The organism is Bifidobacterium callimiconis (assembly GCF_003952005.1).
GTDB classification, from domain to species: Bacteria; Actinomycetota; Actinomycetes; order Actinomycetales; family Bifidobacteriaceae; genus Galliscardovia; species Galliscardovia callimiconis.
The window spans coordinates 115,343-173,013 of record NZ_QXGJ01000008.1; the positions used below are offsets into that span (position 1 = coordinate 115,343).

The 57,671-nt window shown below is 59.7% G+C and carries 33 protein-coding genes (2 of these 33 running past the window's edge); 6 read left to right on the plus strand and 27 right to left on the minus strand.

Annotated elements, in window-relative coordinates:
- The 15 genes from D2E23_RS08525 to D2E23_RS08590 form a co-directional block, all read right to left on the minus strand.
- On the minus strand, positions 1-2,607 hold the 5' portion of the coding sequence (locus tag D2E23_RS08525; protein WP_126030489.1) for a zinc-ribbon domain-containing protein. The gene continues 999 nt to the left of window position 1, outside the view; the window shows 2,607 of its 3,606 coding nt (coding positions 1-2,607); it begins with the start codon at positions 2,605-2,607; its stop codon lies off the left edge, out of view.
- 74 nt (positions 2,608-2,681) lie between these two features.
- On the minus strand, positions 2,682-5,087 hold the full coding sequence (locus D2E23_RS08530; protein ID WP_164520752.1) for a TRAFAC clade GTPase domain-containing protein: 2,406 nt from the start codon (positions 5,085-5,087) through the stop codon (positions 2,682-2,684).
- A gap of 47 nt (positions 5,088-5,134) precedes the next feature.
- Positions 5,135-5,929 (minus strand): hypothetical protein, encoded by a 795-nt coding sequence (locus D2E23_RS11625; protein WP_164520753.1) that lies wholly within the window; start codon positions 5,927-5,929, stop codon positions 5,135-5,137.
- 116 nt (positions 5,930-6,045) lie between these two features.
- Positions 6,046-8,139 carry a hypothetical protein gene (locus D2E23_RS08535; RefSeq protein WP_126030491.1) on the minus strand — a complete coding sequence of 698 codons (2,094 nt, stop codon included), beginning with the start codon at positions 8,137-8,139 and terminating at the stop codon, positions 6,046-6,048.
- A gap of 65 nt (positions 8,140-8,204) precedes the next feature.
- A complete protein-coding gene (locus tag D2E23_RS08540; RefSeq protein WP_126030492.1) occupies positions 8,205-9,158 on the minus strand; it encodes a hypothetical protein in 954 nt (317 codons plus the stop codon).
- An 82-nt stretch (positions 9,159-9,240) separates the two neighbouring features.
- Entirely contained in the window at positions 9,241-10,590 is a 1,350-nt protein-coding gene (locus D2E23_RS08545; RefSeq protein WP_126030493.1) for a hypothetical protein, read from the minus strand.
- A complete protein-coding gene (locus D2E23_RS08550) occupies positions 10,590-13,559 on the minus strand; it encodes a GAP1-M domain-containing protein (protein WP_126030494.1) in 2,970 nt (989 codons plus the stop codon). Before D2E23_RS08550 ends, D2E23_RS08545 begins: the two co-directional genes overlap by 1 nt.
- A 60-nt stretch (positions 13,560-13,619) precedes the next feature.
- Complete coding sequence (locus D2E23_RS08555) at positions 13,620-15,215, minus strand: TRAFAC clade GTPase domain-containing protein (RefSeq protein WP_126030495.1); 1,596 nt, start codon at positions 15,213-15,215, stop codon at positions 13,620-13,622.
- An 81-nt stretch (positions 15,216-15,296) separates the two neighbouring features.
- Positions 15,297-15,986, minus strand: coding sequence for a hypothetical protein (locus tag D2E23_RS08560; protein ID WP_126030496.1), 690 nt, complete (start codon positions 15,984-15,986; stop codon positions 15,297-15,299).
- A 55-nt stretch (positions 15,987-16,041) separates the two neighbouring features.
- Positions 16,042-18,027, minus strand: coding sequence for a hypothetical protein (locus tag D2E23_RS08565; RefSeq protein WP_126030497.1), 1,986 nt, complete (start codon positions 18,025-18,027; stop codon positions 16,042-16,044).
- 197 nt (positions 18,028-18,224) lie between these two features.
- Positions 18,225-21,638: a tubulin-like doman-containing protein gene (locus D2E23_RS08570; protein WP_126030498.1), complete on the minus strand. Its 3,414-nt coding sequence runs from the start codon at positions 21,636-21,638 to the stop codon at positions 18,225-18,227.
- A gap of 162 nt (positions 21,639-21,800) precedes the next feature.
- Complete coding sequence (locus tag D2E23_RS08575; RefSeq protein WP_241227265.1) at positions 21,801-23,819, minus strand: vWA domain-containing protein; 2,019 nt, start codon at positions 23,817-23,819, stop codon at positions 21,801-21,803.
- Positions 23,820-24,158: 339 nt separating this feature from the next.
- Positions 24,159-27,587: a tubulin-like doman-containing protein gene (locus D2E23_RS08580; RefSeq protein ID WP_126030500.1), complete on the minus strand. Its 3,429-nt coding sequence runs from the start codon at positions 27,585-27,587 to the stop codon at positions 24,159-24,161.
- A gap of 510 nt (positions 27,588-28,097) precedes the next feature.
- Positions 28,098-31,523: a tubulin-like doman-containing protein gene (locus D2E23_RS08585; protein ID WP_126030501.1), complete on the minus strand. Its 3,426-nt coding sequence runs from the start codon at positions 31,521-31,523 to the stop codon at positions 28,098-28,100.
- A gap of 583 nt (positions 31,524-32,106) precedes the next feature.
- On the minus strand, positions 32,107-32,952 hold the full coding sequence (locus D2E23_RS08590) for a LytR/AlgR family response regulator transcription factor (protein ID WP_126030502.1): 846 nt from the start codon (positions 32,950-32,952) through the stop codon (positions 32,107-32,109).
- A gap of 547 nt (positions 32,953-33,499) precedes the next feature.
- On the opposite strand from D2E23_RS08590, the gene D2E23_RS08595 reads away from it, so the two are divergent.
- A complete protein-coding gene (locus D2E23_RS08595) occupies positions 33,500-34,030 on the plus strand; it encodes a type III secretion system chaperone family protein (RefSeq protein ID WP_093960293.1) in 531 nt (176 codons plus the stop codon).
- Positions 34,031-34,669: 639 nt separating this feature from the next.
- Positions 34,670-36,079 (plus strand): MATE family efflux transporter, encoded by a 1,410-nt coding sequence (locus D2E23_RS08600; RefSeq protein ID WP_126030503.1) that lies wholly within the window; start codon positions 34,670-34,672, stop codon positions 36,077-36,079.
- A gap of 60 nt (positions 36,080-36,139) precedes the next feature.
- On the opposite strand, the gene D2E23_RS08605 is transcribed toward D2E23_RS08600, so the two are convergent.
- The 5 genes from D2E23_RS08605 to D2E23_RS08625 all read right to left on the minus strand — a co-directional run bounded on the left by D2E23_RS08605 (position 36,140) and on the right by D2E23_RS08625 (position 41,955).
- Positions 36,140-37,342: an ABC transporter permease gene (locus D2E23_RS08605; RefSeq protein ID WP_126030504.1), complete on the minus strand. Its 1,203-nt coding sequence runs from the start codon at positions 37,340-37,342 to the stop codon at positions 36,140-36,142.
- Positions 37,320-38,039 carry an ABC transporter ATP-binding protein gene (locus D2E23_RS08610; RefSeq protein WP_126030528.1) on the minus strand — a complete coding sequence of 240 codons (720 nt, stop codon included), beginning with the start codon at positions 38,037-38,039 and terminating at the stop codon, positions 37,320-37,322. Before D2E23_RS08610 ends, D2E23_RS08605 begins: the two co-directional genes overlap by 23 nt.
- Before the next feature lie 41 nt (positions 38,040-38,080).
- Complete coding sequence (locus D2E23_RS08615) at positions 38,081-39,235, minus strand: efflux RND transporter periplasmic adaptor subunit (RefSeq protein ID WP_126030505.1); 1,155 nt, start codon at positions 39,233-39,235, stop codon at positions 38,081-38,083.
- A gap of 809 nt (positions 39,236-40,044) precedes the next feature.
- Positions 40,045-40,941 carry a sensor histidine kinase gene (locus D2E23_RS08620; protein WP_126030506.1) on the minus strand — a complete coding sequence of 299 codons (897 nt, stop codon included), beginning with the start codon at positions 40,939-40,941 and terminating at the stop codon, positions 40,045-40,047.
- Between the two features lie 315 nt (positions 40,942-41,256).
- Positions 41,257-41,955: a response regulator transcription factor gene (locus D2E23_RS08625; protein WP_126030507.1), complete on the minus strand. Its 699-nt coding sequence runs from the start codon at positions 41,953-41,955 to the stop codon at positions 41,257-41,259.
- Positions 41,956-42,115: 160 nt separating this feature from the next.
- Here D2E23_RS08625 and D2E23_RS08630 point away from each other — a divergent pair, with 160 nt between their 5' ends.
- Both D2E23_RS08630 and D2E23_RS08635 read left to right on the plus strand, forming a co-directional pair.
- A complete protein-coding gene (locus D2E23_RS08630) occupies positions 42,116-42,493 on the plus strand; it encodes a hypothetical protein (protein WP_126030508.1) in 378 nt (125 codons plus the stop codon).
- Positions 42,494-42,554: 61 nt separating this feature from the next.
- On the plus strand, positions 42,555-43,151 hold the full coding sequence (locus D2E23_RS08635) for a hypothetical protein (RefSeq protein WP_241227263.1): 597 nt from the start codon (positions 42,555-42,557) through the stop codon (positions 43,149-43,151).
- A 353-nt stretch (positions 43,152-43,504) separates the two neighbouring features.
- On the opposite strand, the gene D2E23_RS08640 is transcribed toward D2E23_RS08635, so the two are convergent.
- From D2E23_RS08640 to D2E23_RS08660, 5 genes are all read right to left on the minus strand, one after another.
- Positions 43,505-45,349, minus strand: coding sequence for a [protein-PII] uridylyltransferase family protein (locus D2E23_RS08640; protein WP_126030509.1), 1,845 nt, complete (start codon positions 45,347-45,349; stop codon positions 43,505-43,507).
- 435 nt (positions 45,350-45,784) lie between these two features.
- The gene (locus tag D2E23_RS08645) at positions 45,785-46,123 is read right to left on the minus strand and encodes a P-II family nitrogen regulator (protein ID WP_126030510.1); all 339 of its coding nucleotides are present in this window, start codon (positions 46,121-46,123) and stop codon (positions 45,785-45,787) included.
- A 1-nt stretch (position 46,124) separates the two neighbouring features.
- The gene (locus D2E23_RS08650; RefSeq protein ID WP_126030511.1) at positions 46,125-47,417 is read right to left on the minus strand and encodes an ammonium transporter; all 1,293 of its coding nucleotides are present in this window, start codon (positions 47,415-47,417) and stop codon (positions 46,125-46,127) included.
- 452 nt (positions 47,418-47,869) lie between these two features.
- Complete coding sequence (gene ftsY / locus D2E23_RS08655) at positions 47,870-49,066, minus strand: signal recognition particle-docking protein FtsY (RefSeq protein ID WP_420897298.1); 1,197 nt, start codon at positions 49,064-49,066, stop codon at positions 47,870-47,872.
- Positions 49,067-50,090: 1,024 nt separating this feature from the next.
- Positions 50,091-50,411: a hypothetical protein gene (locus D2E23_RS08660; RefSeq protein ID WP_126030512.1), complete on the minus strand. Its 321-nt coding sequence runs from the start codon at positions 50,409-50,411 to the stop codon at positions 50,091-50,093.
- A gap of 307 nt (positions 50,412-50,718) precedes the next feature.
- Between D2E23_RS08660 and D2E23_RS08665 the strand changes: the two genes are divergently transcribed.
- Both D2E23_RS08665 and D2E23_RS08670 read left to right on the plus strand, forming a co-directional pair.
- Positions 50,719-51,465, plus strand: a complete 747-nt coding sequence (locus D2E23_RS08665; RefSeq protein ID WP_126030513.1) for a TetR/AcrR family transcriptional regulator — start codon at positions 50,719-50,721, stop codon at positions 51,463-51,465.
- Between the two features lie 704 nt (positions 51,466-52,169).
- Positions 52,170-53,222, plus strand: coding sequence for an alpha/beta fold hydrolase (locus D2E23_RS08670; RefSeq protein ID WP_093961137.1), 1,053 nt, complete (start codon positions 52,170-52,172; stop codon positions 53,220-53,222).
- 185 nt (positions 53,223-53,407) lie between these two features.
- Here the strand turns inward: D2E23_RS08670 and D2E23_RS08675 are convergent, their stop codons facing one another.
- Complete coding sequence (locus tag D2E23_RS08675) at positions 53,408-55,765, minus strand: YhgE/Pip domain-containing protein (RefSeq protein WP_126030514.1); 2,358 nt, start codon at positions 55,763-55,765, stop codon at positions 53,408-53,410.
- Positions 55,765-57,671: the 3' portion of a YhgE/Pip domain-containing protein gene (locus D2E23_RS08680; protein ID WP_126030515.1), read on the minus strand. 940 nt of this gene lie beyond the right edge of the window; 1,907 of the gene's 2,847 nt are visible here — the last part of the coding sequence; the start codon falls outside the window, past its right edge; its stop codon occupies positions 55,765-55,767. The genes D2E23_RS08675 and D2E23_RS08680 overlap by 1 nt, the downstream gene beginning before the upstream one ends.

Sequence of the window (57,671 nt, forward strand, 5' to 3'; positions counted from 1 at the left end):
GTTGTAAATGATGTCCGGATTTGCCACGGCCCTGTTGCACCAGAACAGCATCCGATCCCGGTCCTCGTTCTCCCCCGCTGTCAAAATCAGGTCGATCTGAGCGTCAAGATCGCCGGCAAGCGCCTTGCGTTCCGCTTCTTCCTGTTTGGCGGCTTCGGCACGTTTGGCTTCCTCGGCCTTCCTCGCGGCCTCAGCTTCCTTAGCACGTCGAGCAGCCTGAGCCTTCCTCGCTTCCTCGAAACGCTTGGCCTTCTCCGCCTGCCGCGCCTCCTCGGCGCGTCTGGCTTCCTCGGCCTTTCTTGCGGCTTCGGCCCGCCTAGCTTCTTCGGCACGCCGCGCGGCTTCGATGGCCGCCTGCTCGCGGGCGTGGATTCGTTGCAATTGATAGCGCAAACGGGCACGGGACTTGACGAGGACCGTCTGCCTGTCGGTGCCTTGGTAGAAGTCGACCAGCACGTCGAGCTCGCGGATTTCGGATTCCACCAAATCCTTCGACGGGGAGACCGCATTAGTGTATCGGTCGATGTCCCATTGCAGATGCATGTCGCTGAGTTGCGACTTGGACAGCATCATATCGCGGGCCAGAATCTGACAGTTGAGCCAAGCCCGCTCGAGCCAATACCGACCACGTTCCAGATTCTTCGGGACTCCGTCCTTGCCCTGCAGATACAGCTGTCCCAGCTGATACTGTGCGACTCCGGCGCTCCGGTCTCCGGACCGCGATGCGAGAACCGCCCACTGGAACCGTTCGACTCCGCTGCCGATGTTCCACAGCGCTTCGCAAACCCGGCACAGGTCAAGGGGACGGTCCTTGATGGCGGGATTCTTCAGAATCTGGTCACCCCAATATCGAATCCTGCCTCCCTCGTTGTCCTTCTGTGCATCATCGAATATGGCGAGCTGCGCCTCAAGATCACCCTTACGGGCCGCGGCCTCGCGCTCGTCATCATCGATCGCCCAGCGAATCAGCTCTATCTCGCCGGTGAAGTTCTCATTCGCCCCCGGTGTCTCGCGGAATTTGAAGGGGCACATACCATTGCAGCGCTTGCTCCGACCGAACAGTCCCTGCTCCACGTGACGGCATCGCTGGTCATCACCGGAATTCACCGTGCCGCACAGCAGACACTTCCAATCGCCGTCGCGCCCGATACCGCAGTTCGGGCAATACCCCACATCACCGGGCACCGAACGCTCGCACCCCGGGCATATCCATTCGTTCGGCATGGCCGCCAGACCTGCGGAGCCGACGAATCCCATCCGGTGCAGGATCCACAGCACCGGCTCGATCAGACGCTTCGGCGCGAGGGCGCCGGCCGGCACATTGCGCGTACCGCTTTGCGTGCCCACCGGCCTGGTTCCGGTGCCGAGCGCGGAGACGATGAACAGGTTGTAGTTGGGGTACTGCACGGACAGCGCGTTGTCCAGCGTGGGCGACTTGTCCTGCACGAACTTGACCAGCGCCCCGTGGATCCGGTTGTAGTCCTCCGCGTTGAACACGCGGGACTGTCCCGCTCCACCGGCCGGCACGGTCATCTCCCGCATCGGTCCGCCGAAGATCTGGTTCGCCACGGCATCACCCTTGGTGAGGCACACCGCCAACGGCATGCGCTCGAGCTGTTTCGCACGCCCGGCATACAGGTCGCGCAGCACGCTCAGTACGGACTGCGGTCCTTCCGACGTGTTCGCCGCACCCATCGCATCGAGCTGCGTGGGATCCACCATCAACATGAGCGCATCCGCATGCTCAAGGAACGGCGCGTATCGTGCGGCGTTGTCCGACAGGGAGGGACTGTCACGACTGACTTCGCAGTTCCTGCCGGAGACGTCGTGGAACACCAGTGTCAGGCCGTATTGCTTGCCGCTTTTGCCCGTATAGGTTAGCTCGAAGCACAGCGGCTGCTGCAGCGATTCGGGTTTGGTGGGCTCCGGCACGGGTGTGAGAGCGCTGATCATGGTATTCCTACGATATCCGGTGGCGCCGGGAGCCAATGGCACGGCGCGAATGCCGATCTTCTTGAACTCCGCTTCGACAAGACCACAAAACTGCGATAGGTATACGGTCTTGCCGGAACCGGGGAGACCAACAACGCCAATGTGTTTGACCGGATATCGACCGTACCCTTCCGGCAGAGGATTGTGGCAATGCGGGCAGACACGACGGGTGGTGTACTCGCCGTTGGCGTCCCTGATGCGATCCACCAGCCCGCTGTCGGCGGAGACTTCCGCCTCCTGCATAAAGAACTCCGGTTCGGTAATCAGATCATGCACGGGTCGTAGCCACGGGAACGGATGAAGATCATCGTGGTCAACGTATTCGGTGGTGGTGCCGCCGTACCGTTTCCAGAATTCCGCATACACCGGGTCCTCGCCCTGCACGAAGCCGGACAGTATGTGGAGTCGGTTGAGGAGTTTGTACCGCATGGTTTCCGACAGGCCCGGATCGTTGTCGACCTCGTCCGGCGAATGATAGGAGCGGGAGGTACCCTCGATGGTCACGTTGACGGCAACGTCCTTGGCGCTGTCCAGCACGGTTTCCATACGGAAATGGACCTGATCGTCCGTGAACTTCTCGAAGCAGTACGGGCAGGTGATCTGGTGACCGGGCATTGGGGTCCTCCTTTGGCTCCAGGCTTAAGTTATGTGCATCCCTCTAGGGTTCTCCCTCCCTCGGAGGGAGAACCCTAGGCAGGGGTGCCGCAGTTGGTGCAGAAGATCGAGCCGGGGACCAGCGGTGCTCCGCAATTCGAGCATCGCGGACCGGCGTCACCGGCATCTTCCGCACCGCTCGCAGTGCCCGCAGCGCTCGAAGCAGGCTGCAACGGCTGGGCAGGCATGGGTGGTACAGGAACAGAAGGAGGCGTCGGGACTGCCGACGGGGCCGAGTGGCCGGAATCGGGGGAAACCGAAGGCCGCATCGCCGCGAAGGGATTCGCGGACGAACCTTCGGAACCGTTTCCGTAGGAATCGCTAAACAACCCGCCAAAAAAGCTCTGGGAGCCTTGTCCCGGATTGGGGTTCGGACGTTCATTATAGGCCTTCTTCGCGGCTTCGGCGGCCCGCTTGGCATCGGCGGCGGTACGACGAGCCTCCTCGGCGGCAAGGTCATAGGCTTCCTTGGCCCGACGCTTGCCCTCCTCGAAGCGTGCGCTGAGACCGCTGATGGTCCGGTCACGCTGTGCGGCGAACTCCTCGCTCTGCACGTACTGCTGGGCCCTGTTCATCAGCTGACCCAAACTCCCCTGACCACCGAAGAAGGATGAAGAACCGGAGGAAGAGGGAGCAGCCGGGGCGAATTGCTGTGCCTGAGTCGGGGCAGAAGGCCGTGCGGGCGGGTATGCCACGGGCTCCGGTTGAGCCGACGCCGGCATCGGCTGCACCGACGGCGAATCCACCGGCGCCGAAGCACCTGCCGAATCGCCTGCCGCCGCGCTCCCCGAAGCACCTGCCGCAGTCGCCGAAGCTCCCGCGACAGTCCTCGGCGCCGGTACCATCTGCTGCAGTACCGCCGGCCGCATGCCCTTGCACTGCTTGGCGATGCCAAGGAATCCCTGCTCCGCGTGCGAGCACTGCGCGTTGCCGACCGGGTTCACGGTTCCGCACAGCGAACACGTCCAATCACCGTTCCGCCCGATTCGGCAGTCCGGACAGAACTCCTGATCGACTGCCAGGCTGGCGCCACATTGCGGGCACGTCCAGTCGCTCGGGTTGCTGATCGGCCCCGAGGCCCCGATGAATCCGAATCGATTGAGCATCCACAGCACCGGCTCGATCAGACGCTGCGGCACCGGCGGCACCGTCATCATCAGTTCCGTATGACCATCGTCGTCGGCCATTTCCTCGGGGGCCGCACCTAGCGCGGACACCATGAACAGATTGTGGTTCGGATACTGCATCGGCATGGTGACGCTCATCGCCAGCGACTGTCCCACGAAATCGCTCACCGGACCATACACGGCGTTGAAACCGTCCGCGTTGAACACCGGACGGTACTTGTCGCCGTCCATCAACGGCTCCAACTGCGACAAGGCATCGCTGCCGAACACCGACTGTGCCACAGTATCGCCCTTGGCGATGCACAACGCCAGCGGAATCTGTACGGGGCCGTCCCCGGAAATCAGATTCTGGATCACCGTCAGCGAAACCTGCGGTCCGTACACCGGGTCCGGCGTTTCAAGACGCTTTGGATCCGTGAGATACAGTATGCCGCTGGCATGCTGGATGAACGGCAGGAACGCCATGGACCGGGTAGCGAGATAGCTCTCGTCGTCGGAGAACTGCCGGAAGTGCTCGCCGGAAATATCGTAGAACACCATCGTCAGTGCATGCGGACGACCGACCTCGTCGGTATAGGTAAGATCAACGAACAAAGGCTGCTGCAGCGCCTGCGGCATGGTGGCATACGGCAACGGCACGCCCGCCTCCACTGGGTTGGCCGCACGATACCGGTACGCGGACACCGTCGACGGCTGCGCCGAGATGCCGCACTTGGCGAACGCCTCCTGCAGGGAATCCACCAGCTGCGACAGATACACGGTCTTGCCAACGCCGGTCATGCCGATCACTGGAACGAACTTCACCGGATACTGTCCGTACAGGCCCGGCAACGGATTGTGGCAGTACGGGCATACGCGGCGCGCGGTCTCATTGCCGCCGGCATCCATGATGCGGTACAGCATGCCGCCGTCAGAAGTGTCGCCACTATCGAGGAAGAAATCCGGCTCCGACTGCGGATCGTGCACCGGACGCTGCCACGGGTCGACGTGATGGCTGCCGGCCGTAGCGGTTCCGCCCGGTGCCGACATTTCCGAGGTGCCGCCGAAGTCGCTCCAGAAGTCGTCGTAATCGGCATCCGTTCCGGCCAGCAGTCCGGAGAACACCTTGAATCGATCGGAGAATCCGGCGCGCAGTTCGTCACTGAGCGTCGTGTCGTGTTCGATGTCGGCAAGAGACAGATACGGCTGCCCGCTGGTCGGATTGGCAAAGCCGAAATCCGACGTGTCCGTGAACACCGTCTCCATACGGAAGTGGACCTGATCGTCCATGAACTCCTCGAAGCAGTACGGACAGGTGATCTGGTATCCGGGCATTGGATCCCTCCTTTGGTTCCAAGACTTTCGCTCTGTCTCCAGCCTAGTCAGCGGCGACCGCGGCTGTGGATGAAATAGCCGTCGGTGTCGGTGTAGATGATCATCCACGCGAGGAACACGAGCAGCGTGATGCCGATCTGTCCGATCGACGGGCCGGCCGTGGTGGACATGACCACGGCGATGATGCACACGTTGGTGATGAACGCGTAGACCACGCTCTGCGCCAGATTGCCGAGCACGCCGACGAGGAAGTCGTGTCCAACGCCGGAGATGAGGAACGGCGCGACGACGAGCAGACCAGCGATGGCCACGGCGACCACGTAGATGAGGATACGTACCAGAATGTTGTGCTGGTTCACCCAGTCGAGTGCGTAGTTGACGAGCCATGCGGCGAACAGCGCGACGCAGATGGTGGCGATAAGAGAGCCGAGCAGCTTGCCCGCCTTGTTGAGCAGCTTGTCCTTGGCACGCATGATGTTCGGGTCGGCCACCACGGAGTAGCCGCCGCGCTGGTAGGGCGAGAACAGGAACGGCCCGAACAGGCCGTTGAGCAGCAGCATGAGCGGCGCCTGCAATGCGCCCTGCACGATCAGGATGATGATCGCGATGAGGAAAAACGGTCCGGACGAGATGGAGAACAGGCTGGTGTCCACGTGCATGAACGAGTTGAGCACGTGGAAGATCCCGCCGGCGAACGGCAGCGTGCTCATGCCGGCCGCGAACTCCATGCCCGTGGCCGGATCGATGCTGGTTCGCCATGCCACGGCCACGAGCCAGAAGCCCGCGATGAACAGCGCGAACAGGCCGATCTTGCCCATTGGAATGCCTTGTGATTTCGCCATTGTCTTCTTCTTTCTCTATTCCCTAGTTCTCCCCTTCCAGAGGAAAACCCGTGTTCTCCCTCCCAGGGAGGGAGATGTCACGGCGAACGCCGCGACAGAGGGAGGGAGCACGAAAATCAGTTGGTCGTGAGGTTGATGAGGTTCTGCAGACGGCTGTAGCGCTCCACCTGCACCGCGCTCCAGTCGAGCCAGCGGTCGGCGCGGGTGACGGTGCCGTCCTTGTATGTGATCCACACGGCCACGTGACGGTTGTCCTTGCCCACGGTGATGGTCGGATTGTTGATGTCGAATGGCTGCGCCTTGTCCCGGGTGCCGAGGTAGCCGGCGTCCGTCAGCGCCTTGGCCTCCTTGACCTGCTCGGGGTGGTCCACGTGCACGGTCACGTTCTGTGCACCGTCCGCGAACGCCACGTTGGAGACCAGCGCATCCGGCGTGGAGTCGCTGAAGCTCGCCGGCTTGAGTCCACCCGTGGCACCGAGTGCTACGATGATCGCGAACACGAGTGCCATCGCACCCTTGAGCGCGGCCAGAGTGAACGCACGCGTGTGCAGGTCGTTGAACGCAGGCAGTCCCACCTTCGTCCTCTGTCCCACGCGATCCTGCTGGATCATCCACACCGCCACGCTGGCCATTACGAGCGAGGACGCGATGAACACGATCTTGGGAATGGTGAATCCGTTCGCGTACGTACTGGCCGCGGCGACGAATCCGATGAACAGCAGAACGCTCTCCCAGAACCACGGAACATGGTCCGTCGACGACTGGGCGTCACGGTATCCTTTTCGCACCATGACTCCGAAGACCAGAAGGGCGGCGATCATGAGGAACTGTCCGTGGAACGCGCAGATGAGCAGCAGGCTGCCAAATAGGGCAACGACCGTCATCGACTTGGCCGAGTAGGCGAACATTGCGGACATGCTCGTGGATCTGGCCGAAGGCGCCTTGTCCTTGTCGCCGCTGCTGCCTCCGTTACTGCCGTTGCTGCCATTGGCATTGCGCATCATGGCGGCGGTCACGTCCGGCGTGGATGCGGAACTGCCGGAACGCGTGTTCTTGGCCACGGTCGGGCCGTCCATGAACATTCTGATTCGAGATGCCACCACGTACACGAACACGGCCGGCACGAACCAGCGCAGCATCACCGGGTAGCGTAGCGTGAGGTTCACTACCCAGATCGTGCCGAGCAATGCGACCAGCAGCAGCGCGCCGTGCAGTGCGAACCGGTCGTCGTTGTCGAGGTCGCAGCACAGTTTGGCCTTCCGGTCACGGACGACGGCCCACCATCCGAATACGCGGTTAGTGATCCATGCGATGGCCACGATCAGCACCAGCGTGGCGACGATCAGACCATTGCGGCTGAACAGTCCCTGCAGCAGGAACGCGTTCCACGGATGCTTGCCCTGCATGGCGAATCCCTGGAACAGCAGGGGTCGCACGGTGATCCACACGGCGATGAGCGCATAGCACCACAGGTTGTTGCGCGCGAGCTTCGGATTCGTCGGAGCGACGATTTTGAACAGGTCGACGCCGGCGCGCATGGTGAGGGAGAACACCATGGTGAGTGCGAAGAGCTCCAGCAGCCACGGCAGCGTGTAGGCCTCCCAGTTGTGAGGCTCAAACAGGTAGAATGCACCGCCGAAGCCAAGGCATGTGATGATCGTCCACCGGAATACGTTGGAGATGTTGTGGCGTCCATTCGTGGTCACATTGATCTTGCTGATGTTGCCGATCATGCAGAAGAAGCCGACGACCATCGCGACGAAGCCGATTGCAAGGAAGCCGAAGCTCGTCGGATCCATGGTGGGATCGAAGTTCGTGAACACGCCCGTGATCAGGTCCAGCGTGAAGTATCCCTTGAGCATGGGGAAGGTCGCCCCCACGTAGCCCAGCGTGACGGCGAGCATATACAGGCCGATGCCCTGCACGGGATACATCGGTAGTTTCTCGCCTGATTTGCCGCTGTCGGTCTTCTTGTCGGCTGCGTCGGACTCGTCTGACTTGCCCGGCACCGACGCGGCGGCGTCATCATCCACGCCCTTGGCCAGCCAGTACGCCGAACCGCCGGCGAGGATCGCCGTGATCACCGCGCCGATCACCGGCCACTGGTTGCCCAGAGACTCCCTCAGCGGCCAGCAACCGAACAGCACCATGAGTGTCGCGATCACCACTGCGATCGCGTTGTGTTCCATCAGTCGTTTGTTCACGTTCATCGTCGTTCTCCCCTACTCGTCACGCGTCATGCCGGCAGCCGCATCGGCAGCAGTCATGCCGTTCATCACAGCACCACGGACAGCGCGTAGATCGCCCATACCGCGTAGATCAGCGCGATCACGCCGTTGAGGTTGTTGTACGGCTTGGTTTTGAACCAGTGCACGGCGAACGCGGCGAAGGCGGCCACTGCCAGCACGCACAACACGATCATGAGCACGTGCGGGGTGGCGGTGAACAGTCCGGCGTGGAACACCGCCATAAACGCGACGAACAATGCGGTCAGCACCGCGGCGTACTTGAGCGTGGTGATGTTGTCCATGCGCTGACGGTGGATGTTGTGGATCTTCACGCGACGTTCGGAGTTCAGCCAGATCGAGCCGAGCGACGTGTAGGCGCGCAGCGAGCCGGTGAAGTCGTGCTTGTACCAGCGGGTGTTGGGCTTGCCGTAACGCTTGCTGCCGAGCCATCCGTTGCGGATCGCGTCGTCGCTGATGCCGCCCGCCTTGGCGGTGGCGGTGTCGGCGTTCACGCGGGCCATGAGCGTGTTCGTCGTGGCCGGATTCGCGCCGCCGGCGAGGAACAGGGCGGCGGTGATGCGTGCGGCGGTCTGTCGCGCCGAATCGTTGCCGCTCACGCCATTGCCGGTCTTACCGGGGGTCTCCCCATCGGCGGGCTCTTCCGTTTCGGACGCATCCTGATCGAGCATGGACTGCATGGCGTTGTTGAATTCCACCGCGGTGCTGCCGGGGCGCACGCTGGCCAGGATCGGGCCGACAAGACCGGCCTTGGTCTGACGGGACAGCGCCTCGAGCAGTCGGCGTTCGTCGTCGGAACGCGCGGTGGACGTCTGCCAGAATTCGTCGAAGTCACGGTCGGCGTCGTACAGCGCGTCCGTGCCCTCCTTGTCGATGGTCTGCCTGACGCGCTGCGCGAGCGCGGCGACCAGCGGATCGGCGCCGGTCGCAGCCGATTCCGTCGCCGTTTCCGACGCCACGGGCGCCGTTGTGGGATTACTCATGATGTCCTCTCCCGTTCTCTTCCCTCATACGTTCAGCCAGGCAAACCGCCGACTGACACATCAACGAATCAACCAGCCTGGATCAGTCCAGCGGATGCGCGGTATAGCCTTCGAGTCGTTTGAGCCACGTCTTGGGCTGGCACCAGCGCAGTTTCGTGTCGGCGTTGCGTTCGGTGCCCTGCGTGAACACCGTCACGAACGCGCCCTTGACCCCGGTGCCTCTGACGCTGCCGTCGGTGCCCACGGTCACCTCGCCGGGAAGGTTCTCCCAGTTGCGGACGAACACGTCGTCGGCCGGCGTGGTGACGCCATTGCCGATGTGGTTGATTTCGTTCTTCGGATCGAAGATGAAGTCGGCGTTGCGATGGTAGGTCTTGCACCATTCCTCGTGCACCACACCGGTGCCGTTGGGTTCGGCCGCCATGACGCCGCCGTCGTAGGGCAGACGTCCGACGAGCAGACGGAACAGCACGGATGCGATGACGAACAGTTCGGAGAACACGTCGAGCTGCGGCTGCTCGTCCTTGTCGAGCGCACTGATGATCCGGTCGTAGCCGGCCACGTCCACATAGTCGAGATCGAGGTTCAGCCTGCTGCCACGCCATACCGGATACCGGTCGGTGATCTGTAGCAGCTCCTGTTCAGAGGAATCCAGCGAGCTGAAGGAACCGGCTCGGTTGACGAGATCCTCCGGCACCCAGGCGAGCGCGGACGGCGTACGCAGGTGTTTGCGGAAGTCGCCGACGCGGTGCACGGCCGGGCTGAACGCGAATCGTACGCTGCCGTCGTTGACGTTGTAGAACACGCTGCCGCCGGTGAAACCACAGTAGGAGTATCCGGAGGTCAGGAGCTCATGCCATCCCTGCAGGAGGGATCGTGCCACGCTGAGCGACATCGGGTCGGCGGCGCCGGCCATTTCGGCGATCTCACGCTTGGTCAGACGCTCGGAGTTGATGTTGTCGATCAGTTCGGTGAGCGGATGCCAAGCATCGCCGGCGTCGGTCATCGGGAACACCAGATAATGCCATTGGGCGCTCTGCACCAGATCCACCGGCCATTCGAACCGTGCGGCCGGCAGCGGATGATAGATGATCTCACGCCAGTGGGCGAGGTACGGATCGTCCTGCAGGGTCCGATACTCTTCGTGCGTGGCCTGCTCATATTCCTCGTCGGAGGCATTGGCGTCGACCTTCACCCTGACCTTGTGGTGCTCGGCGGAACCGGATTCGTACGGTGGCTCCACGGGCAGCAGGTAGAAGCGCTCGCCGCTCTGGGCGTGCTCCACTACCTGACGGCTCACACCGAACACGCGGACGGTGTCGGTGGTGAGCGCGTAGTAGTTGTAGCCGCTCAGGCAGCTGAACCGCATGTCGCGCGGCACCACCTTGACCGAACCGTACTGGACCGGTTTGGGTGCTTTGGTTTCGCTCATCAGTGGCGTCCCTTCTTCTTACCGCCGAAGAGGCCACCGAAAAATCCTCCGAGGCCGCCCTTCTTGGGCTGTTCCTCAGGCTCGTCGTAGGAGTCGGGTTCCGACTGCATGGGCTGGAACTGCGGAGGCTCGGACTGTACGGGCTGCTGCACGGACGGCTGGTACGACTGCGGCTGAGCCTGCGGCACGGCAGGCTGCACCGGAGCCGCAGCGGGAGCGGTGGGCTGCTGGTAATCGAACTGATGCGGCTGGGAAGTCACCATCGGATCCCACGCTGCGCCTGTCTGCTGCTGGGTCTGCTGTCCCGGCCGCGGAGGCCTCGGAGGCTGTTGCGCATACTGTGCCACACGGTAGTCAACAGGAGTCTGCGGCACGGAAGTCTGCTGAACAGGCTGCTGCGTACGCACGGACCGTGGCTGAATAGTGGTGGGTTGCGTGGTAACGACCGGAGCAGTCGGCGCCGGAACCGGTTGCGCCGACTGAACGGGCTGCACCGGCTGAGCAAGCTGAGACGCCTGAGCCAAGCCGGAGACGCGTCCGATATGCTCGGCCGGAGCCTGCATGGGGGTCTCCATGGACTCTGGTTCGTCGTCGTAGGTCTCGTCCGTGTTGCCTCCGAAGAGTAGTCCACCGAGGAAACCACCGTTGGCCTTGCGAGCCTCCTTGCGAGCCTCTTTCTCGGCTCGCTTCTCATCCTTAGCGGCCTGCTTGGCCTCCTGATCGCGCAGCTTCTGCAGGGAGGCAAGATCCTCAAGCACAGTGTTCGCGCCTTCCACCAAAGCGGGATCGCCACTCTCGGAACACAGGGCCATACCGTCGGCCAGCTTGTCGAGCTCCGGCCCCTTGAGCAGCGTCGACTGACCGACCAGAGCGAAGAACCGCTCATCCGTTCCGGCAGGCAGCATGCCCTGACGCAGCAGGAACTCCGCTACGGTCTGAGGCTTGTCGTTCTTGAGTGCACGAATCAAATGGATCCATACGTCAAGTTCGGCGGCGGACTGCGCTTCGGCGCCCTGCGGCTGATATTCGTCACCGGTCGGCTCGATCGGACGCACGGCGTACTGGGCGCGATGCTGCAGACAATAGTTCAGCATCAGATTGTTCAGCGTGATCTTCTTAGCGGGGTCAAGGTCAGCGAAATCACGATAGCGCTGCAATGCCTCGGCTACCTGCGTCACATCGCCGGCGTTGAATGCCTGTAGGCACTGCTGCGCGTATCCGATGGCGACGTATTCCGGATAGTGCGTCCCACCTTCCAGAGGCTCATACGAGGACGGCACCTGATCAAACTTGAAACCGTTGAACGTGAACTTCTTCCAATAGGCCGCCACGACCGCATGCCATACGTCGTCGCTCACAGACTCGTTCCGTAGCAATCGACCCAGGACGACTTCAGCGTTTTGCACCACCTCACCCGGATCCTGATCCGGCTGAATGCGTGCGACCAGATAGCTCTGAGCGGAGTCAGCCACCACCTGCATCACGGCGGCATGATCCGCCACCGACTGCAATGCCTCATCTCGATAGGCGGCGATTTCGGAGACCAGATCAACACCTGCAGCCGTGGCCTCCTGCTCGACCCTGACCTTGAGTTGTTCGCCGAGCACGGCCACATACAGTTCCCGTAGCACGGCCTGACCGTCCGGGTCGCGAGCCAGCAGTTCGCGCAGGCTCAGGAATCCCTGCGACGTACGGTCGGGGTATGCCTGGGCCAGATACTGGGCGCCCTCGGCGGGGGTCTTGGCCTTGATCACCGTGGCGGTGTACCGCTCCCCCACCTGCACCAGTTCGGGGGTCTTGGCCTTGCCGATCGCCTCGCCCAACTGCTCGTTGAGCACGTCGTTGAGTTCGTACTGATTGTCCAGGAACTCGGTGAGGGACACCGCGATCAGGTGCTCGCAGTAGTCGTTCATGCGGTCGAGTCGGGCGAACACGAGCAGGGACATCAGTCTGGTGACGCACTTTTCGTACGAGGACGTGGCCGTGCCGGTCTGTTCCTCCACCAGCAGGTCGTAGGCCAGCTGATACATGTCCATATCGGCGGCTTCAGCACTGTCGCCGAGCTGTGCGATCTTCGCTTCAAGCGCGGTGAAGAATCCGGAAAGTCGATCATTGAAATTGGACGCAGGAACGATCATGAACTGGTACTGCTCGTACCGGTGACGCGCGCCCTTGGTCAGCACGTTCGTGGTGCCGGTCGCCAGATCGAAGACGCGGGCCGCCGCACGGCTGGGGTGGGCGAACACGATGGTGGTGGGCATGCCGTTGTTCGTCAGATACGTAGAGAACGTGAGCTTGCCACGCAATGCCGGCGGGATGGCCGCATACAGGCAGGCCATCACCGTGCGGATGGTGGTTTCGCTGCAGTCGCAGTGAATGGTCAGCGTTTCCTTGGCGCGACTGAACAGCGTGATCACCACGCAGGTGAGCAGATCGGCGAACTTCTGGTCGTCGTTCACGCCCAGTGCGGCGAGATCGGCACGAAGTTCACCCATCGAACGATGAGGAGCCACCGAGAACGTTGCGGGAGCGGCCGCAGTGGCCTCCACGATCTGCGTGGTCAGAGTCTGATCGGCGGCGAGCGCGAAGTTCGTATACTCCACGTTCAGCACGGACTGCGGGTCGGCGACCAGCTGCTCGAGCGGGAACACGAATCCCTGCGCGCCCATGGCGGCACGACCGACCTCCTCCCTCACGCCGTACTTGATGCGGGTGAGGAACGCGTCATGCCCCTGAATACGCAGTTCGGTGACGATCTTCGCCGTGTCTTCCGGATCGAATGTTCCGGAAGACACATAGCGAACGTTGCCGTTCTGCAGTCCCTCGAACGCGCTCACCGCACCTGCGGGCAGGCCGGGGGACACATTGACCGTCTGCCAGCCTGCTCCCGCCTCCTGCTTGCCGACTCGAGTGAAGCAGATCTGGCGAGGAACGCCGCTGCCTCCCGTCGTTCCGTTTGCACCGATCATGTTGCCCTCCTAGTACCTTGCCCGTTCAGGCTCCGTCAGTTTGTATGTGTTCGTGATGTATCAGTGGCGAATCGGCGTGCCCTTGCACCGCTTGGTCATGCCGAGGAAGCCCTTCTCCGTATGCGAGCACTGCGCGGTACCGGCGGGATTCACCGTCCCGCACAGCGGGCACATCCAACGACCGTCCTCGGTGCACTTGCAATCCGGGCAGAACTCCTGAGTGATGTGCAGACGACGATTGCACTGCGGGCAGAACCAGTCATTGGGCTCGTTGATGAATCCCGTGGAACCGATGAATCCGAACCGGTTCAGCATCCACAGCAACGGCTCCACCAGACGCTGCGGCAGCGGCGGCGCGGCCGGAGCCTCATACTCACCCTCGTCATCCTTGAACGTGCCGATCGCGGTACCGATCGCCGACACCATGAACAGGTCGTGAATCGGATAATCCACCGACAACGACGCAATCAACTCAGCCGATTGGCGCTCTACGAAGTTGTAGACCGGCTCATATAGCTTGTTGTAGCTATCCGCATTGAATACCGGACGATACTTCCTGCCCACTTTCAGATACTGAAGATTCGGAATCGACTGGCTGCCAAGCACCTGCTGCACCACGATGTCACCCTTGGAAATACACACCGCCATGGGAATGTGATCGAGATCATTCGCATGTGCATCGAACAGACCATGGACCACGTTCAGCACGGCCTGCGGGCCGCCAACAGGATCCGGTTCCGAGAACTGCTGCGGCTGCACCACCAGTAGAATGCCATCGGAGTGTTCGATGAACGGGCCAAACTCCTTGGCCTTAGTCGCCACTTCAGAGTCGTCATAGCTCAACTGACAGTTCTCACCGGCGATGTCGTAGAACACCATCGTCATGTTGTGCGCACGACCAACCTCATCGTTATAGGTCAGATCAAAGCACAACGGCTGCTGCATCTGCTGCGGAGGAGTGCCTTCCGGCAGACGCCGCTGCATTTCCACCGGATTGACATCACGGTACTTATACGCATACATGGACGTGGGATTCACGGTGATGCCGCACTTGGCCAGATCGGTGACGAACCACTGCACCAACTGTGACAGATACACGGTCTTTCCGGCGCCGGTGATGCCGATGATCGAAATAAACTTCACCGGATACTTGCCGTACAGACCCGGCAACGGATTATGACAAAACGGGCACACGCGACGTGTGGTCTCACGCCCCAAACAATCCGTGACCTTATACAGCAGACCGGAGTCGGAGATCACCGGCCCTTCCGTGGAGGAGAAGAACTGCTGGTCCGCGGGATTGTTCGGATCATACACACGACGCAGCCAAGGATCCACACCGGCGACGCCATCATGCGCCTTCGCCGGCATTTCTGTGGTACCGCCGAATTTCTTCCAGAACTTCTCGTACTCGGGATCCTCCTGCTGAACGAATCCGGCGAGAGTCTTGAACCGATCGATCAGCTGGGTGCGGGCGGCGTTGCTCAGCATCGGATCCTTGGTGATGTCCGCCACCGAATAGTATTCCTTGCCCGTGTTCGGATCGGTGAACTCGATGTCGTCCTCGCTATTGAACACGGTCTCCATACGGAAGTGGACGGCGGCGTCATCGAACTCCTTGAAGCAGTACAGGCACTTGATCTGGTGTCCCGGCATTGGAGCTCCTTTCTTATTGGTCTACGACTATGCAGTGATTGCAGTAATTGCGCGGTGGATTATCGACGGTTTATGCAGCGGTCAGGCGGCGTTGATCTCGTATCCACTGCCCATGGGCACCACCTTGAGCGGCGGCTGCGTGCCGTTGGGCGCGGTATACAGGGCCACGGTGAACGGTTTGCCAAGCAGGTCGCGCGTGATCGGGTAGATGTACGGGCAGCCGTCGAAGGTGTATCCCAGACCGGTGCCGTCGTAGCCGGGGATGGGCTGCACACGCACGGTGTAGCCCACCACCCTGGTTTCGGTGTGCTTGCTGAACAGGAAGCCCTTGGTCTCGGTCACGGTCTGCTGGCCAACGCTCACGTTGACAATGGCCGGCACCTCGCACCGGTAGACGTAGTATTCGTTGGGCAGGTAGACGTCCATCACGTTCTGCTGCAGATCGCACGCGTATGCGGCATACACGGCGTGCGCCACCGGAATGCGATAGCTCTTGATGTTCACCACGCCGCGCGACACCATCACGGCCGTCACGTCGGGCGTCACACGCACTTCCATGCCCATGAGCAGCGACTGCCACGTCTGATCGTCCTGGCATTTGGCCACGAACTGGTCGAACAGCTCACCCTCGAACTCCACCGACTTGCCGAAGCCGGCACGCAGGAACAGCGTGTAGTTGTTGCCGCGGTCCTCCCATGTGATCGAATCGCCGGCACGCTGCACGTTGGTCACGTAATGCCCGGCGTCGGGCTGCTTCGCGTTGATCTCCATGATCCCGCCTTTCCTTGTTCGCTTACTCCGATTACGCTTCCGCTCGTCTATCCGTCTATTCCGCGCTCAACTGGTCTTCGTCCAGCGGGTAGAACCAGATCGACGTGGCGCTGTCACGCTGGCCGGCGTTGTAGTACACACGGCTCACGCCGGGCAGACGCACGAAATTGTCGAGATACGAGTACAGCTTGTGGGAGGCGCTGCCTGGCGTGTCGTCGATGTGCAGCATGTACGCCTCCATCGCACGATCCGGTTCGCGCAGCATCATGGCGGAATAGCCCATGCGATCGCCCACATTCTCGGTAAGCTCCTTGCCCACCACCAGATCGGCGGCCTCGGCGCTCTTGCCGTCGGCCAGACGTTCCACGGCCTCGTCCATGAAGCCCATCTCGAACACGTGCTTGCCGCCGAACTCGCTGACGAACAGCGGCTGCAGCGCATGCTCGCGCAGAATGCGCAGCATGTCGGCCTTCGTATTGCCCACGCGCAGCAGTTCGGCGAACAGATTGGCGCGAACGTTCACGTCGGAGAAGAACGACTCGACGCACTTGGTGTAGAAGCCCTCGACGTTCATATGCGCACCGTCCTGCTTGATCGACGCGGCGAACGCGACATCATGCTGAATGGCGGTGAAGGTCCTCAACGTATCCTCGGCGGCGGCGCGCATACGCTTGAGCGACTGCACGGTATGATCACGCACCTGACCGGCGATGGCACGGGTGATGAGCTGCTGCACCGCGTCCGGCACCGGACGCTGCATGATCGTATCCTCCGACAGCACCACGTCGGAGAACGCCTCCAACGTGCGCGACTCCAACTGCTGGTCGTTGAGCGAAGCCAGCTGCGCCGCATTCAGACTCGACCGGACCTGCTGCTCGATACGCGCGTCGATGTTTCCGGAGCCCGCGCTACCCAGGTATTCGCTGAGCAGACGATACTGATTCTGCTCAAGGAACGCCTGCAGACAGCCACCGGTCGCCTGCAACGCCATGCCATACGGCATGGAGACGATGTTGCCGCCCTGCTGCAAGTTCGGCAGATTCCGCTCGAATCCGGCGAACTTGGACGCCACCTCGGCAAACTCCTGACGGGACTGCTCCACGATCGACGAGCGCCCGTTCTGAATACCCAACGCCGCGCCCATCGCCTCACGACTGGGCTTGGTAAACGTGGGATCCGACATCATCTCGCCAAGTTTGGCCAGCATGATCTTCAGCGCCACCACCACGATGTCGCGACGAGGACGATCCACGTACTTGAACGCGGCGGTGAACGCCGGACGATCGGACGAATAGAACATCTTGCCGCTGGTGGACAGATCAAGATACCCGTTGTGCGAATTCGACAGCAGCATCACGTCGGACAGCACGTCACGCTCACTGTGCACGGCCTCGTCAAAGCCAGAGAACAGACCCGTGTAGCCACGCTTGGTCTTGTTGCCGTACACGAACACGCCGTCGTACAGATGATGACCGACCGAACCGACATCCTCGGCATCATAGAGGGCACGCAGTTCAGTGACGATCTTCGGGGCGTTGGCCGTACCCAGATCATTGTTGAGCAGCACCATGAGCATGGTGTTCACGGACACGCCGGTGAACAGCCGCTTGATGTCCTCGATCGCCAGATACCAACGATGGAAATCCTCCGGGGTAATGCCCGTGGAATCCACCACGCAGTAGAGGGAGCACTGGTTCATGTTGGCGAACATGCCCGACTGGCTCATCATGGCCATCACCTGCTTCTGCAGATCGGCCGCACCAAGATGACCACCGCCACGCAGATCGTGGAACGGTTCGCCGGATGCCCCCTCCTTCAACTGATCGGGATCATCGATCTCAAGGAAAGGAATGGACTCCACGCTGCCACCCCAGCCATCACGCACGCCACGCAGCACGTCCGGATGGAACTCGGCCGAGCGCTCGCCATAGTAGAACACACAGGCGGGGTATTCCGGCACCGAATAATCGGACATGCCGCTGCCGCGTTGCGTACGCAGATCGCCAATGGCCGCGCCGACCAGTTCGTTCACGGTTTCCATTGCATCCATTCCTTTCACATCTTTACGTTTTTCGGGGGTGATTGCGCGTTCAGGGTGTGATCCCTCCCTCTGTCACGGCGAACGCCGTGACATCTCCCTCCCAAGGAGGGAGAACCCTCTTTTCACCGTGCTCCCTCCTTGGGAGGGAGCTAGCCGGCGAAAGCCGGACTGAGGGAGGGATCACACCTCGCTCAGCCTCACAGGGTGATGAAGTTCTCCAGAGCGAACAGCTCAAGGGCCTTCTTCAGATTCTTGATCTGAGCCTTCACCTCCGGCACCTCGCGCGGGAAGAACGCCGTGGCCACCTTCACGATGTCCTTGGCACGACCCAGCTCCTTGGACGCCGCCTGGCAGGCGGTCTCCACCGACTCCGGCGTCTCATCGGCATCAAGGATCTCCTGCACGGCGGTACGAATGGAGCTACGCACCTCCGGATCAAGCTCCTTGAAGGTCTTGTACGCCTGATACAGCGGAACGCCACCATACGGCTTCATACGCTTATCGGACAGCACGGTCTCATCACCGAACTCCGGATCCACATACACGACCTTCGGAATGTGCAGCTCGATCACACCGGTGAACAACGCGTTTGTGAAGTCGGAGAAGTCGTCGTCGATCTTCGGCTCGAGAGCCTTGATGTCGTCCTCGATCTCCTTGTTCTTGTCCATCTCGGCCTTGACGAGCTTCTGCAGTTCAGGAGCCTTGGCAAGGTTGTCGATGCAGATATCAAGCTCATTTTGCGTATCAGTGCTGAACTCCGACGACAGCACGCGCTTGTTCGGCTCGTACTCGCGGTTGTCGCTCATGGCCTTGAGCTTGGTCTGGGCATCGATCTTCACATCATTCGGCTGGTCCTTGGCCGCATCGAAGTCCGTACGGAACCGCTGCATGTACGAATCCGTGATCACACGGATCTCATACGCGCTGCTGGTCTTTTCAATGATGCCGGCCTTGAGCGCCTGCTCGAACAGAACCTTGGCACGCTCGGCGCGCTCCTGCAGCGTGGCATCATTACGATCCGTCATCATGCTCAGCGGCGTCGGAGACGGCAGCAGGTTCCAGTCACGGCTGTCCTTGATCTCCGGAAGACCATCGACATACTCGGCACGCTCGTACAGGTGCTTGCCGACGGACGGATTCTGCACGGAATCGGACTCGTACTGGGCGACGCCCTTATAACCCCACATCGGCACGCCAAGCAGGCAGCGAAGAATGCTGATGCGATCACGAACGCCGGTCTTGCGAACCGAGAACGTCTTATCGGAATCGGCCAAGCGCATGGCGGCATCAATCACAACCGGAGCACTCTGGGGGATCGTAAGATAACCGATACCACAAGCGTCATCGACGGTGTAGCCGGTCTCGGTCCAGAACAGCGGGGCCGCATTCTCATTCACCGACTGCAGCAGGTCCTCGCACACGATCTGCGCCAGCTTGTCCGCATCCTGGGTCTGGTACTTGTCCTTAAGGAACGACTCCAGCGAGCGCGACGAGAACGCGCTGAACTTGTCGATGAAGTAGTCCGACACCATATGCGACAGATATGCCTCGTCACCGTTCGGGCCCCAGCCCTTCAGGCCGTTCGGGCTCAGCAGCGCCTCCAGCAGCTCGTGAGCCTGGGACGGGATGTCCATCTGACGCACCGTCTCGTTCAGGCTCGGCATGAGCTCCTGCATGGTGATCAACGGCATCTCATACGGGTTCTGCTTGTCCGCGAACGCCTCCAGCTCGGCGCGATTCGCCTCGAACGTATCGAACAGGCCCGTCACCGTCGTGGTGAACGGGGTCGTGAAGTTGTTCGCCATCACACGCAGCTGATCCTTGACCGTATCCATCAGATCAACCAGCGTCTGATACATCTTCACACGGGTCTGGAACACGACCAGCTGACGCGCCGCGTTCGCGTAATCCTTGTACGCGCCACCCAGCTTGAGGAAGCCGGCAGCCTGGAACTCACGCTCCTTCTGCTCGTAATCCCGGTACGCGTGCGAGTCGATCTGATACTGCTCATGATCGCGACGGCTCACCGCCTCGGCACGGATGCCTTCGGCCGCGGCAAGCAGATCGGAGCCGCCCAGACCCTGCACCAGCTGAGCCGCATAGTACGGGCCACGGTTAGGATCGGCCATCGCCTCACGCACCGCGTTCAGCACGATGCCCATCACCGACTGCACATTCGACGCCGTGCCGGTCAGCACCTGCTCGTACGACTGCAGCGGCTGGGAAAGCGCCGTGTAATTACGCGCCAGCGCGCCCTCGGCAGCGGCCTGCGCATCATGCAACGGGCTGATCAGCAGCTCCGTGCTGTCATGCACGTCCTTGGCCTTCAGATCCGGTAACGGGAATGCCATGTTCACGCCCTGGTTCAGGCGCTGCAGCATCGCATCGAACGTGAACCCGATCGTCTTCTGGAACACCGCGGACTGCTCGTTCGGCGGCACCAGGTTACGTACGCCGGCAAAGCCCTCGAACACCTTCGACGCCAGATACGTCAGCACCTGCTTGAACGGCACCAGCGTGCACGCAGCGCCCAGCACCAGATAGTCGTAAGCTGCGCCGGACCTCTTCTGCACCAGTTCCTTGTTCTTCGTAATATTGGAGAAGTGAGATTCCAGAGTGAAGGAATCGCCCTCCGACTTGACGAGGAAGTCCATCACGTAATCAGTCACCACATTCATGGCATACTGATACGCCTCAGGAATCACCGCACCATCGGACGTGGTGCCGGAAATCAGATGGCAGTACTCCACCGGAGGCTTCGTGGTGCGGATCTCGCCCACACCCGGATATTCCTGATGCCAGCAGTCGCCATTGTTCTCGAAGTTCATGCAGTAGTCCAGCTCCTGCATGGACGCATAACCGTTCTGCATGATGTAGCTCTTGGTCTCGTCGGAGATACCCGGCTTCTCGAGGTTCACATCAGGCAGGAAGAAATAACCCAGTGTCTTGGACTTGGTGGTACCGGTATCGCTCAACGCCCGCTGCACCAGATAGCAGGCATCAAGGAACGTACCGGCACCCGTTCCACCACTCATGCCAGAGAAGATATGCACGTATACACGGCAGTCGCCAAGACCACGCTTGGCATCCTTCACAGCCTGTTCCACGCGGGAGACGAACGCCTTCGCCTTCTGCATAAGCAGGAAACGGCCGAGCTGACGGATACCGCCGGCACCGTCGTCAGCCGCGCCAGCCTTGATCTGCTTGAACTGCAGCCATTCCTTCAGGGCCGGGTCCTTGGCCAGCACCTTTTCCTTGGAGTGGTACAGCTCGGAAATCTTCTCGGCATAGGAGATATCGAAGAATTCCTTGTCGTAATCGATCTCACCAAGCGAGCCGTCGCTGCTTTCACGCGAGGCGGCACTGGTCTTCTTCTTCATGTCCTTCATATCCGTGTCCACGGCGATGAAGCGGATATGCGAATACTGCGGAATCGTAGCAGTCGGATCGTCCGGCTTGATGCGGTTGTACATCTGCTTCTTCAGGCTGCGCAGGCAGTCGATGCCGGTGCCGCCCAGGCCGATGGCCACCACGGCGGAGCCATCCTGCTCGGACTGCTGCATACGATCGATGATGCCGCCACCAGTGGTGAGCAACAGCTTGTCGTACATATCTCTTTCCTTTCGTGGAACTGATTTGATCAGGTCTTGCGTTGTCGTTTGTTCAGTTATGACGTGTAATGCTGCGAATGTGACGATTTCGGATGCGAAAATCACCGAAAACCAAGAAGCCCCGGAAATCGTGCGCCTGATTTCCGGAGCTCACTCAGTCGATCACTGGTATCCGCCGCCGGAGTGCTTGAGACTCGTAAAGCGCACGGTCACACCCTTGGTGCCTTCGGGATCGGATGTGATGGTCACCTCGCTGCCGTAGCCGTCCACACGGATCGGTTCCTTCTGCAGCTGACCGCTCACGTACGCAGGGCCGCCCTTGATCACGACCGTGACGTAGTCCTTGCCGCTGGCCTGGAAGTAGCACTTGCCCGGGTTGAAGCCGTTCGTGTTGATGTTGAACACCAGGAACGGGAGACGGCCACGGCCCTTGGTGCGCTTGACCTCCTCGCGGTATTCGAAGTTCGAGCTGTTGTACTCGCGCATGTAGCAGTCGCCCATGAAGCGCTTGTTGAGCGCCAGCCACGTGCCGATGCCGATCACCAGCAGGGCGATCACGATGGCCGCACCGATGCCGATGAGCGTGAGCAGACCGATGTTCACGGTCTTGATATGCACGTTGAACGTGCAGGACGCGCCTTCGGAGTCGGTGGCCTGGATGGTGAACGAGCCTTCGGAGAGGCTGTAGTTCTTCATCGTCAGGTCGGAGCCCTTGAGCTCGTAGTCGCTGGGCAGGAACGCGGTGGACTTCACCTTGTAGGTGAGGGTCTTGTCTTCACGATCGGTGGCGCCCGGCTTGAGGTCGATCTTGGTGCTGTTGTTCATGAACGGCCACAGCTTCACGGTCTTCTCGATCGTGGCGCCGGGCTTCGGAGCGCTGTTGCCCACCTCGTATTGCAGGGTGGTGGTCTTCAGGTCGTAGCCTTCGCCGGAGATCACGGCCTGCACGGTGTACGAGCCCTTCTTGGCGAACTTGTGCTTGGCGGTGAAGCCCTTGTCGCCGGCCGTCATCTTCTCGGTCTCGGCCTTGCCGCCCTTGGCGTCGGTGATGTTCAGCGTGCCGGTGAAGCCGTCGTACTTGGCGGCGGTCACTCCCTTGCCGGCCTCGTCGAGCGCGGCGGTGAAGTCGACGCTGTCACCGGTCACGATCTCGTTCTTCTTGCTGCCGGCCTTGAGCGCGGCGGCGACGTTGGTGTTGCGCACGATGTCGATGCGCACGTGGTCGCCGGGCACGCCGGAGATGCTGTACTTCCACTGTCCGGCGGCGGGCTGCGTGATCTTCACCGACGTGAACGAGTCACCCACGAACGTGGTGCCGGCCAGGGTGTCGCGCGACATCTGCTTGCCGGACGGGTCGGTGAACGAATAGTCGGTCACGTTGCCGCTGACCAGGATGTTCGCCTCTTCGACGCCCACCTTGGCCACGTCGAACGTGCCTTCGGCGGTGCCGGAGTCGGGGATCACGATGTCGCCACTGCCGTCCGTGTTCGCGTTGAACAGCAGAGAGTAGTAGAGGCTGTACACGTCCTGCAGGTCGGAGGCCTTGGTGACCTCACGGAATTCGCCGCCCGTGGCGGACGCGATCTGCTTGAGCTCGTTGGAGTCGGCCTTGCCGTTCGCGTTCAGGCTGACCGTATAGATCTTGTAGCCGTTCTTGCGCGCGTTCTCGATGGCCTGCGCCTTGGTGGCGAGCGACTGCTGCTTGGCGTCGTCGTTCGGCATGTCCGTGTTGCCGTCGGACAGCAGCACGATCACGGACGGCAGGTTCGGATCCTTCTGCTGGTCGAGCATATCGACGGCGGTCTGCAGACCTGCGCCGATGTTGGTCCAGTCCTGACCCTGCACCGACTTGATCTTGGTGATGAAGTCCTGCTTGGACTGCACGGAGTTGAGCTCGGCGAGGTTCTGCTTGAGCGGCACGTTCTCGCCGAACACGTCGCCGCCCACCTTGTTGCCGTTCTGGGCGAGGAGCGCCACGAAGCGGCTGATGGCCGGATACCGCAGATTGTCCTTATCGGTGGACTTGAGCGAGCCGCTGCCGTCGGTGGCGAACACGACGTTGAAACGATTGGTGCTGTTCTGAGCGTTCTGGGCGTTCTGACCGCCGCCGGGCTGTGCGTCGTCGGCGAGCGCTGCCGGGGCGATCGCGGCCTGTGCGATCAGGCATACCGCCACCATCATCAGGGCCACGAGGGCTCCGATCAGTGACCGGAACGATCGCTCCCCGACGGCCTTCGCTGCTGTGGCCGTTCGAGCTATGCGCTGTGGCATGGCGCTTCTTCCCTTCTGCGCGATCCCCCCTTGGGAACCCGCATTCACGAATCTTCCAACTTTCAACATACCGCCATATACCTGTCGCCTCTGTTGCGACCAGAGGGGTCGTAACAACCGCAGACTTTGACGTAAGAACTGCAAGGTTTGCCGTCACAACCGTGTTCAAATCGAGAGGTGGGCAGAAGGGTGTTTGCGGGTGGAGTGGACGGCCTTCGGCCGACAGTGCTGTTATCTGCAAGCGCAGATTTACACCGTGATGAAGTTCTGCAGGAGAAACAGATCGTATTTTTCCCGCAGCACCCGCACAACCGCGAACGCTTCATCGGGAATATCGGGAAAGAGACTCGTGGCCGCCTTGAGACTCCGGTCGGCCCGATCCAGCTCCCCCGGTATGACACGGCATGCACTCATAACCGACTCTGGCAATTCATCCCTTCCTAGTACCTCATTCACGGCATCGCGGATACGCTCACGAACGTTCACGTCAAGCCCTTTGAAATTCCCGTAGGCCTGATACAGCGGCGCATATCCGTACGGTTTCATGCCTTTGGCGGATAGCACGACCTCCTTGCCGGAATCCGGATCCGCATACCACACCTTTGGTCCCTGCACTTGAATCACACCAGAAAACAACGCATCACTGAACTCGTTGACATCAGCATTGTTCTTGAATTCAAGTGCCTTGCAGGCGTCGTCGATCTCCTTGACCTTGGCAAGTTCATTCCTCACGATCTTTTGCAGAACCGGAGCCTTGGCCAGATTATCGAGACAGATGCTGAGCTCGGCACGCTCATCGGCGCGGAACGCACTGGATAGCACCGGCGTGCTCTTTTCATACTCACGATTGGCGCTCATCTTCATCACATTGTCCCGTGCCCGAGCGCTCCTGTCATCGAACGGACCATTGGCCACGGCAAACTGTTCGCGGAATCGCTGCATGAATTCATCCGCAATCACGCGGATTCCGTACACCTTGGTGGTGTCCACGACCAGTTTGGCGATCACGCCACTGTCTCGTGCCTGCTTAAACAGCGCACGTACTTCCTCGGCATGGCGGCGAACGGATTCGTCGTTACGATCGGTCATCATGCTCGGCGGCGTAGGTGACGGCAGCTTACGCCAATCGCGACTATCCATGATTTCCGGTACGCCGTCAACACGCTCGGCTGGTTCATAAATATGACGTCCAACCGATGAATCGCGCACAGCCTCGGACTCGTATTCCACCACGCCCGCATACGCCCACATCGGCACACCAATCCAACAACGCAGGATGCTGATACGATCACGCACGCCGGCCGTGCGCAACGTGAGCTCATGCCGCTGATCGTTGATGAAGCGAGCTCCGGCATCGATCGCCGTCGGAGAAATCTGCGGAACAGTCAGATAACCGATACTGGCAACATCATCTGCGTCATAGCCGATCTCGGTCCAGAACAATGGAACCGCACGATCATTGACTTTCCGCAGCAGTTCATCACACACACGCTGCTGCAATCGGATGGGATTCACCGCCTGATATTTGTCCTTGAGGAACGAATCCAGCGAACGCGACGAAAGATCCTTGAACCTATTGACGAAGTAGTCCGACACCAAGTGAGACAACCGCACCTCGTCACCATTCGGTCCCCAACCCTTCAGACCGTCCGGACTCAGCAGCAACTCCAGAAGGTCACGCTTGTGCCGCAATATTGAATCTTGCCACTTACGTTCGTCGCTCAACAGCTCGTCCATCTGCTTCATGAGCTCCGGAAGAGGGATTAACGGTATCTCATACGGATTCTCACGCTCAGCGTCCGCTTCCAATTCGGCCCTGTTCGCCGCGAAAGTATCAAGCAACGCCGAAACCGTCATGGTGAACGGGATCGTGAAGTTGTTCATCATTGTGCGCAGCTGATCCTTGACCGCATCCATCAGATCGATCAGCGTCTGATACATCTTCACACGCGTTTGGAGGACGACCAGCTGACGACTGGCATCGGCATATGCCGCATACGCACCTTTGAGCTTGAGGAAGCCGGCAATCCGGAACTCACGCTCCTTCTGCTCATAGTCCCGATACGCATGCGAGTCGATCTGTTCCTGCTCATGATCACGACGAGTCATCGCCTCGACACGAATGCCCTCGGCCGCGGCAAGCAGATCGCAACCACGAGAACCAAACACCAGCTGAGCCGCATAATACGGACCACGTTTTGGATTCACCATCTCCGCGCGCACTGCATTCAGCACCAGACGCATCACCGATGCATCGCGCGACCCCGGTTTAACCCATACCTGTTCATACGACGACAACGGCTGAGCCAATGCAGCGTAGTTCCTCGCCAGCGCCCCCTCGGCCGCGGCCTGCAAATCATGCAACGGGCCGATCAGCAGTTCCGTGCCCGACTCCTTGACGTCCTTCGCTTTGAAATCTGGCAGCGGGAACGACATGTTCACGTTCTGCGTCAGACGTTTCAGCAGATCATCAAAAATGAACCCAATTCCGTTAAGGAACGTCTCCACATCATCATGTGTAGGAGCATGATCTTTGACTTCAGCCAAATCCTCGAACACCTTCGACGCCAGATAAGTGAACGCCTGTTTGTACGGGATTACCGCGCTCGCAGCACTCAATGCGATGTAATCATGACGGGAAATGTCGCCTGTCGCTGCCGAAATTGCAAATTTCCGCGCAACAGCAGACGCTAGGGGTAGGTAATAAGAATCTGGCTTAATAAGCATATTCGTCACGTAATCGGTCACCGTATTGATGGCGCACCGGTACGGACTGAGGACTTTCTCCCCGTCAAGTGTGGGGGCTGAAATCAGATGGCACAGATCCACCGGCTGACGCTTGGTACGGATCTCGCCCACACCCGGATACACCTGATGCCAGGAATCGCCGTTGTTCTCGAAGTTCATGCAGTAATCCAGCTCCTGCATGGCGGCGTAGCCGTTCTTCCTGATCTCGGATCTGATGTCCTGGGGAATGCCCGGCTTGAACAGATTGACATCAGGCAGGAAGAAGTAACCCAAAGTCAAAGTGTTGAGCCGGCCCATATTGCACAGTGCCCACTGGACCAGATAGCACGCGTCGAGAAATATGCCCGAGCCACTACCACCACTTAGGCCTGAGAATATGTGAACGTATACGGGACAATCACCCAAACCGTTCTTGGCTGACCTCACCGCCCGCTGCACATAGGAAATAAATGACTGGGCCCTCTGCATCAGCAGGAAACGTCCGATCTGACGACCGCTATCGGCTGCTCCGACCTCAATATGCCTGAACTGCAACCACTCCTTGAATGCTGGATCCTTAACCCACATATTGCGGTGGCCCCTGAACAGCTCCGAAATCTTGTCCGCATAAGAGATGTCGAAGAACTCCCTGTCCACATCAATCTCGCCATGCAAACCGTCGGTGCCCTCACGCCGAGCCCGATCGAAGCGTTTCATCATTTCCACCAGATCTGTGTCCACGGCGATGAACCGGATATGCGAATACTGCGGGACCGCGGCATCCGGATCATCCGGCTGCAGACGGTTATACACCGCCCGCTTCACACTGCGCAGGCAATCGATGCCCGTACCGCCCAGACCGATGCAGATCGTGGCGCAGTTATCCTGCGCGGCCTGCTGCATCCGATCGATGATGCCACCACCCGCACTCAGTAACAGTCGCTCGTACATGTGCTCCCTTTCCGTTCATGGAGTCGTCCGACCTGTGCCCACGCTGGCGCGAGTCGCCTCGGTCACGGTCACCACATGGATGCCGTAAACCCGGCCATTCCGGATACGAAAATCCACGACCGCCCGACTCCAACGTATCGTTTTCGGGCCCGACGCGCTGAGGCGACCATCCGCCACCGCACAACCGACAGCCCCAACGTAACAACTGCACGATTGCATGACATCACCGCATAGGGGCCCCGGCAATGACGGAAAAGCCGCATACGAGGACCGGCCCGCAGGCTCCCCTCAGTCACGCTGCGCGTGACAGCTCGTCCCGCAAGAACGGACGGCCTTCGGCCGCGAATAATCAGCTCGCCGGTCGGCTCGCCTGAGTCCTATAAACGCCTCCGGCGTTTACTTCACGGACTCAGCCTCAGAGAGGGGAGCCAAGCCTCATTACCGTAGGCTCCCCTCGTTGAGGGGAGCTGTCCGGCGAAGCCGGACTGAGGGGAGCACCACCATCCAGCCTCACAGGGTGATGAAGTTCTCCAGAGCGAACAGCTCAAGGGCCTTCTTCAGATCCTTGATCTGAGCCTTCACCTCCGGCACCTCGCGCGGGAAGAACGCCGTGGCCACCTTCACGATGTCCTTGGCACGACCCAGCTCCTTGGACACCGCCTGGCAGGCGGTCTCCACCGACTCCGGCGTCTCATCCGCATCAAGGATCTCCTGTACGGTAGCGCGAATGGACTCGCGCACCTCCGGATCAAGCTCCTTGAAGGTCTTGTACGCCTGATACAACGGCACGTGGCCATACGGCTTCATACGCTTGTCGGACAGCACGGTCTCATCACCGAACTCCGGATCCACATACACGACCTCCGGAAGATTCAGTTCAATCACACCGGTGAACAACGCGTTCGCGAAGTCGACGAAGTCGCTGTCGATCTCCGGCTCGAGGGCGTTGATGTCATCCTCGATCTCCTTGATTTTGGCGAGCTCTACCTGGATGAGTTTCTGCAGCTCGGGAGCCTTGGCCAGATTATCTATGCAGATGTCGAGCTCAGTCACCTCATTAGTGCTGAACTCGGATGACAGCACACGCGTGCCCGGCTCGTACTCACGATTGTCGCTCATGGCCTTGAGACTGTATTGCGCCTCAAGCTTCACATCATTCGCCTGGTCCTTGGCCGCATCGAAGTCCGTACGGAACCGCTGCATGAACGAATCCGTGATCACACGGATCTCATACGCGCTGCTGGTCTTTTCAATGATGCCGGCCTTGAAGGCCTGATCAAACAGAACCTTGGCACGCTCGGCACGCTCCCGCAAAATGGCGGAGTTCCTCGACGTCATCAGGCTCAGCGGCGTCGGCGACGGCAGCAGGCGCCAATCACGGCTGTCTGTGACTTCCGACGCCCCTTCGACATGTTCGGCACGCTCATAGAGGTGCAATCCCGGGGAAGGGCTGTCCACGGCCTCCTGCTCGTACTGGGAGACGCCCTTGCAACCCCACATCGGCACGCCAAGCAGGCAGCGAAGAATTCTGATGCGATCACGCACACCAGTCTTACGAACCAGCAGCGAGTCATCCGCCTCATGAAACTTATAGGCAGCAGCGATCACCACCGGAGCCGACTGCGGCACCGTCAGAAAGCCGCTACTGACGGCATCAGCATCGGAATAGCCGAGCTCGGTCCAGAACAGCGGGGCCGCGTTGTCCCTCACCCTCTTGAGCAGATCATCGCACACGATCTGCGCCAGCTTCTCCGCATCCTGAGTCTGGTACTTGTCCTTGAGGAACGACTCCAGCGAACGCGACGAAAACGCGACGAACTTGTCGATGAAATAATCCGACACCACGTGAGACAACCGCACCTCGTCACCATTCGGCCCCCAACTCTTGAGGCCCTCAGGACTCAGCAGCACCTCCAACAGCTCGTGAGCCAGCGAGGGGATGTCCATCTGACGCATCGTCTCATTCAGACTCGGCATCAGCTCCTTCATCGTGATCAACGGCATCTCATACGGGTTCTGCCGGTCCGCAAACGCCTCCAACTCGGCACGATTCGCCTCGAACGTATCGAACAATGCCGAAACCGTCGTAGTGAACGGAATTGTGAAATTGTTCATCATTGTGCGCAGCTGATCTTTGACCGTATCCATCAGATCGATCAGTGTCTGATACATCTTCACACGCATCTGGAGGACGACTAGCCGACGACTGGCATCGGCATATGCCGCATACGCACTCTGGAGCTTCAAGAAGCCGGCAGCCTGAAACTCGCGATCCTTCTGCTCATAGTCCCGGTACGCGTGCGAGTCGATCTGATACTGCTCATGATCGCGACGGCTCACCGCCTCGGCACGAATGCCCTCGATTGCGGCGAATAGATCGCAACCACGGGAGCCCAACACCAGCTGAGCCGCGTAATACGGGCCACAATTCGGATCGGCCATCGCCTCGCGCACCGCGTTCAGCACGATACCCATCACCGACTGCACATTCGACGCCGTACCCGTCAACACCGACTCATACGACTGCAGCGGCTGAGCCAAGGCAGTATAGTTCCTCGCCAGCGTACCCTCGGCTTGAGCCTGCAAATCATGCAACGGGCCAATCAACAGCTCCGTGCCCAGCCCCTTGACGTCCTTCGCCTTCAGATCCGGCAACAGGAACTCCATGTTCACATCCTGAGTTAGACGCTGCAACATCGCATCGAACGTGAAACCGATCGTCTTTTGGAACACCGCGGACTGCTCATTCGACGGCACCAGGTCACGAAGTCCAGCAGACCCCTCAAACACTTTCGACGCCAGATATGTCAGCACCTGCTTGAACGGTATTACCGCACTCGCCGCGCCCAACACCAGATACTTGTACTGAGCACCAGCAGTTTTCACTGCCCAAATCTCGCGGAATCTGATATTAGCAATATAGGCTTCCCACGAGAACCAGTCCTCCTCTGATCCGATTAAGAAGTCCAACACATAGTCGGTCGCCACGTTCATCGCGTACTGATACGCCTGCGGAATCACAGCACCGTCGGAGGTGGTACCGGAGATCAGATGGCAAAGATCCACCGGGGGCTTCGTGGTGCGAATCTCACCAACACCCGAATATTCCTGATGCCAGCAATCACCGTTGTTCTCAAAGTTCATGCAGTAATCCAACTCCTGCATGGCGGCGTAGCCGTTCCGCCGGATATAGCGTTTAGTCTCGTCGGGAATGCCAGGCTTCTCAAGATTCACATCGGGAAGGAAGAAATAACCCAGCGTCTTGGACTTGGTGGTACCGGTATCGAGCAGTGTCTGTTCCAACAGATAGCACGCATCAAGGAACGTGCCGGATCCGGTCGCGCCGCTTAGACCGGAGAAGATATGCACGTATACACGGCAGTCGCCCAATCCTTTCTTTGCGGCCTTCACAGTCTGCTCAACACGGGCAACGAAATCGGCAGACCGGCGCATGAGCAGGAAACGACTCAGCTGACGGCTGCCACCTGCGCAGATTCTGTCTAGGTCCGCAGACGCAAAATCGTTGAACTGCAGCCACTCTTGATATGCAGGATCCTGAGCCAGCTCATCACGATGATTACGGAACAGCTCATTCAGACTCCCCGGATAGGAAATGTCGAAGAACTCGTCCGGAGTGATATCGGAGAACGAGCCCGTCCCTCCCCTCGCGGAGGAGTTCTTTCTGTTCCGCAGCTCGTCGGGAGTGTCCGAGTCCACGGCAATGAATCGGATATGCGAATACTGCGGCACCGCGGCATCCAGATCATCCGGCCTGATGCGGTTGTACATGGCACGCTTCACACTGCGCAGGCAATCGATGCCCGTACCGCCCAGACCGATGCAGATCGTGGCGCAGTTATCCTGCTCGGACTGCTGCATCCGATCGATGATGCCACCACCCGCACTCAGCAACAGTCGCTCGTACATATCCGCCATATCCTCCGCCCTTTCCGCTCACGGCCACGCCGGACCGGCACTCACGGTGCTCACGCCGACCGGTCCACGTATTCGACACCGAACACGATGACCCGGAACCGCCCGAATCGGATGCGAAAATTCGGATAACCCGCATCCCGCCGACCTGCCCGACCACTCATCCCAACGTACCGTCGCTAGGGCCGGCGCCTGCGGAGCAGTCGAACGTGGCGGCACAACTGCAGAGAATGGCGTAACAACTGCACTCTGAGGGGAGTCGGCGCGGACCCTCCCTCAGTCGCGCATGCGCGCGACAGCTCCCTCCCAAGGAGGGAGCACGAAACAACGGGGGCGTTCTCCCTCCGCGGGAGGGAGATGTCACGGCAGTCGCCGTGACAGAGGGAGGGGACACCCCCAAGCCGAAGAACGTTGCAGAATTTTCTTTCACAACCGAGGAATCCGGCCGCACTCACCTCATCAGTCAGACTTCGTCTGACAGCTTCCCCTCAAGGGGAAGCCGGCGTACATCGAACCGATCGCAGGGCTCCCCTCAGTCACGCTGCGCGCGACGGCTCCCCTCATGGAGGGGAGCCGTGGATACGGGCTACTTGCGGCCGGAGTCGAGGCCGCGGATGTAGCCGCGCAGGCGGGCCTTCGCGTAGCTGCGGCGACGCTGGCTCACGGGAATCTCCTCGCCCGTGGTGAGCACGATGGAACTGCCGTTGAACAGTCGCACATAATTCATATTGACCAGATAGCTCTTGTGACACTGCAGGAAATAGCTCGGCAGCAGCGCCATGAATTCGGCGATCGTGGAATACGTTTCGATCATCTCGTCCGCGTACACGTGCAGCACACGACGATGGCTTTCCGCATACCGGATCTCACTCGGCGCCACCATGTGCATCACGTTGCCCGAATCGATGCGGATCATGCGCTCGCGCGTCTGACGCAGCTGCCACACGGCGCGGAACAGGGCCAGTCGCAGCTCCTCGATGACCACCGGACGGGCGAGCACATGCATGCGTCCGGGCACATACAGGTGCGGCAGCGGCACGGAATCGCGCGCCGACCGACCCGCGTTGCGCGAGACGAGCATGATCTGCGTATCGGATTCGGTGGAGAACAGTCGCGTGGCATCGCTCACGAGCATGCGCGAATCCGATCCCCGCACCGAGCGGCCGTCATCGGAATCGGCGGCGTCGATGTTGAAGAACGCGATGTCTACCGCGTGATGGGCGAGAAACACACCGAGCGCCGCGATGGTGGCGAACACGGTGACATGGAAGTTCAGCAGATCGAAATTCGTGGTATCTCCGCGGTTCGCGGAATCGGTCTTGGGCGCATTCACGATGTCGAGATCCGGAGAGGAGACGGCGAATGAAGAGATCATCGAGGAGAGTCGTGCGGCCCGCTCGGCATCGTCATCGACCACAGCGACGGAAATCATAATCCCCCCCCCCTTAACGGTTCTGATCTTCTCGTTCGCGATAGTACGACGACGATCGATTCATCCGACGCGTCGTCGTATTTGTTCGGTTTCAAGAATAAATATGAAGGGGGGCTACATCCAGACGCGCCAGTACATGATGTAACAAACGATCGGTTCGACGTAATAAGTGATGCATTGGTAACTGTTTGCGTTCACGAACGGATTCCGTACGCCGTGTTTGTCATGGCCGGCTCGAAATCGCCACAACGACGACGGCTGTGGACGATCGTTGTGAACAACGGGTTTTCATGCCTCCGAAAAAGACGGAGCCACACCCCCTTTCCATAGTGACGCATATATTGACGCGCATGACAGGGACGCCGCAAAGCAGTGGAAACCGCCGCGGCACGCCATTTCGGCGATGACACCCATGGCAGAAAACCGCCAGTGACGACGACGGGCATTACGATGAAATCACAAGTTGCGGCAAACGGATGACGGCGACGACGCCCGGCATCCCGATCGGCACCGCGCCGGCACCGCATTAGGGAAAGGAATCTCCACCATGGCATACTCAACCGCACTGTACGCTCGCGTCAAGGAATACCTCGACTCCGACGGTCTGCACTACGACGAGGACCCCACGCAGGGCCGTTTCGAGTTCGGCATCAACATTCACTCCAAGGTGCGCAACGTGCGCGTGCGCATCTTCGTGGACGACGACAACTTCAGTGTGGTCGCCGTTCCGCAGTTCGGCGGCGACACTCAGGATCCGGAGAACATGCGCGCGCTGGCCGAGTACACCGCCCGCGCCAACTACGGTCTGGTGCAGGGCAACTTCCAGTTCGACTTCCGTGACGGCGAGATCCGTTACTGGAGCGCCATGCTCACCGACGACGACAGCCTGCCGTCGATTCACACGATCGGCCGCGTGGTGTTCGTAGCGATCATGATGTGGGAGCGTTACGGCGACGGTTACCTCAAGGTGGGTCTGGCCGGCGTGGATCCGGAGACCGCGGTGAACGAGGCCGAGAACCCGGAGCCGCAGGCCCCGGCCGAGCCCTCCCCCACCACCATCGACCCCGAGATCCTGTAAGGATCAGCGTCTCGGCTCCCCTCTCCGAGGGGAGCCGTCACGCTCTGCGTGACTGAGGGGAGCACGGGCCCGGCATCTGCCGGGTTCTTTCTTTTTTCAATTACCTCGCACTCGTTATAGAGAACATCGGCCAATCACCGCGCGAGCGCTCCTCCCCTCAGTCGGCTGTCGCCGACAGCTCCCCTCGAGGCGGGGAGCCTGCGCACGGCCCATGCATGGGCTCTGTGTTCCGTTTACCATGGCGTAACCTGAATCGTGCGCAATCCCCAGCCGTGCACCCACTTATCCACCGTATGTGGATGAAAATCCAGAGTTATCCACATTTTGGGCGTGTCTCAGTGGATAATCCACTCACTTTTCCACATCATGGGGATAACTATGTGGAAAACATGGGGATAAATCAGCGCGCTTCATCGGCGAAGTTGCCAACACCCAAATTTATGATATAGATCACACTTCGCCCAAATCTAACATTTTTCATGTTCGATTCTCGGCGTTTCCCACGTTTGTCATGCACCTCACTCGATCCTGACTTCTCAAATACGCCCGTCACTCGTTTCCCATTCAAGGGACCGGTAATACCATGGGCGGAGCACGTTTGCGTGGGTGAGTGGCGAGTCTGCGAGTCGGGAGGGGACCATGGGGCGAGAACGGGATGAACGGGCCGAAGAGGCTGAGCAGAACGGTCGGGCCGAGAGGACTGAGCTGGCCGAGGGAGCCGGTCGGGACGAAGGGGCCGGAACCGCGCGGAAACTGGCGGCGCTGGCCATTCCCACGTTCGGGCAGCTGATCGCCGAGCCCACGTTCATTCTGATCGACACGGCCATCGTGGGGCATATCGGCGACGCGTCACTGGCCGGACTTTCGATCGGTTCCACCATCATTCTCACGGCCGTAGGCCTGTGCATATTCCTCGCCTACTCCACCACGGCGCAGGTGGCGCATCTACTCGGTGCAGGCCGACGGCGAGAAGGATTGCAGGCCGGCATCGACGGTCTCTGGCTCGCCCTGCTGATCGGAGCGGTGCTCGGCATCGGGCTGTTCGCGTTCGCGGAACCGCTCTGCTACGCACTCGGGGGCCGCAGCGCCGTGCTCGACCAGGCCGTCACCTACACCCGGGCCGTGGTGCTCGGCGCCCCCGGCATGCTGCTCGTCTACGCGGCCAACGGCATCTTCCGGGGCCTGCAGAAGGTACGCATCACACTGATCGCGGCGGTGAGCGGCGCCGTGGTGAACACGCTGCTCGAGGTACTGTTCGTGCTCGTGTTCGGCTGGGGCATCGCCGGCTCCGGCGCGGCCACGCTGATCGCGCAATGGTTCATGGGACTGTTTCTGGTGGTGCCGGCCGTGCTCTGGGCGCGGGCCGACGGCGTGACCCTGCGGCCGCAGCTCGACGGCATCATGGCAGCCGGCGGCGACGGACTGCCGTTGTTCATCCGCACGCTCGCCATCCGGGCGGCCATGGTGATGACTGTGGCGAGCGCCGCACGCATGGGCACGCACGTGCTGGCGGGATTCCAGGCCGTGAACTCCTCGTGGAACTTCGCCATGAATATGCTCGATTCCGTGGGCATCGCGGGTCAGACGCTGGTGGGCGCGGCGCTTGGAGCCCGTGACTGGAAGCGTGCCCGGGCCCTGACCCGAAGCACCGGGCGCGCCGGAGCCGTGGTGGGGCTTGGCGTGGGCGTCGCGTTCGCCGTGGTAGGTCTGGCCGCCGGGCATTTCTTCTCCCCGAACCCTGAGATCCAGCTGCTCACCGCCGTGGGCATGATCACCATGGGCGTGTTCTTCCCGCTGCAGGGGTGGATGATGGCGCTCGACGGCATTCTGATCGGCGCGCGTGATTTCAGGTATCTGGCCGCCACCTGCACCCTCACCGCCGTGGTGTACATCGCGGCGCTCGGCGGACTTGTAGCGTTCGGCATTCCTCTGATTCCGGGCGATGTGGCGCGTACGGCGGTGCTGTGGCTCGCGTTCAATGTGGTGCTTATGGGCGGCAGGGGTCTGTCCAATGGGCTCAGGGCGCGGTCTGACACCTGGATGCGGTGAGACGAGGACGAGGCTGTGACACCAAGTCTCTAGATAAAGCTCAGCGACAAGTTCCTTTAGCTACCTCAATATAAGAGCAGGCTGCAGGCAAGCGGCTTTAATTGCGGGAGCCAAGCTTCCCAATGTGGAGGTCACCAGCGACGCAATGCATGCCAGAAATGCCGCATTGGTCGGGTACCTAGGCACTCCGATCAGAGAGCCGTTTGGCAGCAGCGTAGGAATGAGCGGCACGGCTAGGAAACTTATACCTATGGCCACTGCGGTAATGATGGATCCCAGAATGATCGATGACCCCAGAACCAATAGTGCAATGCTGCTTCTTGTGGCCCCAAGAGCTCGCCTGATAAGCAGTTCCCGTGAACGTTGTTCTATATTAGATAATCCAATATTTATCAATCCTATGGCCGAGACCAACAGCAGTAACAAGGCGGTAGCCAATGTTGTCTTTTGCAAAAGATCTATAACGGACTTATAGCTGTCGGCATTATCGCTACGATTCCAAGAGGCGCTTCCGCCAATCGTGTCGGCGAGTATGTCCTTAAGTGCACTTTTTGCTTGTATTTCGGTCTCGCCCGCATCTTCGTTCTCTGTTATCGGGTGAAAGAGTATACGCAATCCATCCGGCTCCCAGAGTTGTGGCACCAAACGCTGAAAAGAGAAAGCGTTGATGTAAACTTCAGGCTCTGAACTTCCGTCATCTACGATTCCATTAATCACGGATGCGAAAGTCTGCACATGTTCATCCAATGCCATGACCGCGGTGGTTTCATCCACCTTGGAGTCGGAAGCTGAATCCGCCTTCGACAACATATCAGCTGCCGCTTTGTTAAGTACGACTTCCGTAGTCGCATATTGGTCGGTGTCGGAAAGCCAAGATCCCTGCATCAATGGTTTAAAGATCACCGATGAAAGATACGAAGTGGTCACATTGGCCTCTACATGATGCCACTGGCCATTGGTATCCTGTAAAGACATGCCGTTATATACATATTCTGCGGCAAATACACCTTGATCATAGCTTTCCAACCGTTCGTAAAAACGCGCATTGGTGTCTAAATCGTCAATATCGGCATCTTCGATTGCAATAGTATAAGTTGGCTCCCATCCGGAAATACGGGCGTTAATAACTTGTAGATAGTCTTTTCCTACACTTCCTATAAGAACCGAAGAAATAAGCGCCACAATTCCGATGAGCATGGAGAGGGAGGTCAAGAAGGACCGTAACGGGGCTATTTGAAGATCATCGATGATCATATGAAGCATGACAAGAGCCTTTCTCCATAAGAAACTGGTATTCGCAATAGGAAGCTAAGCGCTGGTCATGAGTCACAAGAAGAAGCGTTATTCTACTTTGCTGCACCCTGTCGAACAGCATCTTTTGCACCATGTCACCGGTCTCGGTGTCAAGAGCCCCAGTCGGTTCATCGCATATCAATAAATCGGGTTGAGCGACCAATGCGCGAGCGATTGCCACGCGCTGTTGCTCGCCTCCGGATAGCTGAGCGGGACGATCACTGGCACGCTGTAATAGTCCCATGGCTTCAAGCTGAAAGAGAGCTCTCTTTTTAATCACCGTCTCTGACATGTGACGTCGATAGCGCAATGGAAGAGCAACATTTTCCCAAACATTGAGGTGAGGAATCAGTGAGTAGTTTTGAAAAACAAAACCTATATGTCGATTACGAAAACGAGAGCGTTCAGCATCGGAAAGGGCCCGGATATCGGCACCCTCATACAGATATGATCCTCTATAGTCGGCATTAAGCATTCCGATTATCGAGACAAGACTAGTTTTACCGGAACCGGATCTTCCAACAATAGCTGTAGACGTCCCCTTCGCGAATCGCAAACTGACATGATCAACGGTTGTCAGTTTTCTGCTTCTTGGAAGTTGAACCTCGGCTGTCACTGAATCCAAAACAATAAGGGGATGTGAACCGTCTAGATATTTAGGGACAATCTCCGAAGGAGAAACCCCCTTAATGTTATTTTTTGCAAAAATCAACCATTACCCCCATAAAGCCCTTGCTCGTTATCATTTTTTGATGACTTTGTCAGGTTTGGAGCGGTAGCACTCACTACATCTCCTTCATTAAGACCGCTGAGAATTACTATGGATGTGCCATCAGAAGCACCTAGTTTGACAGTAGTTGCCGTAAACTGTGTACCTTCTTTCTTCAGAACAGAGCCTGTCCCCAAGCGGCCTGCAACCGAGGTGATCGGCAGTAACAGTGCATCGGATATGGCCGGGGCTGAAATTACGGAGACAGCGGACTGGCCGACTCGTGCCTCCGACTCTCTTGGAAGGAGACATTGCACCGTTCCGGATTGCAATGAATCTGAATTAGCATTGGCATCTGCCACAGATACAATACGATTTAATTGCGTAAAGTCCGCCGAGAGTAAGGCACTATTAATGCCTTCCGTCGCGCCTTGGAATGAGGAGGATTCTCCTTCCGGCTGGATCTCCTCTTTATCGGTGTCTTCATTATCGGCAAGAGGCACATATTCATCTTCACCAGAAGCATCCGCTTGATCATCCTCGTTTGGGGAGGCAGGGGACTCTTCTTCGGAAGGGGTATTTATTCGGGATTGGGACCGAGGTTCCTCTTGCTCGGTTTTCGGCTCACCATCATTTGACGATTGCTCTTCATCGTTGGTCTGCGCGTCATCATCATTACCTGTGGTTACTATATCCGCCATTTCTACTACAGCTAAACAATCAGTAGGACCATCCGCATCCGTAACTTGAAATCTCCCATGCAGTACCGTCCCGACTTGCGCTGTTTTCAATAACTTGGTGGCGTCTACATTTACCGACATTCCAGCATACGTAATGGTAAATAACGGATAATGTGACGAAACCATGTTGTCCGCGATAACGGCAGTAACCAATCCGTCGACCGGAGCGATTACGCTCTGCCGATCGACGTATCCTAAAATACTTCCGGATTTCACATAATCATTCGTTTTAACGATTGAGTGGAACCAGCCCCCATTCGACGAAAGAACCGCAAACGGTTGAGCAACTTGAACGGTACCGGTTGAGGAAACTACAGGAGTGAGGGTTCCTTTGGTCACTGTAGCCGTTTGTTTTGTTAAGAGCCGAGATGCATACCCTGATTCTGCAGTCTGATTCCCAGCATTAGCTTGCATAACATGTACATAGGCATATGTACATAGCGAAGCAACTAAAGCAAAAATTGCAATACAACTCAGTATGACTTTCACTCTCCGACGAACCACCCTATGTGACATATACACCGCCTATTTCCATTTCCTAAGACAGTGTGAGTCAAATTGATAACGATGCTCAAGCCGATCAATGTCTTTGTCCTCTAAAAAGAGGACAAAGACATTCAACGAGTTGCCATCACGCAGGAAGAGAACATAATCAAAAAGAAAATTGACAGAGAGTAAAAAAATGAACAGGAAAGTATTTTCTTCCATAATAACCATTACGAGCATTGTTCTGGCTCTGCTCTTCCCCTCCATAGCCAACGCGGCCACATATCGGGTCACCGGCGAGCTGAATACAGGCGGATCGCTAGTGCAATATTCAACATTCCGATACCATTCCCGAGGAACAGCCGGACTTGGCATTACGTACAGCGTAACAGGATACAGCCGTTTTGGGTTACGAAGTACGAACGGAAGCCAGATAACATCTTCACTCCTATACGACTCACCTAAATATCAGTCATGGGGAACCGTGGCATCTGGCCACTATGCCTTAAACGGTCGAATGACTGCAATACATGCAGGCAATCGTTATTGGCAAGGATACTTAATATTGTGATTCAAATCATTAGACAAATCGGAATATAAACATCAGTAAGGAGCAATAATGGCCCGAGTGATTCTTGCCGCCATCTTGTCAATAACTTTGCCTTCCGCGCCAATCATCAATTCAGAAACGAATTATGCGATGGCAGAGCAGACTACCGCCGCCGAAACCCGACATCCTACACATTGCCCTCCGCTGCTGATTGTTTTAAAGAAGTGCCCTCGTCAATAAGCGGCATACTGATTTTCAACACCCAAGCTCCATCTTCACAACAAAACGACCAACTGCCACCCAATGATTCAAGAACCTCGATCTTGGAAGTCAGTCCGGCTCCCGATCGAGGTTTTTTGTTAAAGAATTCAATGTCGGACAGATCATTGACTTGATATATATCGATGTGCATATCACTAAGCCTTACGCGAACTTCATAAAAGTTACTCTCAGCAGAGCAATGAAAGGCAATATTCGAGTAAATCTCCCGCAAAAGTTCCAATATAAAATCTCGAACATCATCGGATACGCATATATCAGGGATACTGTTCTTTAATATGGATTTACCGTTAAACCCCAGCATTCGCAGCTGCCTGTCGCCAATTCGCATCTGATCGGCAAGAGACTGCTCAAACCCTTGATGATACTCAGCTCTCCTCTGCCTTACATCAATCGTAGGTTCATTCAGCACGGTAACAACATCCCGCGTTTCACGCAGAGCTTCCATCAAAGAACCAGATATCTCTTTATCCAAATCCTGACTTGAGGACGATGAGTCCCTTGAGCGAAGAAGCAATACACTATAAGCGATCCGATTGGAAATCGATTCATGAATGCGCTCGGCAAGTTCATTTCTAACATGCAAATCATTTAATGAAGCATGCATCTTCTCTGATCTGACCCTATTTATTTCAATACACTTCTTCTCCTGCTCAATTCTTACAGTTAGTCCCGCGGCAGATGCAAAACAAAGCAATCCAATACCATACAACGAAGATCCAGCCGCCCTTATATCTTCAATATCATATAAAATACAGGAGGCCAACCATGCAATTACGATAGCAACTAGACAGGTAATTCTCATTGATCTCTTTGAAGAGCAAAAATACAGAATAATGCCAGCAGAACACCCTCGAGTTGTGCCAAACCGGTATCAAAAGGAAGAAGTTCACAAAACACATATAAGGATATGATTCCAAACGAGAAATGTTTTGCAGAAAACGGAAGCAAAGCAACCAATACCATGTACAGTATTGATAATAAAATTGCGATGATTCCGGACACAGGGTACAGAATCCATTCGACTACGGCTGAAATCTCTACAAAGGAGACTGCCAACAGTATATAGATTACGTTTCGACTTTTAAATATTTCTTTCATAAAACCAATCCACGATGCTCTATTCATTTCGGAAGCTCAACCATGCCACAACGGCTTCGGTCTTATTTCTGGCTCCAAGCTTTTTAAAAGCCCGTTCCTGCAAAGTTCTAATCGAAGTCTCCCCAATACCGAGTTCCTTCGCGATTGCTTTTCTGCTTTTCCCACAAACGCTGAGATCCATGACCTCCATCTCCCTACGGGAAAGGCTACGACACCGCAATGGCTCATCTCCATCGGCCGTTAAACGGCGATGGGATTCAATGGCGGTTTCGGAGAATGCAGCATCGGCTATACGCCCGTTAGCCAAGGAAACAATAGCCTCACAAATCTTTTCTATATCTTCTTTTCCGATTAGACCTTGTGCTCCGGCCTCTCGCGCAGAGTATCGATACATCTCTAAGCTAAACGACGTAACTCCCAATATGGCTACCCTGTCGGTGGCGGCTCTCACCTGTCGGCAAACAGATAATCCGCTCATTCCCTCCAGCGACATATCAACGATCAACACATCCGGCCGCGAACGCGCACTTAAACAAAGATCCACGGCGCTTCTTCCGTCAACGACTTTCCATAGAATTCGACATTCTTCTAGATATCTCTCAATTAGGGTCGCCAAAGCCATTAGGCTCAATCGATCATTATCGACAATGCCAATCGTGAAGCTTTTACTGTCATACAAATGAGTGGACACACCGACCCCTTTGTTCTCACTAGCCATCTTTAAGAAATTTCCACCATGAATTAACTTCCAATTTTAACAAGCTCCAATTATCTCTGTCCACTTTTTTGAGGACAGAGGAGTGGAGATTTTTTGCAAGGGGGTGCTACGCGACGCATCATCGACGTGTCGCAATTCAGCCGAAGAAGGAGAGTTCGCAATGAAGACAAAACGTATCATGACTGTACTTGTAGCTTGCTTGGCACTGATGCTGGGAGCACCGGCCGCAGCAAATGCCGCTACCTACAGCGTCTCCGGACAGCTTAATGCCGGAGGACAGCTTGTCCAATACTCCACGTTCCGAAGCCACACCCGTGGCACTGCGGGTCTGCGCATCACAGAGAACGTAAGCGGAACCAGCCGGTTCGGTCTGCGTAACACCTCCGGTTCTCAGGTAACCAGCAGCCTGTCGTTCACTTCGCCGTCGTACCAGTCCTGGGGAACGGTCGCCGCGGGCCGTTATGCGCTTAATGGCCGCATGATTTCAGCTCATGTATCCATGCCCGTTTATCAGTGGCGCGGCACACTCACGCTGTAACCTCCCGGCAAAATATGGGGGATCTCGTTTCGAGATCCCCCTCTACCGTTATGAAGAGAAAATGACCAAATATAACTTGAAAAGAATTCAGCATCTGCTTTTTTGCCTCGTGCTACTACCATGCATGTTCTTATCCGGTTGCGGAATCCCGGCAACCAATGATCGGGCCAAAGAAGATAAGACTTCAGCAAATGTTCAAAATCAGAATTCGGATTCGTCCGCAGATTCCAGTAGCACCGGCAGCATTCCCACTATGACGTGGGAAAAGTCCAATGAAGAATATCAGAACACTGTTAGCACATTCCCATTTACACTGCGCAATGGCGACAGCTTCCCTAACAACATGTCCGACGATGGAGGAAAATCAACCCTTTACGCTGAAGGATGGGGACAGGATCAGGCTTACTTTTATTGGGAATGTTCGACGGAACGATACATATTGGACAATCACCAAACAGATAGTGCAGGCACACAGGAGGCACTCAATGATCTCAGGAAAATGACGGAAACGAACTGGTATAAAACCTATATAGAAGACCCCGACAACAATTTCGTCAACGATGTAATCACCCCCGCCGGACTGGGAGACGTATCAATGCTACAGGAATTTTATCAGAGCGATTGCATCTGGTATAGAAAAATAAATAACATCAATTAAAAATTGAATTATGGCTGCACACGCACGGCGGTGCTGTGGCTCGCGTTCAATGTGGTGCTTATGGGCGGCAGGGGTCTGGCCAATGGGCTCAGGGCGCGGTCGGATGCCTGGATGCGGTGACGCGAAGACGAGGCTGGTTCACGATTTGCGCGGCTCTTTGAATCGTGAACTGGTTTTGACGCCTGCCGCTACGTAATTGCAACATTTGGGGGCGGTTACAGAGTTCACGATTTGCCGGGGGTGGAAAATCGTGAACTGGAAACTGGAAGGGGGAGATCCCTCCCCTCAGTCCGCCGTTTGGCGGACAGCTCCCCTCCCAAGGAGGGGAGTCAAAGGGGTTGAGGCGCCTAGAATCACGCCTTGGCGCGTACGGCGGCGGCGCGGGCGGCGGAGTACATGGCGCCCACCAGGGCGGCACGCCACTTGGACCAGCCGTACTTCTTAGTGATGGTCTCCCCCGCCGTCGCACCCAACGACGAACCGTCGGCGCGCGTCAGATCGAACAGCATGTCAAGCATGATCGGATCATTGCCCAGCCGTGCGGCCAGCTCGCTCACAGCCGCATCGTCATCCGGGCTCTTGCTCGACGCGAAATCGGACAGGGTCAGATGCTCACGCACCAACGTGGTCGTCATGTCGATCTGCTCCTGCGGGAAACCCATACGCTTCATGATCACCGGCACATGGCGCGCACCCTCGGCCGCATGGTCGCTGATGCGCGGGCGCTTGCCGATGTCATGCAGAATACCGGCCATGAGAAGCACTGTGTAATGCTCGTCGTCGTAGCGCTCGCCGGTCGGCGACGTGCGTTCAAGCCGCGCGGTCACCTCGAGCATATGCCGGTCAATGGTGTACCGGTGCGCAGCGGACACGGACGGACGGTTGCGAATACCCAGCCATTCAGGAATCCAATGGCCCGGAATATCAACGAAGTCAAGCTCCTCCCACACTCGTAGCAACGCCGAACCGGTGGCCAGCAGTCGCACGAACGCGGCGCGGCTGTCCGCATCCCAGTCACGGTCATGAATCGGGCAGCGCTTGAGATTGGCGAGCGTACCGGGGGCAATGGGCAGGTCGTTCTCGGCGGCGGCCACGGCCACACGCAGAGCGAGCGTGCCATCCTTGCTCGGATCCACGCCGGGAGCAAGCACCGCCTCGCCCTCGTGCCGTGCCACATCAGGCGCGATCACGTCGAACGTCGGCGCCTCACGACGTCCACCGCCACGCGGCTGGAAGATCTGGAAGAACGAGAACCGCGGCTGCTCGTGCGTGAGCGAATGCGCGGCACGCGACGCTGTGGAATCCAAGGCGAACGCAATACGCCGACCGTAGCGCGCAAGAATCGTCTGCATGTTCTCGATCGACTCGGCGGCACGCTGATCCTCATCGGGAATGGTCGGATCGCTCAGGCCCATCATGCGCGCCACGTCCACCTGATAGGCGGGCAGCAGCAGGTTCGTATCCTTGTTCGCGGCCAGATGGATGCAGTCGCGCACATCGAGCAGATGTTCCACAGCGTCGTCGTAGCTGCCGTGCGGACGATCGGCCAGCCATGACGTGGCGAGCGCGGAGACGAGTACGGTGTCGCGCAGTCCGCCGCGCGCCTCCTTGATGTCGGGCTGGTTCAGATACGGCAGTTGGCCGAAACGGTCGAAGCGCTGTTTGGCGGAGTCGGTGAGTTCGGGCAGGCGTTTGCGCGCGGCCTTGCGCCAGCGCTCGCGGATCGAGTCGGCGGTTCTACGGATCAGTTCGGTGTCGCCGGCCACGGGCAGCACGTCGAGCCAGCCCATGGCGGCGGGCAGATCGCTGTCGGTGACGGCTTCGCACTGCTGGCGTGTGCGCACGGAATGGTCGAGGTCGAGTCCGGAATCCCAGAGCGGATACCAGAGTTTGTCAGCGAGAGTGGTCACGTTGTGGTCGTTGATCGCGTGCGGATCGTAGATGATGACCAGGTCGAGGTCCGAGCAGGGGCCGATCTGCCGGCGGGCGAGCGAGCCGACGGCGGCGAGACCGATGCCGTGGTCGGGTGCGTCGGAGCCCATGGATTCGAGGGAGTCGTGCCAGAGTTGTTTGAGTGATTCAAGGACGATTTCCACACGCTTGGCGCGTTTTGCGGCACCGTTTCGGTAGACGCCGTCGTCATCGGGCTGGCTGACTGCCACCAGTCGTGTTTTGAGCCCATCAACCGCAGAAGCCAATTGTTCTCCTTAGAGAGTAGGTGGTTGGGAAGTTTTTTTTGGGGGGGGGATTTTAGGGATTTTAGGGATTGAGGAAAGGTTGGGATTGGGGAGTTTTGGGGTTGGGCCCTCCCTCAGTCACGCTTGGCGTGACAGCGTCCCGCAAGAATGGACGGCCTGTGGCCGGCCTTCCTTCTGGTTCGCCTGTCGGCTCACCTGAGTCCTAAAAACGCCGCTGGCGTTTTCTTAACGGACTCAGCCTCCCTGGGAGGGAGCACGAAAAAAGAGGCAGGGAGCACGAAGAGAAGAGACGGGTATGAAAAATCCCCGTGGCGGGCGGGCCGTCACGGGGACTGTTTTCATCAATCAGAGCGGTTGCGGAAACCGTCCTGAAATCCTGATGCGGTCGAACGGATCGCCGTCAGTATGCGCGGTGAATCCGCGCGGTCGAATCCGTCAGATCGCGGCGGAACCGGTCTCGCCCGTACGGACACGAGTGACCGAGTCGAGCGGGGCGACCCAGATCTTGCCGTCGCCGATGGTGCCGGTGCCGGCGGCCTTGGCGATCACGTCGACCAGAGTGTCGGCGTCGGCGTCGTCGGACAGCACCTCAACGCGGATCTTCGGGATCAGGTCCACGGTGTACTCGGCACCGCGGTAGATCTCGGTGTGACCGCGCTGACGACCGTAGCCGTTGGCCTCGGAGACGGTCAGGCCGTGCACGCCTGCGGCAGCGAGCGCTTCCTTGACCTCGTCGAGCTTATGAGGCTGAATGATTGCGGTGATGAGCTTCATTTCACTTCACTCCCTTCAGGATGGAGCTGGCGGTACCAGCGAAATCGTAAGCACGCTCGCCCTGGTCGGCCAAGTCGACGCCGCCGACTTCCTGAGCCTCGGTGACGCGCCAGCCGACGGTCTTCTCAAGAGCGAAGGAGATGATGGCGGTGAGCACGCCGGAGTAGAGGATGGCGACCAGTGCGATGACGATCTGCACGAGCAGCTGCTTGTAGTCGCCACCGGCGAACAGGCCGGTGTCCTGGGCGAAGAAGCCGACGAGGACGGTACCGGTGAGACCACCGACGCCGTGCACGCCGACCACGTCGAGCGAATCATCGTAGCCGAGCTTGAACTTCAGGCCGACGGCGAAGCAGCAGAGGATACCGGCGATGAGGCCGAGCACCATGGCCCACAGCGGGGAGACCACATCGGCGGCCGGGGTGATGGCGACCAGGCCGGCGACCATACCCGAAGCGGCGCCCATGGCGGTGTAGTGGCCGGAGCGGATCTTTTCAGTGAACAGCCAGCCGAGCGTTGCGGCGGAGGTGGCGGCGGTGGTGGAGACCCAGGTGTAGCCGGCGGTGCCGTTGGCGGCGAAGGCGGAACCGGCGTTGAAGCCGAACCAGCCGAACCACAGCAGGAAGGCACCGAGCATCACGAACGGAACGTTGTGCGGGCGGAACGGCTCCTTGGGGAAGCCCTTGCGCTTGCCGATGATCAGCACGGTGACGAGTGCGGCGACTGCGGCGTTGATGTGAACGACCGTACCACCTGCGAAATCGTGGGCCTGAGCGCCGATGGCCTGGGAGATGGCACCGTCGGGGGACAGCAGACCGCCGTTCCACACCATGTGTGCCATCGGGGCGTACACGAACGTGATCCACAGGGCCACGAAGATCATCCAGGTGCTGAACTTGATGCGCTCGGCGAGTGCACCGGTGATCAGCGCGACGGTGATCATGGCGAACGTGACCTGGAACGCCACGTTGATGCTCGGCGGGTAGGCGGCGTCGGAGCCTCCGTCAACGGAACCCCACACGCCGTTAGTGGCGACCATCGTGTCCTTCAGCAGGAATCCGGTGGCGGGATCGCCGAAGATGCCGCCGATGTCAGTGCCGGCATATGCGATCGACCAGCCCCAGAACGTCCACACGACGCCGGTCACGGCCAGTGCCGCGGTGGACAGCATCAGCATGTTCAGCACGGCCTTCGCGCGAACCATGCCTCCGTAGAAGAACGCCACACCGGGCGTCATGAGGAAAACCAAGGACGCTGAAGTCAACATCCATGCTGCATTGCCTGCGTCACCCATGTCTACCTCCCTCTCTGCAGGTCGCCCGGCCCTGCACGCGCCGGGGATCCTGTCCGTTGTGGTCGGGATGCGCCCGACCGAAAGTAACCTTTTCCGGCTTTCGCGGAGTGGGCGTATGCGGTGTCGGTTTGCGCGTTGTGCGCGCGGGCGACATGCGACATACGGCCGTGAAAGCCAACGGTTGTATGAAACGACGCTTGGATTACCCGCGCGATTACATAGTGTTACGGAGGTGTTAACCGGAACGGGTTTCGTTACATAGGGTAAGGCTATGGGTTGGTGATGGGGCGTGGGCGCTTGGCATCTGCGTTGATGACCGGATTGTGGGATGGGTGCTGTTTTTGGTCCACTATGCGAGAAGATTTGGTGTTTGGGGCGTCAAGTTCCCGTTTTTGGACCGATTTTCGGGTATTTGACGCCCCAAATTGCTTGTTTACTTGTTGCTCGAACGATCAGCCGAGGATGCCGTCGACGAAGCCTTCGGGATCGAACGGGGCCAGATCGTCAGGGCCTTCGCCGAGGCCGACGAGCTTGACGGGCACGCCCAGCGCCTTCTGCACGCTGATGACAATGCCGCCCTTGGCCGAGCCGTCGAGCTTGGTGAGCACGATGCCGGTGATGCCGATCACCTCGGCGAACACCTTGGCCTGGGTCATGCCGTTCTGGCCGGTGGTGGCGTCGAGCACGAGCAGGACCTCCTCCACGGGCAGCGTCTTCTCGGTGACGCGGCGGATCTTGCCCAGCTCGTCCATCAGGTTCGACTTGTTCTGCAGACGGCCGGCGGTGTCGATGATGAGTACGTCGGCGTTCTGCTCCTTGGCCACCTTGGCGGCCTCGAACGCGACGGACGCCGGGTCGGCGCCGTCCTTGTCACTGCGCACGACGGGAACGCCCACGCGGCTGCCCCACGTTTCCAGCTGATCGGCTGCGGCCGCGCGGAACGTGTCGGCGGCACCCATGACGACCTTCTTGTCCTCGGCCACGAAGAGTCGGGCGAGCTTGCCGGCGGTGGTGGTCTTGCCGGTACCGTTCACGCCCACCATGATGATGACGGACGGGCCGGCGTCGGCCGGACGGGGACGGGATGCGACGAGCGAACGATCCATGTCGCGGCCCACGAGGTCGAGCAGCTTCTCGCGCAGCATGGCGCGCACCGCCTCCGGGTTCTTCTCACCGGTGATGCGGGCGTCCTTGCGCAGATCCTCGACCAGCTGCTCGCTGGCCTCCGCACCGACGTCGGCGAGCAGGAGGGTGTCCTCCACATCCTCCCAGTCGGCCTCGGAGAGGTTGTCCTGGGTGAGGATGGAGAACAGGGCCTTGCCGAACGGGTTCGCGCTCTTGGCAAGACGGGCCTTCAGGCGTTCGAAGCGGGATGCGGCCGGCTCCGGCTTGGGAGCGGTGGGCTTGGCGGGTGCCGGAGCGGGAGTCTGGGCTGCGGGCTCGGTCTCGGAGGCTCGGGCGGGTTCGGGCGCGACCTGAGCTTCCGGCTCGGCCTTCGTCTCCGCAGGTGCTTCGGCAGGGGCTGCGGGCTCGACCGGTGCCTCAGCTTCCGGCTTTTCTGCAGCGGCGGGCTGCTTGGCAGGTTCAGCGGGGGCCGTAGATGCCTCGCCCTTAGGCGCTTCGTCCTTGGGCTCGGACGGCGCCGACATGGACTCGACCTCAGGCTCCGCGGATTCGGCGGGGGCCTCGACAGCCGGAGCCTCGCTCTCCCCTGCGGATTCGACAGGGGCCTTCTCAGCAGCTGATGCTTCAGACGCTTCTGCAGATTCGGCTTCAGGCTTCTTGTTCTCAGCCTTGCTCTTCGCCTCAGCATCGGACTCGGACTCCGGTTCGGCAGGCTGCTCCACCTTCACAGGCTGAGATTCGGGCTCAGGCTTGGATTCCGGTTCAACTGCGGTCGTGGATTCCTGAGTTTCCTCGGATTCCTCGGCCGGCGATTCCTCGCGTGCCTCGGCAGCGGATTTGTCGGCCGCGGTCTTTTCCGCAGTTGCTGCGGTCTCAGGCTTCTTAGCCGGTTCCGATTCAACCTTCGCCGCCGGAACAGCCGGCGCTGCGACCTCGGTCGGCGCACCCGACTTCTTCTTCACTACCACGGCGACAATGGCCGCGATGACCACCACGGCTACAACGCCGAGGATGATCCACAATGTCATTTGATCCATGTCCCCACCCTAACATCGCCGGGAAACCGGCCTCAGTCCGCCCAACCCGGTCCCCTTGAGGGGAAGGTGGCAGCCGAAGGCTGACGGATGAGGTGGAATGCCGTCGCAGACGGCAAATAATGATCGTCGCAGACGATGCCGCATCGAATCGGCCGCGTCGGTACGGTTCTTTCCATCTGCGAAAAGTCTCTCATCAGACCGCCAAGTAGCCGGTTTCACAGGCAAGGCCAGACGGCCTACGACTGCGGTATCTTTTGCTGCCGACTCGTCTTCATCCAGAAACAATCCATCGGACTACATACTTGATGGTTCGGCCCCGAGCAATGACCTTCGTGCTCCCCTCAGTCTGCCGTTCGGCAGACAGCTCCCCTCAGGGAGGGGAGCCGGAGCCGTCTCTGTGATCAGCGAATCAGCGCGCCCATGCCAGCGCTGTTGGGATCACGGTATCCGTATTCAAAATACGTATCTATGAACGCAAACGGCCGTCGGACCGCCACGTCACGTCAGGACACTACGCGCGAGCCGGATTCTCGGCCTCGGGTTCGCCCTCGTGCTCGTCGCGACGCATGCCTCGCACCTCCACCACGGAGGAATGATTCACGTAGACCGGAGTCGCGGATGCAGCCCCGGAGGACGCTCCCCGCTTCGCATCGCCGGACGGCTGGAACGCCACCTTGGTACTCACCACGCGCGGCTTGTGCTCCTCGTTGTCCTTGTCGTAGCTGTAGAAGAAATCAGTACGGTGCGCATCCTGTCGGGCGTACCGCAGTACGGCCACGACGAGCGCAACAACAAGGACGATCCAAAACAGAAAAATGAGGAGCATGGGCATAGGACTAATTCTCTCAGCAGCCACGACTTTTTCCCCGTCAACGACCATAATCATCGCCGATTGTCTACATCCCGAGACGAACTGTCGGCACACGCCCGATCGGGCGTCCCGCACCGGTCCAAACCTCTGACATCAGACCAATATCGACACCTATTCCGTAACCAATCGGTAACCCCCTACCGTCATCTCCCCCACCCCCATCGGCCGCCCGTCTGATCGGCCAAGCAATCACCTGCCCAGCCACCACCGGCCGTCTCCGCGTCAAACCGGCGTGAAACACTAGATAACCATGAGCGGTACAGGCAGAATGACGGCATTGCAGAGGCGAGAACAGCTGATCGCAGTAGGGCGCTCGCTGTTCGCGGCCAAGGGGTTCGAAGCGGTGAGCGTGGAGGAGATCGCCGCCACCGCCAAGGTGAGCAAGCCGATCGTATACGAGCATTTCGGCGGTAAGGAGGGTCTGTACGCCGTGGTGGTGGACCGCGAGATGCAGACGCTCACCGGCGCCATGATGGAAACGCTCGCCGAACCCGCGCAGGGCTCGCGGCAGATCGTGGAGAACGCGGCCATGGCGTTCCTCAACTACATCGAGGAGCACACCGAAGGATTCCAGGTGCTCTCGCGCGACCGTCCGACCACCGACCCGTCCGGATCGTTCAACTCCCTGCTCGGAGACGTGAGCGTGCGCGTTGAGGATCTGCTCGTGCGCGCGTTCAAGCGGCACAAGATCCCGGCCAAGGGCGTGCCCTACTATGCGCAGATGCTCGTGGGGCTCATGGTGTTCACCGGCCAGTACTGGGCCACGCACCGCAAGATGAGCAAGGAGCAGCTCGCCGCGTACATCGTGAACCTAGCGTGGAACGGCCTGTCCCGCATGGAGGCCAAGCCCGAACTGCGCTACGTGGGCGAACACTCGTCCGGCGGCGCGCGCGAGGAACGAAAGCCTCGCGGCGAGCACGCGGAGCACGATGGCCAAAACCCGGACGACGAACACGACGACTGGTCCAACGACGCCGGGATCCTCACGGACGCCACCGCCGATACAGCCGAATAAGCCGAGTAATCCACCACGGACTCCGGCACTCGGCGGATTCGCGAATGGTTGCGGCCGTGGGCGGGGTCCTTGTCTCCAAACGCGCTCGTCTACGACAAGGTGCCGCAGCGATGACCGTTCCCGGGGAACGAATCCGGCCGCACGGGTAATCGCGCAGACTGACGGCACCCCTGCTTCTTAGTGTGATCACACTAAGACACGAGACAGAGAGGTTCCGGGGGGAGAGGGAGGCCATCGGGATTGCGAGTTTTGTGGTTTTACGGAGCGGCATAGGCCGGGTCTGGAGGGGTTTCGCGTTGCAGGGGCGTGGTTTTTCGTGTGAGGAAGCCACACAACTCCGTGACTCGGGTGAAAAGGTCGCGGCAGGAGCGAAAACCACTGGTTATATGGTGTTGAGGTGGGGCTGATGTTCGGTTTTTGGGGTGATGGGAGGCGCGTGGGCGTGAGGCTCACGGACGCGCAGCGCACAACTCGAAGATAGGGAAAATGGATCGTTGGAAAATCAACGGTCTGATATCGGTATCTTCGAGTTGTGTACCGGCGCCCTCGAAGACCTTCCTCTCAACTGCACACTTCCCCACGAAACCGCTCAGAATTCGTGCAAAACCGCACATCGCCGGTCTGGAAACCCCTCGGCCCGGAAATTCACCATTCCCGTGGAATGAATCCGGTCGCGCTACAGCCTCCGCGATAGGCTCGGAGGCATGCAAGTGCAGTTGATCGACGACCGGCATTATGCCGAGACCATGAAGCAGACCGTGCTGCCCGCGCTGGCCGCATGCCGGCGGGAGGGGTGGATGGAGCCGGCGAACTCCAGACCCGCGGGACCGGTGCCCACGCCCGGCAAACTGCACTACGTGTGCTACGACTCCGCCAAGTTCGACGCGATCCGCGAGCAGGGGGCCACGGCCACGTTCCGAGGCGCGGTCGTGATCTCGCACGGGTTCACCGAGTTCGCGGAACGATTCGCGGAGCTCGCCTGGTACCTGCTGCTTGATGGGTTCAGCGTGTGCATCCTGGAACACCGCGGCCACGGGTATTCGCCGCGCGACGTGGATGACGAGAGCCTGGTGTGGATCGACGACTGGCACCGGTACGTGGACGATCTGGCGAAGTTCTGCTCCACCATCGGCCAGGACTACGCGATCGAGGAACCGCTGTACCTCTATGGGCATTCGATGGGCGGCGGCATCGCGGCGGCGCTGCTCGAGCAGTACCCGACCATCATCGACAAGGCGGTGCTCAGCGCGCCCATGATCGCGCTGCGCTCCGGCATGCCGCTCTGGCTCGCACCCACGGTGGCGGAGCTGGCCTGCGCGATCGGGCTCGGCCAGCATGCGGCACCCGGACAGAAGATGTTCAGCGAAAACTTCGACGAGGACTTCTACCGCACGGTGAGCCTGCCGCGCGCTCGCTGGGTGCATGATCTGCGGCTCGAGCATCCCGAGTATCACACGAACGCGGCCACGTTCGGCTGGGTGCGCGAGGGGCTGCGCATGTACAAGTCGATCGTGCGACGGTCGGCATGCGAGCGCGTGGAGGCGCCGCTGCTGATCTTTCAGGCGGAGAACGACACGTACGTGCTGCCCAAGCCGCAGAACCGGTTCGCGGCACAGGTGCGGGCGGGCGGATGTCCGGTGCAGCTGGTGCGGCTCAAGGGGTCGCGGCACGAGATGACCACCGAGCGCAATGAGATCATGCAGCAGTATGTGGGGAGGATTCTTGACTTTCTGCATACGCCGCTGGCAGAGGAGTAGGCGGGGAACTGGCGGGCAGAGCTCCCCTCAGTCTGCTTCGCAGACAGCTCGTCCGGCAAGAACGGACGGCCTTTGGTCGCGCATATCCAGCTCACCTGCCGGCTCCCCTCAGTCAGCTTCGCTGACAGCTCCCCTCGGAGAGGGGAGCCAAGGGAGTCAGAAAACGGGAAGCCGGGGGCTCGGGGCTACATGAGTTTGGTGCTTTCTAGGTTGCGGATGATCCAATCGTTGAGACGGATCACGGGCTTGCGCAACACGAGCCCGAGCAGCAGCGACGGCACGATGAACACGGCGAGCAGCGCGGTCTCACGCCAGAACTCCGCGCCGAACGCGCCGGCCATGGCCGCGTGCATGGCGGCGATGCCGTGCGGGAACGGCAGGAACGGGTAGAGCGCGCGGAACACAGGAGGCAGCGTCTCGATGGGGAACGTGCCACCCGAACCGGCCACCTGCATCACGAGCAGCACCACCGCGATCGCCTTACCGATGTCGCCGAACGACAGCGCCAGCGTGTACGTGATGTTGGAGAACACCACCGCCGCCACCTCGCACACCAGCAGGAACTGCATGGGGTGCTCGCTCTGGATGCCGAGATAGTAGAGGTCGCCGAGCGCCACGAGCGCACCCTGCAGCAGCGCGAGCAGCATGAAGAACAGGTACCGGCCGAAGTACTGCTGATGCAGGCGCAGACGCGGCTCGCCCGTGGCGATCAGCACCTCCTCGCGCCCGCGCTCGCTCATGGCCACCTTCATCATGGCGACGAGGATGATCGATCCCACCCAGATGGCGAGGATCGTGTAGAACGGCGCCATGGCCGAACCGTAGTTGGCGATGTGGTACACGGCCACGCGGTTCACGCCCACCGGCGACGACAGCAGCGCGGCGAGCGCGTCCGGGTCGAGATTGGCGAGCGTGCCGAGCTGGGAGGCCGGCGAGGATGCGGCGTCCGAACCGCCCGAGGTCGAATCCCCCGAACCGTTCTGGCCCGAACCGCTCTGACCGGAATCTGCCGATCCCGCCGAATCCCCGGAGGCTCCGGAACCGGCATTCCCGGTTCCACCCGCAATTCCCGCGATCTGCTTGCTCAGATCATGCATCGTGTTCCCCGCCGACCCGAGTCGTTCCGACGCCCGGTCGAGGATCTTGCGGATGCCGGCGATCGACGTGTCCGTATCGCCGGAGACGCCCTTGAGGTCCTTCACGGTGGCGCTCACCCCGTCGGCCACGCTGCGGGTCTGCGCGCTCACGGTGTCGATGGAGTCGGCGAGCGCGGCGAGTTTGGGCTTGAGTCCGTTGTCGTACGTGGTCTTGACGTCGGTCACGGATTTCTTGGCCGCGGCGATCTGGTTCTTGAGGTCGTTGCGTTTGGCGGTGACGTCGCTGTTGGTGCCGTTGATCGTATCGGCCGCGCCGGAGAGCTGCCCGGCGAGGTCCTTCTGCGCCTTCTGCGCGTTGGTCACGGCGGTGATGGCGTCGTCGAGCGCGGTCTGCACGTCGGAACCGGCCGCACCGTCTGCCGCACCTCCACCCGACCCGCCGGTCGCGCTCTTCATGTCGTTCAGCGCGTCGATCAGCGACTGGTATCCGTCCGCCGCACTGGAGACCTTGCCGGACAGCGCGGTCAGCTGCTTGCTCGCCGCATCCGACTGCGTGCCGATCGCGTCGAACGCGGTATCGACCTGACCACTCACCGAATCGTAGCTTTTCTCACTCTGGCTGAGCGCCGACCCCAGCGTGTCCGCCGTACCGTTGAGCGCGTTGTCGAGCGACGTGACGCCGTCCTGCGCCTGCTTCAGTCCGTTCTTCGCGTCCGTGACCGCCTTGCCGGACGAGTCGATCAGGTTCGATGTGGAGTCGATGATGCCTTCGGTCGAGGCGAGCAGTTTGGAGTACGACGCGGTCTGCGCAGACGCGGACGTGAGCTGATCGCCCATCGCGTCGATGTGCCCGGTGGCGTTGGCCACATAATTCTGCATCTGGTCGCCCTGCGCGTATTTGGCGAGCGTGGTGGCCAGGTCGAGGCCCACCTGTCCGATGGTCTTGGCGAACGTGCTGTCGATCTGATCGGCGATCGTGTCGGCGCCCTCGTCGGTGACGTGCGGCGCGATGGCGTTGATCTTCTCGTTCGTGTAGTACTTGAGTTTCGCGTGCTTCACCTTGGGTGAAAACAGGGTCATCATGTCGGCGCTGAAGTTTTTGGGGATCACGATGGCCGCGTAGTAGTCGCCAGAGCGCACGCCGTCCTCCGCGTTGTCGGGGTCGGTGAACACCCAGTCGAGCTGATGGTTGGCACGTAGCGTGGAGATCACGGTCTCGCCCACGTTGATCTTCACGGGGATGAGATCGGACTTGTATCCGGCGTCGGCGCTGGCGACGGCCACCTTCAGACTGGCGGTGTTGCCGTACGGATTCCAGCTGGCGGCGATGTTGAACCACGCGTACAGCGACGGCACGATCACGAGACCCATCGTCACGATCACGCCGATCACGTTGCTGACGGCGTTGCGCACGTCGCGCGTGAAGATCTGCAGGATGTTGCGCATCAGCAGGCCGCCTTTCCGTGGCGATCAGGGGCGTGGCGATTAGGGGCGGTCGTGCCGGGGGGATCAGTCGAGCCGGTCGTAGAATCGTCGGGCGTGCCGACGGCGGTCTTCGGCTGACCCGGCACGGCGGTTCCGGCCGATCGCAACGCATCGACCACGTCGTCGTCCGCACCGGCGGAATCGGAACCGGCCGCGTGCGCGCCGCGATGATGCGTCGGGAAACCGGGAATCGGCAGCCCGCCGAGGCCGCCCAACGCCGGCAGCGGGATATGCAGTCGACGGGACACGGCCGTACGCAGCGAATCGCTGTCCATCGCGCTCATGCCAAGCTGGCGGGCGAAGCTCTCGTACGTGTACTCCACCACGATCAGGTAGACGTCGATGAGGATGATCGACGTAATCCACGCGGTGAGCATCACGATCTTCGACTCCACGCTGAACATGAGCACCAGGAACACGGCGGGCAGCACCACGATCATCACCAGGCCGGCGCGAATCAGGTACGGGTACAGCTTGAAGAAGCGGTGGGCGCGGCGGCGGATCTGCGGGCGGACCTCGTCCACGCCCATGAGCAGTTTGATCACCGACGTGAGCTTGAAGCGCTCGTTGAGCATGTTATTCTTCTCCGCCACCATGAGGTCGGTGGCGCCGAGGCGGCGGTCGAACAGCGCGTTGAGGTTGAGCAGGTACGGGCGGGCGACGAGACCGAGCAGCAGCGCGGCGGCAAGGAACCACAGCAGCGTGCCGAGATCGTGCCAGTAGTGCGAGCCGTATGCGCCGCCGATCGTCTCGCGCATGGCGTTGATGCCGTACGTGAACGGCAGGAACGGGTAGAGGCGGCGGAAGAAGTCGGGCATCATCTCGATCGGGTACATGCCGGACGAGCCGGGGATCTGCACGATCACGAGGATCACGGCCACGGCCTTGCCGATGTGCTTGAGCGAGGCGGCGAGCGCGTAGATCACGTTCACGTAGACGAAGGAGATCAGCAGGCCGGAGAACACGAACGCGACCGGGTTCTTGCATTGGATGCCGATGATCAGGTCGCCGACGGTGACGATCAGCGCCTGTAGGAGGGCTACGCTCAGCAGCAGCAGTCCGCGGCCGATGTAGGCCTGTGCGGCGTTGACGTGGGCGGTGCGGCTGTTGCGGCCGTGGCCTCGCTTGGAACCCAGGTTTTCGCGGTCGACTTCGAGCTTGAAGATGGCGATGAGCACGAAGCCGCCCACCCAGAGCGCCAGGTTCGTGTAGAACGGGGTGACGGCCGAACCGTAGTTGGACACGGGGTACACGGTGGTGGTGACGAGGTTGACGGGCGAGGCCATGAACGAGCCGGCTTCGGTGGCGTTGAGGTTGAGCTGGGTGTTGAGCTGCTTCCAGATGTCGGAGCTTTCGAGGGCGGCGAGGTCGGTGCGCGTGGTGTCGAGGCCGGTCTTCACGCTGCCGAGGGATTTGGCGGTGTCGGAGAGCGTGGTCTTGGTGCCGTTGAGCGTGGATTTGAGCTGGGTGAGGATGGTCTGCGTCTGGCCGATGGTGGAGTTGAGGCCGCCGAGCGTGCCGCCCAGGCTGCCGGTGGTGGCGGAGAACGAGTCCATGGCGGCGAGCAGCGAGGGCATGACGGTGGTGTTGAGGCTGCCGCGCGTATCGGTGAGGGTGGCGGCGCCGTTCTGGGTGAGGGTGGTGACCCCGTCGGCCATGTTCTGCGTGGCGGTGATGCCGGAGCCGGTGATGGTGGATGCGCTGGAGGAGAAGTCGTTGGCCTGTTTCTGCTGGTCGCTGAGCTGCTGGTCGAGCTGGTCGAGCTGGTCGAGGATGTTCTGGCGTTGGGTCGCGGGCAGGGCACTGCCGGCCGGGCCGTTGACGGTCTGGCGGACGTTGGCCACGGCCTGCTGGCCCTTGGCGAGCG

Excerpts from the sequence above, each read along its gene's own strand:
- D2E23_RS08530 (WP_164520752.1), bottom strand. The coding sequence starts at position 5,087 with ATGCCCGGATACCAGATCACCTGTCCGTACTGCTTCGAGGAGTTCATG.
- D2E23_RS11625 (WP_164520753.1), bottom strand. The coding sequence starts at position 5,929 with ATGGCGAAATCACAAGGCATTCCAATGGGCAAGATCGGCCTGTTCGCG.
- D2E23_RS08535 (WP_126030491.1), bottom strand. The coding sequence starts at position 8,139 with ATGAACGTGAACAAACGACTGATGGAACACAACGCGATCGCAGTGGTG.
- D2E23_RS08540 (WP_126030492.1), bottom strand. The coding sequence starts at position 9,158 with ATGAGTAATCCCACAACGGCGCCCGTGGCGTCGGAAACGGCGACGGAA.
- D2E23_RS08545 (WP_126030493.1), bottom strand. The coding sequence starts at position 10,590 with ATGAGCGAAACCAAAGCACCCAAACCGGTCCAGTACGGTTCGGTCAAG.
- D2E23_RS08550 (WP_126030494.1), bottom strand. The coding sequence starts at position 13,559 with ATGATCGGTGCAAACGGAACGACGGGAGGCAGCGGCGTTCCTCGCCAG.
- D2E23_RS08555 (WP_126030495.1), bottom strand. The coding sequence starts at position 15,215 with ATGCCGGGACACCAGATCAAGTGCCTGTACTGCTTCAAGGAGTTCGAT.
- D2E23_RS08560 (WP_126030496.1), bottom strand. The coding sequence starts at position 15,986 with ATGGAGATCAACGCGAAGCAGCCCGACGCCGGGCATTACGTGACCAAC.
- D2E23_RS08565 (WP_126030497.1), bottom strand. The coding sequence starts at position 18,027 with ATGGAAACCGTGAACGAACTGGTCGGCGCGGCCATTGGCGATCTGCGT.
- D2E23_RS08570 (WP_126030498.1), bottom strand. The coding sequence starts at position 21,638 with ATGTACGACAAGCTGTTGCTCACCACTGGTGGCGGCATCATCGATCGT.
- D2E23_RS08575 (WP_241227265.1), bottom strand. The coding sequence starts at position 23,819 with ATGATGGTGGCGGTATGCCTGATCGCACAGGCCGCGATCGCCCCGGCA.
- D2E23_RS08580 (WP_126030500.1), bottom strand. The coding sequence starts at position 27,587 with ATGTACGAGCGACTGTTACTGAGTGCGGGTGGTGGCATCATCGATCGG.
- D2E23_RS08585 (WP_126030501.1), bottom strand. The coding sequence starts at position 31,523 with ATGGCGGATATGTACGAGCGACTGTTGCTGAGTGCGGGTGGTGGCATC.
- D2E23_RS08590 (WP_126030502.1), bottom strand. The coding sequence starts at position 32,952 with ATGATTTCCGTCGCTGTGGTCGATGACGATGCCGAGCGGGCCGCACGA.
- D2E23_RS08595 (WP_093960293.1), top strand. The coding sequence starts at position 33,500 with ATGGCATACTCAACCGCACTGTACGCTCGCGTCAAGGAATACCTCGAC.
- D2E23_RS08600 (WP_126030503.1), top strand. The coding sequence starts at position 34,670 with ATGGGGCGAGAACGGGATGAACGGGCCGAAGAGGCTGAGCAGAACGGT.
- D2E23_RS08605 (WP_126030504.1), bottom strand. The coding sequence starts at position 37,342 with ATGCTTCATATGATCATCGATGATCTTCAAATAGCCCCGTTACGGTCC.
- D2E23_RS08615 (WP_126030505.1), bottom strand. The coding sequence starts at position 39,235 with ATGCAAGCTAATGCTGGGAATCAGACTGCAGAATCAGGGTATGCATCT.
- D2E23_RS08620 (WP_126030506.1), bottom strand. The coding sequence starts at position 40,941 with ATGAGAATTACCTGTCTAGTTGCTATCGTAATTGCATGGTTGGCCTCC.
- D2E23_RS08625 (WP_126030507.1), bottom strand. The coding sequence starts at position 41,955 with ATGGCTAGTGAGAACAAAGGGGTCGGTGTGTCCACTCATTTGTATGAC.
- D2E23_RS08630 (WP_126030508.1), top strand. The coding sequence starts at position 42,116 with ATGAAGACAAAACGTATCATGACTGTACTTGTAGCTTGCTTGGCACTG.
- D2E23_RS08635 (WP_241227263.1), top strand. The coding sequence starts at position 42,555 with ATGACCAAATATAACTTGAAAAGAATTCAGCATCTGCTTTTTTGCCTC.
- D2E23_RS08645 (WP_126030510.1), bottom strand. The coding sequence starts at position 46,123 with ATGAAGCTCATCACCGCAATCATTCAGCCTCATAAGCTCGACGAGGTC.
- D2E23_RS08650 (WP_126030511.1), bottom strand. The coding sequence starts at position 47,417 with ATGGGTGACGCAGGCAATGCAGCATGGATGTTGACTTCAGCGTCCTTG.
- ftsY (WP_420897298.1), bottom strand. The coding sequence starts at position 49,066 with ATGTCGGCGCCGTCCGAGCCCAAGGACGAAGCGCCTAAGGGCGAGGCA.
- D2E23_RS08660 (WP_126030512.1), bottom strand. The coding sequence starts at position 50,411 with ATGCCCATGCTCCTCATTTTTCTGTTTTGGATCGTCCTTGTTGTTGCG.
- D2E23_RS08665 (WP_126030513.1), top strand. The coding sequence starts at position 50,719 with ATGACGGCATTGCAGAGGCGAGAACAGCTGATCGCAGTAGGGCGCTCG.
- D2E23_RS08670 (WP_093961137.1), top strand. The coding sequence starts at position 52,170 with ATGCAAGTGCAGTTGATCGACGACCGGCATTATGCCGAGACCATGAAG.
- D2E23_RS08675 (WP_126030514.1), bottom strand. The coding sequence starts at position 55,765 with ATGCGCAACATCCTGCAGATCTTCACGCGCGACGTGCGCAACGCCGTC.